This is a genomic window from Pseudomonas sp. AC193 (assembly GCF_979258075.1).
In genome coordinates this window covers 3,738,074-3,793,978 of record NZ_OZ409832.1, presented here as the reverse complement: position 1 = coordinate 3,793,978, position 55,905 = coordinate 3,738,074, and the positions used below count along the sequence as shown (strand labels likewise).

50 protein-coding genes and 3 pseudogenes (2 of these 53 only partly in view) are annotated in these 55,905 nt (G+C 59.0%); 27 read left to right on the top strand and 26 right to left on the bottom strand.

The features are described 5' to 3' along the window. Positions 1–1,346 (bottom strand): annotated as a pseudogene (locus ACZZ0D_RS17050) (S9 family peptidase) (it extends 711 nt beyond the left edge of the window). A 226-nt stretch (positions 1,347–1,572) separates the two neighbouring features. Between ACZZ0D_RS17050 and ACZZ0D_RS17045 the strand changes: the two are divergent. From ACZZ0D_RS17045 to ACZZ0D_RS17035, 3 genes and pseudogenes are all read left to right on the top strand, one after another. Further along, a complete protein-coding gene (locus tag ACZZ0D_RS17045) occupies positions 1,573–2,070 on the top strand; it encodes an MFS transporter (protein WP_463553846.1) in 498 nt (165 codons plus the stop codon). 16 nt (positions 2,071–2,086) lie between these two features. Next, positions 2,087–2,864: pseudogene (locus ACZZ0D_RS17040) on the top strand (class II glutamine amidotransferase). 12 nt (positions 2,865–2,876) lie between these two features. Next, positions 2,877–3,419: a DUF2937 family protein gene (locus ACZZ0D_RS17035; protein ID WP_463553845.1), complete on the top strand. Its 543-nt coding sequence runs from the start codon at positions 2,877–2,879 to the stop codon at positions 3,417–3,419. A gap of 80 nt (positions 3,420–3,499) precedes the next feature. On the opposite strand, the gene ACZZ0D_RS17030 is transcribed toward ACZZ0D_RS17035, so the two are convergent. Continuing rightward, entirely contained in the window at positions 3,500–4,414 is a 915-nt protein-coding gene (locus tag ACZZ0D_RS17030; RefSeq protein WP_463553844.1) for a LysR family transcriptional regulator, read from the bottom strand. Positions 4,415–4,573: 159 nt separating this feature from the next. On the opposite strand from ACZZ0D_RS17030, the gene ACZZ0D_RS17025 reads away from it, so the two are divergent. The 4 genes from ACZZ0D_RS17025 to ACZZ0D_RS17010 all read left to right on the top strand — a co-directional run bounded on the left by ACZZ0D_RS17025 (position 4,574) and on the right by ACZZ0D_RS17010 (position 8,296). Continuing rightward, the gene (locus ACZZ0D_RS17025) at positions 4,574–5,860 is read left to right on the top strand and encodes an MFS transporter (protein WP_463553843.1); all 1,287 of its coding nucleotides are present in this window, start codon (positions 4,574–4,576) and stop codon (positions 5,858–5,860) included. A gap of 62 nt (positions 5,861–5,922) precedes the next feature. Next, positions 5,923–6,675 (top strand): 5-oxoprolinase subunit PxpA, encoded by a 753-nt coding sequence (locus tag ACZZ0D_RS17020; protein ID WP_463553842.1) that lies wholly within the window; start codon positions 5,923–5,925, stop codon positions 6,673–6,675. Next, positions 6,672–7,376 carry a 5-oxoprolinase subunit B family protein gene (locus ACZZ0D_RS17015; protein WP_463553841.1) on the top strand — a complete coding sequence of 235 codons (705 nt, stop codon included), beginning with the start codon at positions 6,672–6,674 and terminating at the stop codon, positions 7,374–7,376. Before ACZZ0D_RS17020 ends, ACZZ0D_RS17015 begins: the two co-directional genes overlap by 4 nt. After that, positions 7,373–8,296, top strand: coding sequence for a 5-oxoprolinase subunit C family protein (locus ACZZ0D_RS17010; protein ID WP_463553840.1), 924 nt, complete (start codon positions 7,373–7,375; stop codon positions 8,294–8,296). The genes ACZZ0D_RS17015 and ACZZ0D_RS17010 overlap by 4 nt, the downstream gene beginning before the upstream one ends. A gap of 93 nt (positions 8,297–8,389) precedes the next feature. Here ACZZ0D_RS17010 and ACZZ0D_RS17005 read toward each other — a convergent pair whose 3' ends face one another. The 3 genes from ACZZ0D_RS17005 to ACZZ0D_RS16995 form a co-directional block, all read right to left on the bottom strand. Continuing rightward, positions 8,390–9,568 (bottom strand): vWA domain-containing protein, encoded by a 1,179-nt coding sequence (locus ACZZ0D_RS17005; RefSeq protein ID WP_008085921.1) that lies wholly within the window; start codon positions 9,566–9,568, stop codon positions 8,390–8,392. 12 nt (positions 9,569–9,580) lie between these two features. Beyond that, positions 9,581–10,426 (bottom strand): AAA family ATPase, encoded by an 846-nt coding sequence (locus ACZZ0D_RS17000; RefSeq protein WP_064119651.1) that lies wholly within the window; start codon positions 10,424–10,426, stop codon positions 9,581–9,583. A gap of 204 nt (positions 10,427–10,630) precedes the next feature. Further along, positions 10,631–11,707, bottom strand: a complete 1,077-nt coding sequence (locus ACZZ0D_RS16995; protein ID WP_008085924.1) for a DUF748 domain-containing protein — start codon at positions 11,705–11,707, stop codon at positions 10,631–10,633. A gap of 128 nt (positions 11,708–11,835) precedes the next feature. On the opposite strand from ACZZ0D_RS16995, the gene cysK reads away from it, so the two are divergent. Both cysK and ACZZ0D_RS16985 read left to right on the top strand, forming a co-directional pair. Continuing rightward, positions 11,836–12,810, top strand: coding sequence for a cysteine synthase A (gene cysK / locus ACZZ0D_RS16990; RefSeq protein ID WP_159814663.1), 975 nt, complete (start codon positions 11,836–11,838; stop codon positions 12,808–12,810). A gap of 183 nt (positions 12,811–12,993) precedes the next feature. Next, positions 12,994–13,932, top strand: a complete 939-nt coding sequence (locus ACZZ0D_RS16985; RefSeq protein WP_212545186.1) for an aspartyl/asparaginyl beta-hydroxylase domain-containing protein — start codon at positions 12,994–12,996, stop codon at positions 13,930–13,932. Positions 13,933–14,188: 256 nt separating this feature from the next. On the opposite strand, the gene ACZZ0D_RS16980 is transcribed toward ACZZ0D_RS16985, so the two are convergent. Beyond that, a complete protein-coding gene (locus ACZZ0D_RS16980) occupies positions 14,189–14,713 on the bottom strand; it encodes a hypothetical protein (RefSeq protein ID WP_463553839.1) in 525 nt (174 codons plus the stop codon). A 467-nt stretch (positions 14,714–15,180) separates the two neighbouring features. Between ACZZ0D_RS16980 and ACZZ0D_RS16975 the strand changes: the two genes are divergently transcribed. Then, a complete protein-coding gene (locus tag ACZZ0D_RS16975; protein ID WP_463553838.1) occupies positions 15,181–16,044 on the top strand; it encodes a DMT family transporter in 864 nt (287 codons plus the stop codon). Between the two features lie 121 nt (positions 16,045–16,165). On the opposite strand, the gene ACZZ0D_RS16970 is transcribed toward ACZZ0D_RS16975, so the two are convergent. Then, positions 16,166–17,074, bottom strand: a complete 909-nt coding sequence (locus tag ACZZ0D_RS16970; RefSeq protein WP_282357582.1) for a DMT family transporter — start codon at positions 17,072–17,074, stop codon at positions 16,166–16,168. Between the two features lie 220 nt (positions 17,075–17,294). Here ACZZ0D_RS16970 and aceK point away from each other — a divergent pair, with 220 nt between their 5' ends. The 5 genes and pseudogenes from aceK (at position 17,295) to ACZZ0D_RS16945 (ending at position 25,601) form a co-directional block, all read left to right on the top strand. Further along, positions 17,295–19,016, top strand: coding sequence for a bifunctional isocitrate dehydrogenase kinase/phosphatase (gene aceK / locus ACZZ0D_RS16965; RefSeq protein ID WP_463553837.1), 1,722 nt, complete (start codon positions 17,295–17,297; stop codon positions 19,014–19,016). A 275-nt stretch (positions 19,017–19,291) separates the two neighbouring features. Continuing rightward, a pseudogene (gene hrpA, locus ACZZ0D_RS16960) lies at positions 19,292–23,202 on the top strand (ATP-dependent RNA helicase HrpA). A 330-nt stretch (positions 23,203–23,532) separates the two neighbouring features. Next, positions 23,533–24,654 carry a beta-ketoacyl-ACP synthase III gene (locus tag ACZZ0D_RS16955; protein ID WP_463553836.1) on the top strand — a complete coding sequence of 374 codons (1,122 nt, stop codon included), beginning with the start codon at positions 23,533–23,535 and terminating at the stop codon, positions 24,652–24,654. Positions 24,655–24,759: 105 nt separating this feature from the next. Beyond that, positions 24,760–25,374: an RNA polymerase sigma factor gene (locus ACZZ0D_RS16950; protein ID WP_463553835.1), complete on the top strand. Its 615-nt coding sequence runs from the start codon at positions 24,760–24,762 to the stop codon at positions 25,372–25,374. Then, positions 25,368–25,601: an anti-sigma factor family protein gene (locus ACZZ0D_RS16945; RefSeq protein ID WP_463553834.1), complete on the top strand. Its 234-nt coding sequence runs from the start codon at positions 25,368–25,370 to the stop codon at positions 25,599–25,601. Before ACZZ0D_RS16950 ends, ACZZ0D_RS16945 begins: the two co-directional genes overlap by 7 nt. Before the next feature lie 149 nt (positions 25,602–25,750). Here the strand turns inward: ACZZ0D_RS16945 and ACZZ0D_RS16940 are convergent, their stop codons facing one another. Further along, positions 25,751–27,082, bottom strand: coding sequence for a putative porin (locus tag ACZZ0D_RS16940; RefSeq protein ID WP_212545176.1), 1,332 nt, complete (start codon positions 27,080–27,082; stop codon positions 25,751–25,753). 283 nt (positions 27,083–27,365) lie between these two features. Here ACZZ0D_RS16940 and ACZZ0D_RS16935 point away from each other — a divergent pair, with 283 nt between their 5' ends. Then, a complete protein-coding gene (locus ACZZ0D_RS16935) occupies positions 27,366–28,490 on the top strand; it encodes a GNAT family N-acetyltransferase (RefSeq protein ID WP_463553833.1) in 1,125 nt (374 codons plus the stop codon). Positions 28,491–28,599: 109 nt separating this feature from the next. Here the strand turns inward: ACZZ0D_RS16935 and aqpZ are convergent, their stop codons facing one another. The 5 genes from aqpZ to ACZZ0D_RS16910 form a co-directional block, all read right to left on the bottom strand. Beyond that, positions 28,600–29,295 carry an aquaporin Z gene (aqpZ, locus tag ACZZ0D_RS16930; RefSeq protein ID WP_463553832.1) on the bottom strand — a complete coding sequence of 232 codons (696 nt, stop codon included), beginning with the start codon at positions 29,293–29,295 and terminating at the stop codon, positions 28,600–28,602. Positions 29,296–29,571: 276 nt separating this feature from the next. Continuing rightward, a complete protein-coding gene (locus ACZZ0D_RS16925; protein ID WP_053118159.1) occupies positions 29,572–31,404 on the bottom strand; it encodes an ABC transporter ATP-binding protein in 1,833 nt (610 codons plus the stop codon). Between the two features lie 88 nt (positions 31,405–31,492). After that, positions 31,493–32,056, bottom strand: a complete 564-nt coding sequence (locus tag ACZZ0D_RS16920) for a peptidylprolyl isomerase (protein ID WP_053118162.1) — start codon at positions 32,054–32,056, stop codon at positions 31,493–31,495. A 3-nt stretch (positions 32,057–32,059) separates the two neighbouring features. Further along, positions 32,060–32,863, bottom strand: coding sequence for an alpha/beta fold hydrolase (locus ACZZ0D_RS16915; protein WP_463553831.1), 804 nt, complete (start codon positions 32,861–32,863; stop codon positions 32,060–32,062). A 14-nt stretch (positions 32,864–32,877) separates the two neighbouring features. After that, positions 32,878–33,801: a LysR family transcriptional regulator gene (locus ACZZ0D_RS16910; protein ID WP_008086429.1), complete on the bottom strand. Its 924-nt coding sequence runs from the start codon at positions 33,799–33,801 to the stop codon at positions 32,878–32,880. A 49-nt stretch (positions 33,802–33,850) separates the two neighbouring features. Between ACZZ0D_RS16910 and ACZZ0D_RS16905 the strand changes: the two genes are divergently transcribed. From ACZZ0D_RS16905 to ACZZ0D_RS16895, 3 genes are all read left to right on the top strand, one after another. Further along, the gene (locus tag ACZZ0D_RS16905; RefSeq protein ID WP_053118166.1) at positions 33,851–34,165 is read left to right on the top strand and encodes a hypothetical protein; all 315 of its coding nucleotides are present in this window, start codon (positions 33,851–33,853) and stop codon (positions 34,163–34,165) included. Positions 34,166–34,394: 229 nt separating this feature from the next. Next, a complete protein-coding gene (locus ACZZ0D_RS16900; RefSeq protein ID WP_053118168.1) occupies positions 34,395–34,994 on the top strand; it encodes an FMN-dependent NADH-azoreductase in 600 nt (199 codons plus the stop codon). Between the two features lie 345 nt (positions 34,995–35,339). Next, on the top strand, positions 35,340–36,206 hold the full coding sequence (locus ACZZ0D_RS16895; protein WP_463553830.1) for a carboxylate/amino acid/amine transporter: 867 nt from the start codon (positions 35,340–35,342) through the stop codon (positions 36,204–36,206). A gap of 126 nt (positions 36,207–36,332) precedes the next feature. Here ACZZ0D_RS16895 and ACZZ0D_RS16890 read toward each other — a convergent pair whose 3' ends face one another. Continuing rightward, positions 36,333–37,631 carry a mechanosensitive ion channel family protein gene (locus tag ACZZ0D_RS16890; protein ID WP_053118172.1) on the bottom strand — a complete coding sequence of 433 codons (1,299 nt, stop codon included), beginning with the start codon at positions 37,629–37,631 and terminating at the stop codon, positions 36,333–36,335. 191 nt (positions 37,632–37,822) lie between these two features. Here ACZZ0D_RS16890 and ACZZ0D_RS16885 point away from each other — a divergent pair, with 191 nt between their 5' ends. Next, entirely contained in the window at positions 37,823–39,163 is a 1,341-nt protein-coding gene (locus ACZZ0D_RS16885) for a DEAD/DEAH box helicase (protein ID WP_053118174.1), read from the top strand. A gap of 89 nt (positions 39,164–39,252) precedes the next feature. On the opposite strand, the gene ACZZ0D_RS16880 is transcribed toward ACZZ0D_RS16885, so the two are convergent. Continuing rightward, entirely contained in the window at positions 39,253–39,528 is a 276-nt protein-coding gene (locus ACZZ0D_RS16880) for a hypothetical protein (RefSeq protein WP_053118177.1), read from the bottom strand. A gap of 182 nt (positions 39,529–39,710) precedes the next feature. Beyond that, complete coding sequence (locus ACZZ0D_RS16875) at positions 39,711–40,445, bottom strand: DUF899 domain-containing protein (RefSeq protein WP_463553829.1); 735 nt, start codon at positions 40,443–40,445, stop codon at positions 39,711–39,713. A 176-nt stretch (positions 40,446–40,621) separates the two neighbouring features. Between ACZZ0D_RS16875 and ACZZ0D_RS16870 the strand changes: the two genes are divergently transcribed. Beyond that, entirely contained in the window at positions 40,622–41,014 is a 393-nt protein-coding gene (locus ACZZ0D_RS16870) for a transcriptional regulator (protein ID WP_400649156.1), read from the top strand. A gap of 124 nt (positions 41,015–41,138) precedes the next feature. Here the strand turns inward: ACZZ0D_RS16870 and ACZZ0D_RS16865 are convergent, their stop codons facing one another. From ACZZ0D_RS16865 to ACZZ0D_RS16855, 3 genes are all read right to left on the bottom strand, one after another. Beyond that, complete coding sequence (locus ACZZ0D_RS16865; RefSeq protein ID WP_463553828.1) at positions 41,139–42,008, bottom strand: DUF6279 family lipoprotein; 870 nt, start codon at positions 42,006–42,008, stop codon at positions 41,139–41,141. Between the two features lie 76 nt (positions 42,009–42,084). Further along, positions 42,085–42,801 carry a TorF family putative porin gene (locus ACZZ0D_RS16860; protein ID WP_463553827.1) on the bottom strand — a complete coding sequence of 239 codons (717 nt, stop codon included), beginning with the start codon at positions 42,799–42,801 and terminating at the stop codon, positions 42,085–42,087. A 217-nt stretch (positions 42,802–43,018) separates the two neighbouring features. Beyond that, positions 43,019–43,207 (bottom strand): hypothetical protein, encoded by a 189-nt coding sequence (locus ACZZ0D_RS16855; protein WP_016702300.1) that lies wholly within the window; start codon positions 43,205–43,207, stop codon positions 43,019–43,021. Positions 43,208–43,547: 340 nt separating this feature from the next. Here ACZZ0D_RS16855 and ACZZ0D_RS16850 point away from each other — a divergent pair, with 340 nt between their 5' ends. The 4 genes from ACZZ0D_RS16850 to ACZZ0D_RS16835 all read left to right on the top strand — a co-directional run bounded on the left by ACZZ0D_RS16850 (position 43,548) and on the right by ACZZ0D_RS16835 (position 46,479). Then, positions 43,548–44,384 (top strand): CvfB family protein, encoded by an 837-nt coding sequence (locus tag ACZZ0D_RS16850; RefSeq protein ID WP_053118186.1) that lies wholly within the window; start codon positions 43,548–43,550, stop codon positions 44,382–44,384. Between the two features lie 103 nt (positions 44,385–44,487). Next, entirely contained in the window at positions 44,488–44,886 is a 399-nt protein-coding gene (locus ACZZ0D_RS16845; RefSeq protein ID WP_463553826.1) for a DUF2177 family protein, read from the top strand. Between the two features lie 252 nt (positions 44,887–45,138). Beyond that, complete coding sequence (locus tag ACZZ0D_RS16840) at positions 45,139–46,065, top strand: DMT family transporter (RefSeq protein ID WP_463553825.1); 927 nt, start codon at positions 45,139–45,141, stop codon at positions 46,063–46,065. 285 nt (positions 46,066–46,350) lie between these two features. After that, positions 46,351–46,479: a PA1414 family protein gene (locus ACZZ0D_RS16835; RefSeq protein WP_003184145.1), complete on the top strand. Its 129-nt coding sequence runs from the start codon at positions 46,351–46,353 to the stop codon at positions 46,477–46,479. An 89-nt stretch (positions 46,480–46,568) separates the two neighbouring features. Here the strand turns inward: ACZZ0D_RS16835 and ACZZ0D_RS16830 are convergent, their stop codons facing one another. The 5 genes from ACZZ0D_RS16830 to speB all read right to left on the bottom strand — a co-directional run bounded on the left by ACZZ0D_RS16830 (position 46,569) and on the right by speB (position 51,431). Next, complete coding sequence (locus ACZZ0D_RS16830) at positions 46,569–46,817, bottom strand: phosphopantetheine-containing protein (protein ID WP_053118192.1); 249 nt, start codon at positions 46,815–46,817, stop codon at positions 46,569–46,571. 130 nt (positions 46,818–46,947) lie between these two features. Then, positions 46,948–48,327 (bottom strand): sodium:solute symporter family protein, encoded by a 1,380-nt coding sequence (locus ACZZ0D_RS16825; RefSeq protein WP_212550532.1) that lies wholly within the window; start codon positions 48,325–48,327, stop codon positions 46,948–46,950. Between the two features lie 162 nt (positions 48,328–48,489). Further along, positions 48,490–49,992 (bottom strand): purine-cytosine permease family protein, encoded by a 1,503-nt coding sequence (locus ACZZ0D_RS16820; protein WP_463553824.1) that lies wholly within the window; start codon positions 49,990–49,992, stop codon positions 48,490–48,492. Positions 49,993–50,047: 55 nt separating this feature from the next. After that, a complete protein-coding gene (locus tag ACZZ0D_RS16815; RefSeq protein WP_053118199.1) occupies positions 50,048–50,470 on the bottom strand; it encodes a YybH family protein in 423 nt (140 codons plus the stop codon). A 10-nt stretch (positions 50,471–50,480) separates the two neighbouring features. Further along, a complete protein-coding gene (gene speB, locus ACZZ0D_RS16810) occupies positions 50,481–51,431 on the bottom strand; it encodes an agmatinase (protein ID WP_008086245.1) in 951 nt (316 codons plus the stop codon). Positions 51,432–51,734: 303 nt separating this feature from the next. Here speB and ACZZ0D_RS16805 point away from each other — a divergent pair, with 303 nt between their 5' ends. Both ACZZ0D_RS16805 and ACZZ0D_RS16800 read left to right on the top strand, forming a co-directional pair. Further along, positions 51,735–52,628, top strand: a complete 894-nt coding sequence (locus ACZZ0D_RS16805) for a LysR family transcriptional regulator (RefSeq protein WP_053118206.1) — start codon at positions 51,735–51,737, stop codon at positions 52,626–52,628. A 5-nt stretch (positions 52,629–52,633) separates the two neighbouring features. Further along, positions 52,634–53,230 carry a tRNA-uridine aminocarboxypropyltransferase gene (locus ACZZ0D_RS16800; RefSeq protein WP_463553823.1) on the top strand — a complete coding sequence of 199 codons (597 nt, stop codon included), beginning with the start codon at positions 52,634–52,636 and terminating at the stop codon, positions 53,228–53,230. Between the two features lie 123 nt (positions 53,231–53,353). Here ACZZ0D_RS16800 and ACZZ0D_RS16795 read toward each other — a convergent pair whose 3' ends face one another. Next, entirely contained in the window at positions 53,354–54,715 is a 1,362-nt protein-coding gene (locus ACZZ0D_RS16795; protein WP_463553822.1) for an HlyD family type I secretion periplasmic adaptor subunit, read from the bottom strand. Positions 54,716–54,972: 257 nt separating this feature from the next. Beyond that, on the bottom strand, positions 54,973–55,905 hold the final stretch of the coding sequence (locus tag ACZZ0D_RS16790) for a type I secretion system permease/ATPase (protein WP_400649080.1). 1,227 nt of this gene lie beyond the right edge of the window; only the last 933 of its 2,160 coding nucleotides appear in the window; its start codon lies beyond the right edge, outside the window; it ends in the stop codon at positions 54,973–54,975.

Genomic DNA, 55,905 nt, shown 5'->3' with positions numbered 1-55,905 from the left:
TTTGCCGAGCATTTCGCGCTTCATCACCAGGCTGATCGGCACTTGCGTACCGTCCGGCGCGGTGGCCCACAGGCGCTGGCTGACATAGGCGTCGGCGTCAAACGGGCCGAGCACCGGGGTTTCTTTCAGCACGGTTTGTTCGCCAGTGGCGAGGGCACGAACTGGCGCACCTGAGCCGGACGATTCAGTGCTTCATAGCGCAGACGAATACGATCGCTTTCGAATTCCAGGCTGTTTTGCACATAGAGGCTGTAGGCCGCGTCCGGTAATTGCACGCGATAAGGCGCCAGGCCTTGTGGGTGAACTTCGATGATCGGCAGGCCACCTTCGCGCAGGCTCAAAGTCATGGCTTCGGTGTTGAGGCTGACGCCGTCGAGCATCACCGTGTCGCTGTGCGGGATCAGGTTTTGCCAGTCGGCTTCGGTCGGCGCGATGCCGGTGTCCGGCGCCTGATACAGCGCGTAGTTGATGCCGTCGCGGTTGGTGCGGATAAACCATGTCCACTCGCCGTCGAGCAGGCCGTGATCGACGTCGTACTCGTGATCCTCGACCCGTGGCGCCAGGCAGGTGAACGGCAAGTGCGGCTGATTGGCATCGAGCACCCAGACTTCGCTGGTGGTCTTGCTGCCCAGCGACAGCAGCAATTGCTGCTCGGAGCTGGAACGGTAGCAATGCAGGAAAAAGCGACCGTCCGTCTCAGTGAAGACTTCTTCAGCGGCGGTGCCATCGAGGCGATAGCGCAGCAGTTTGTGCGGGCGATGGGTGTCGTCGAGTTCGCCGAAGAACAGGGTCAGGCTGTCGTTGGCCCAGGTCATGCTGCCGTCGCAGTCTTCGAATTCCAGCTCACTGACCTTGTCGTTGGACAGTTCTTTAACGAACAGCGTGTAAATCTCATCACCCGTGGCGTCGACGCTGTAGGCCAGCCGCTGATGATCGGGGCTGATGCTGAACGCGCCCAGCGAGAAGAAACCGCCATTGGCCAGTACGTTCGGGTCGAGCAACAGTTGTTCGCGACTTTCATCAAGGGTCAGGCTGTCGTCGGCTGGACGCGGGCAGCGATAGTGCCGCGCGTATTCGTCGCCAGCGGTGGTGCGCGTGTAATACAGGTACGGGCCCCATGGCGAGGGCAGGGACAGGTCGGTTTCGAGAATTCGGCCCTTGATCTCTTCGAACAGCGTTTCGCGCAGCTCGGCCTGATCGGCGGTTTGCGCTTCCTGCCAGGCGTTTTCAGCCTTGAGGTAATCAAGCACCGCGTCGGTGTCGCGTTCCTGCAGCCAGGCATACGGGTCGGCGCCGGGCGCCTTGTGGGCAATCGGAGCACTGCTGACGTTGGCGGATTGGGGCATGGAAGGCTCTCGAACAATGTACGGAATAGGGGGTTTCGCAAATCCTGGAAACACTGCAACCTCTGTAGGAGTGAGCCTGCTCGCGATGAGGCCGGCAGCTTCAACATCAATGCCGACTGGCAGTCCGTCATCGCGAGCAGGCTCACTCCTACAGGTCTTGTGTCTATTGGGACAAGCCGGACGGGCGAAAAGTCGTTACTATAAGCGCCTCTTTGCCTGCCTTGCCATGGACACCATGACCGAGAACGACTATCTGATCGCCTGGGGCCTCTACGCCTTTGCCGCCGTAGGCTGCCTGTTGGTATGGATGCGCCTGACCACCTGGATGTGGCGCTACCTGCGCGAGCCGCTGCGGGTGCTCATGGCGGTGTTGCTGTTCAGTCCGACCATCATTGACCCGGTGAAAGCCAAAGTTGCGCCGTCTATCGCCATTACCGCGCTGGATCTGGCGTTCAAGGTCGGCAACAACGCGTGGCGAGCGATCTCCGATCTGTTCATGTACAGCATGATCGCCCTCGGTATTTACCTGATCTTCGTGTTGATCCGTCTGCCAATCGAACGCGCGTCCCGTGCTCGCCGCGAGCAGGCAGAAGCCGCCAAAGCTGCCGCCCGTGCCGATGATTGCGATGACGATCAACCGTTCGGCGGCGTCGGCGATGACCGCTACGGTCGTCCGCCAGTCCCGAGCAATCCGCAGCGCACGCGGGTCGAGCCGCGCCTGTAATCCCGAGAGTCCGCACATGTGTGAATTACTGGGCATGAGTGCCAACGTGCCGACCGATATCGTGTTCAGCTTCACCGGCCTGATGCAGCGTGGCGGGCGAACCGGCCCGCACCGCGACGGCTGGGGCATCGCGTTTTACGAAGGTCGTGGCTTGCGCCTGTTTCAGGATCCGGCGGCCAGCAGCGAGTCGGAAGTCGCCAATCTGGTGCAACGCTATCCGATCAAAAGCGAAGTGGTCATCGGCCACATTCGCCAAGCCAACGTTGGCAAAGTCTGCCTCTCCAACACCCACCCATTCGTCCGCGAACTGTGGGGCCGCAACTGGTGCTTCGCGCACAACGGCCAACTCGCCGATTTCACCCCGATCAAAAGTTTCTATCGCCCGGTCGGCGATACCGACAGCGAGGCGGCGTTCTGCGATTTGCTCAACCGCGTGCGTGCAGCCTTTCCGGAGCCGGTCGATATTGAAGAACTGTTGCCGGATCTGGTCGCCGCCTGCGCCGAATACCGCAGCAAAGGCGTGTTCAACTGCCTGCTCAGCGATGGCGACTGGCTGTTCTGCTATTGCTCGACCAAACTGGCACAGATCACCCGGCGCGCACCGTTCGGCCCGGCGCGCTTGAAGGATGTCGATGTGATCGTCGATTTCCAGGCGGAAACCACGCCCAACGACGTGGTCACCGTGATTGCCACCGAACCGTTGACCGAAAACGAAACCTGGACACCGCTACGAACCGGGCCAATGGAGCCTGTGGCGACGCGGCGAATGCGTCAGCCAGGGTAAGACCGAATAAGGATTGCGCGCCATGTTGCTCAGTTATCTACGGCTGGTGTTGTTCGCGGCGGGCCTGTTGATCGGTGTCCAGGTGCCGGGCTTCATCAACGATTACGCAAAACGCGTCGAAGCGCATCTGATTGAAGCGCAGGCCGGATTGCGCGGCTTTCAAGGCACGGCCGATCAGTTTTTCAAAGGTGATATGCAAGCGCTGGTTGCGCATTATCGTGCCAGTGAAGATCCGATATTCCGTAGCGATGCGGATAGCCTGAACACTTTGCTCACCCGTCAGGTGGCGTTGGACAAGCAGTTCCAGGCGATGCAGGGCCCTTGGTACATCCGCTTCCTGCAAGTGGTGCTGGCGGCGGATCCGGATATTCGCAAGGAAACCTGGAATGGCTACAGCTATCAGATTCTGCTGACCCCGGAAGCGATGATCTGGGGCATGAGCGGCGCGCTGTTGCTGTCGTTCGGGATCGAATGCGTGTTCCGTCTGATTGACTGGGTCGTGCTCGGCGGCCGACGTTTGCGCCAGAGCCGCCCGATCGAAGACCGCGACGTGCGCGGGTTGTAACAGCACAAGATGATGATCATTCCCACGCGGAGCGTGGGAACGATCATGTAGGAGCTGCCGAAGGCTGCGATCTTTTGCTGTTAAGGGGTCAAAACCACATACCCATCACCAACCTTCTGCGCATACCCCGCCAACACCTGCTGACACAACGTCACAATCTCCTCGACCCACTCAACCCCCACCCGCCACGACACCACCACCTGCAAGTCCGGTGGCCGCTGATCGATGTTCAGCAAGGTCAATTCCCCCCGCGCCAATTCCTCCGCCACCAACACCGGCGGCAGCACGCCAATCCCGAATCCATCGCGCAATAACCGGGTAATCGCTGACACCGAATTCACGCAATTCAAACGCGGCGCCAGTACGCCGTTCGCCTGCATCAACGCCAGAAGATCCTGATGCGGTCGCGAGTTTTTCGAGTAGGTGATGATGCGTTCCTGCGCCAGTTCAGCGAGGTCGGCGTAGTCGCGGTTGTAGATCGAATTACTGGCGACGATCCAGCCCAGCGGATGGCTGGCCAGTTCCAGGCTGCGCACACTTTCGTGGCGCACCAGATCGGTTTGCAGAACGATATCGAGAAAACCTTTTTGCAGCTGATCGCAGAGGTTCAGCGAGGTATCCGCCACCAGCTCGATTTCCACGCGCGGATACAGATCGGTCATCTGCGCCACCAACGGGCTCAGCCAGGTGTGGATCACCGTGTCCATCACGCCGATGCGCACGCGGCCGACCTTGCTTGAGCGAGTCTCGATCGACTGCTTCAGCGCTGACATGGTGTCGAGCATCTGCTCGGCATAGTCGAGCACTTTCAGACCCTCGGGCGTCAGGCTGACACCGCGCGAATCGCGCAGAAACAGCTTCACCCCCAGCTCGCCCTCCAGCACCGCAATGCGGCTGGAAATCGATGCCTGGGTGGTGAACAGCTTGTCGGCGGTCAGGCGAAAACTTTTCAGGCGGGCGACCCAGACAAAGGTCTCGAGAAACTTCAGGTTCATGGGCAAGGCTCGGGTGACAAATTTTTCTTATGCCTAAGGCGGGTTTTTATTCGTTGGACGCAGCACGCCCGGGCGACGAAAAATCGGCGCATCCGGTTCCCACGATAGGCGTCGTCGGGGCTACGAACAAGACCAATAAAAAACCTGCGGAGATAAGCCATGAGTGCTCCCGACACCCTAGAAGCATCCCCGGCACCGGCGCGTCCGGGGCCGTTCGACTGGTATCGCAACATCAATCAGCAGGAGCGCCGCACCTTCTGGAACTGCAAGATCGGCTACGGTCTGGACGGCATGGACACGCAGATGCTCAGCTTCGTCGTGCCGACGCTGATTGCGATGTGGGGCATCACCACCGGCGAGGCCGGTCTGATCCATACCAGCACGCTGATTGCTTCAGCGATTGGCGGTTGGGTTGCCGGAATTCTCTCCGACCGCATCGGCCGCGTGCGCACCCTGCAACTGACGGTGCTGTGGTTCGCCTTCTTCACTTTTCTCTGCGGCTTCGCGCAAAACTACGAACAACTGCTGATCGCCCGCACCCTGATGGGCTTCGGTTTCGGCGGCGAATGGACGGCCGGCGCGGTGCTGATCGGCGAGGTGATCCGCGCCAAGGATCGCGGCAAAGCGGTGGGCATGGTGCAATCCGGGTGGGCGCTGGGCTGGGGCCTGACGGCGATTCTGTATGCGCTGCTGTTCTCGGTGTTGCCGCCGGAAGACGCCTGGCGCGCGCTGTTCATCCTCGGCATCGTACCGGCGATTTTTGTGATTTTCGTCCGCCGTCTGGTCAAGGATCCGGAGATCTATCGCGAAGCCAAGGCCCGACAAACGCCGGAGAATCAATCGAAATTTTACGAGATCTTCGCGCCGGGCATGCTCTTCACCACGTTCCGCGCTTCGCTGCTGACCACGGGAGCTTTGGGCGGTTATTACGCGATCACTTCCTGGCTGCCGACCTTCCTCAAGAACGAACGCGGTTTGAGCGTACTCGGTACTGGCGGTTATCTGGCGATGGTGATTGTCGGCTCTTACGTCGGTTACGTGATCAGCGCCTATCTGACCGATCTGCTTGGCCGCAAAAAGAATTTCATTCTGTTCGCGGTCGGCTCGTTCACCATCGTTTTGCTCTATACGCAATTGCCGGTGAGTAACGGCGTGATGCTGTGGCTGGGCTTTCCGCTGGGCTTTTTCGCCTCAGGGATTTTCAGCGGCATGGGCGCGTTTCTCACTGAGTTGTTTCCGACGCGGATTCGCGGTTCGGGGCAGGGTTTTTGCTACAACATCGGGCGGGCGCTGGCGGCATTGTTTCCGCTGCTGATCGGTTTGCTTAGCCAGACTGTGCCATTGAGTGTCGGCATTGGTGCTTTCGCGGCGGTGTCTTACGGCGTGGTGATCATCGCGGCATTGAGCCTGCCGGAAACCCGTGGCAAGCAACTGGACGCGCAGTAACTGATAACCTGCGAAGCACAGTCCTACCGATAAAAAGACAAGCCCCTACAGGAGTGTTCACCGTGAGCCGCCTGCTATTGAATTGCGACATTGGCGAGAGCTTCGGCAACTGGACCATGGGTCTGGACGCCGAGGTCATGCCCTTCATCGATTGCGCCAACATCGCCTGCGGTTTCCATGCCGGCGACCCGAGCATCATGCGTAAAACCGTCAGCCTGGCGTTGAGCCACGGCGTAAAAATCGGCGCGCATCCGGCTTATCAGGATCTGGTCGGTTTCGGCCGCCGTTCCATGGCGTATTCGGCGCAAGAGCTGCAAGACATCCTGCATTATCAGATAGGCGCCCTCGACGGCATTTGCAAGGCGCAGGGCGGGCGAGTCAGTTACGTCAAACCGCACGGCGCGATGTACAACGACATGATGGCCAACCCGGCGCAATTGCGTGCGGTGATTCAGGCCGTGGCCGCTTACGACAGCAGCCTGCCGCTGATGTTGATGGCCACTCGCGACAACTCGGCCGCGCAGCAAATGGGTGATGAGTATGGCGTGATGTTGTGGTTCGAAGCCTTCGCCGACCGCGCCTATGACAGCGCCGGCAAACTGGTTTCGCGACAACTGCCGGGTGCGGTGCATCACGAGCCTGAAAAAATCATCGCGCAAGCGCTGACCATCGCCCGTGGCGGCAACCTCACCGCCAGCGATGGCAGTGCGTTGCGCCTGCACGCCAACACCCTCTGCGTGCACGGCGACAACGCCAGTTCGGTGGCCGCCGTGCAGCGCATTCGCGAGGCCTTGAATCAGCAGGACGCGCAATGAACCCAAGGATTGAAGTGGTGGCACTGGATTGCCTGATGCTGCGTCTGTTCGATGAAATCGCAGAAGCCAACATGCCGTGGATGCTCGCCGCCAGTGAGCGCTTGCGTACGGTGTTTGGCGCGCAATTGATCGATCTGGTGCCGTCGTACACGACGCTGATGGTGCATTACGATTTGACGGTTTTGAGCCCGAATCAGGCGCGGGAATTGATCGCTGAGGCGCTGATTGATCTGTCGCCGAATTCAAGAACCGCCGGTCAATGTCATGTGTTGCCGGTCTGGTATGACTTGAGCGTCGGGCCAGAGTTGAGCTTGCTGGCTGAGCGCAGTGGGCTGGCAGTGGATGAGGTGATCCGTCGCCACAGCGGCCGCGAATATCAGGTGTTCGCCCTCGGCTTCGCGCCGGGTTTTGCCTTTATGGGTTTGGTCGAAGAAATCCTCGCGGCGCCACGTTTGAACACGCCGCGCAAGAAAGTCGCCGCTGGCAGCGTCGGTATCGCTGAGCGGCAAACCGCAGCCTATCCCGTGGTCTCGCCCGGTGGCTGGAATCTGATCGGTCGCACGCCGGCGAAACTGTTCGATCGTCATCGCGAGGGCTACAGCCTGATGCAACCCGGCGACACCGTGCGTTTCGAAGCCGTGAGCCATGCCGAGTTCATCAATCTGGGCGGCGACGACACGCCACTGGAGGCGCAGGCATGAGCCGATTGACGATTGAGGCGAGCACGGCGCTGTGTCTGTTGCAGGACGCCGGACGATTTGGTGTGCGGCATCTGGGCGTGACTCAGGGCGGCGCGGCGGACTGGAATTCCATGAGTTGGGCCAATTGGCTGCTGGGCAATGGGCTGGATGTACCGGTGATCGAAATCACCCTCGGCGGGTTTGCGCTGATCGCCGAAGAGGATTGCTTGCTGGCGCTGGCCGGGGCGGATCTTGGCGCGCAGGTAGATGGTCAGCCGTTGGCGCCGTGGCGCAGTTTCAAATTGGGCAAAGGGCAGAAACTGCAGTTCACGCAACCGTTGCTTGGCGCGCGGGCTTATCTGGCAGCACCCGGCGGCTTCGACGCGCCGAAGGTGTTGGGCAGCAGCGCGACGGTGGTGCGCGAAGAACTCGGCGGGCTCGATGGCATGGGGTTGCCATTGGCCAAAGGGTCGACGCTGAGCTATCACGGGGACTCGCTGTGTGTTCGCGAAGTGCCTGTGGCTTTACGGCCGGATCTGAAATCGAATGCGCCGCTGGATCTGGTGCTCGGCGCACAGATCGGTCAGTTCAGCGGGCAGAGTTTGTTTGATGCGTTCAACAGTGCCTGGACGCTGGACAGTCGCGCTGATCGCATGGGTATTCGTTTTCTGGGCAAGGCGCTGGAATATCAGGGGCTGCCGATGATTTCCGAGGGGATTCCGTTGGGCGCGGTGCAGGTGCCGCCGGATGGCCAGCCGATTGTGTTGCTCAATGATCGGCAGACGATTGGCGGCTATCCACGGTTGGGCGCATTGACGCCGCTGGCGTTGGCGCGGCTGGCGCAGTGTTTGCCGGGGGCGCAGGTGCGGTTGCGGCCGGTGGTGCAGGACGTTGCGCACCGTGAGCATGTCGGATATTTGCGGCGCTTTAAAGAAAGCTAAGAGCTTCGCGAGCAAGCCCGCTCCCACAATTGGAATGCATTTCAACTGTGGGAGCGGGCTTGCTCGCGAAGGGGCCGTCACTGACAACAAAGATCACTTGGACAAAAACCGCATCCCTTCCTCAAGCCCACGCAACGTCAACGGATACATCTGATCCTCGATCAAATCCCTGACGATATTGGTCGACGAGGTATACCCCCACGTATCTTTCGGGTACGGGTTAATCCAGATGAGTTTCTTGTACTTCTCCATAAACCGCTGCATCCACACATAACCCGGCTCTTCGTTCCAGTGCTCGACACTGCCGCCGGCCTGGGTGATTTCATAAGGCGCCATCGCCGCGTCGCCAATGAAAATCACCTTATAGTCAGCGCCGTACTTGTGCAGCAGATCCTGGGTTGAAGTGCGCTCGGAAGTGCGGCGCATGTTGTTCTTCCACACCGATTCGTAAACGAAGTTGTGGAAGTAGAAGTACTCCAGATGCTTGAACTCGGTCTTACAGGCCGAGAACAACTCCTCGCAGATCTTCACGTGCGCATCCATCGAGCCGCCGATGTCGAACAGCAACAACAGCTTCACCGTGTTGCGCCGCTCCGGGCGCATCTGGATATTCAGCAATCCGGCGTCGCGTGCGGTGTGATCGATGGTGCCGTCGATATCAAGTTCTTCCGCCGCGCCCTGGCGAGCGAATTTACGCAGACGACGCAGGGCAACCTTGATGTTGCGCGTGCCCAGTTCCACCGAATCATCAAGGTTCTTGTATTCGCGCTGATCCCAGACTTTTACCGCTTTGCCCTGACGCTTGCCGGCATCGCCCACCCGAATGCCTTCCGGGTTGAAGCCGCCGGAGCCAAACGGGCTGGTGCCGCCGGTGCCGATCCATTTGTTGCCGCCGGCGTGACGTTCCTTCTGTTCTTCCAGACGCTTCTTGAACTCTTCGATCAGTTTATCGAGGCCGCCGAGGGACTGGATTTGCGCGCGTTCCTCGTCGCTCAGCGAGCGTTCGAACTCCTTGCGCAACCAGTCTTCGGGAATCAGCGCCTGTAAGTGATCGTCGAGCTTTTCGAGGCCATTGAAGTAGGCGCCAAACGCACGGTCGAATTTGTCGAAATGGCGCTCGTCCTTCACCAGAATCGCCCGCGACAAGTAATAGAACTCGTCCATGTCGGCGAAGGTCACGCGCTGTTTCAGCGCGTTGATTAGGTCGAGCAGCTCGCGCACCGACACCGGCACCTTGGCGGCACGCATTTCATTGAACAGGTTGAGCAACATGGCATCAGCCTCTTAGCGAGAACCGCGACGGCTCATGAACGCCAGACGCTCAAGCAGTTGCACGTCCTGTTCGTTCTTCACCAAGGCACCGGCCAGTGGCGGAATGGCTTTGGTCGGATCACGTTCGCGCAGCACCGCTTCGCCAATATTGTCGGCCATCAGCAGTTTCAGCCAGTCGACCAGTTCCGAGGTCGACGGCTTCTTCTTCAGGCCTGGCACTTTGCGCACATCGAAGAACACGTCCAGCGCTTCGCTGACCAGATCCTTCTTGATGTCCGGGTAGTGCACGTCGACGATTTTCTGCAGGGTCGGGCGATCCGGGAAAGCGATGTAGTGGAAGAAGCAGCGGCGCAGGAAAGCGTCCGGCAGTTCTTTCTCGTTGTTCGAGGTAATGATGATGATCGGGCGCTTCTTGGCCTTGATGGTCTCGTCGATCTCGTAAACGTAGAACTCCATCTTGTCGAGTTCTTGCAGCAGGTCGTTGGGGAACTCGATGTCGGCCTTGTCGATCTCGTCGATCAGCAGAATGACCCGCTCTTCGGACTCGAAAGCCTCCCAGAGCTTGCCTTTCTTCAGGTAGTTGCGCACGTCGTGGACTTTTTCAGTGCCCAGCTGCGAGTCGCGCAGACGGCTGACCGCGTCGTACTCGTACAAGCCCTGATGGGCCTTGGTGGTGGATTTGATGTGCCAGGTGATCAGCTTGGCATTGAACGATTCGGCCAGTTGCTCGGCGAGCATGGTCTTGCCGGTGCCCGGCTCGCCCTTGACCAGCAGCGGCCGCTCCAGGGTGATGGCGGCGTTGACCGCCAGCTTCAGGTCATCGGTGGCGACGTAGGCCTGGGTGCCTTCGAACTTCATCTGCTAATCCTCGAACGGTAACGCCGACCTGAACGGGCAGGGCGGGGGCGAAATAATCGGATGCCCGACTATAACGCGCAGGCCGGTCGACTGTGAACGCAGACGGCTTATTCAGTCTCTGAATGGGGCGTCACATGTTGACTCACCTGTGGTGAGGGGATTTATCCCCGACGGGCTGCGAAGCGGCCCCTAATGTGAACAAACCTAACCCGCATCCGGCTTGGGCCGTTCATACCGCGCATTGAATGCCTGAACAAAGCCATTACGCAAAATCTGCAAAAACGCTTCAAACGCGCTGATATTTTGCTGATGCACATTGCCGCTCAGCTCAACCTTGGTCGCAAACTGGTTTTTCGCCTGATTCTTCAGCACGGTTTCCGTGCCGCCGACCAGCGCTTCCCAGACGGAGCGGAAGATGCTTTTGTTCTTGTTTTCCACGTCCTGCTGCCAGTTGAAGACTTCGACGTCACGCAGCAGGGGTTTGATGTAGCCGTTGACTTGCGCCTTTTTGGCTTTGGCCTCAATCACTACATCGCCGTGACCTGCATTGAAGTCGAACTTGCCGTAGGCCGAAGCGAAGTCGTTCATGCTCTTGAGTTCGATATCTTTGGCGCGCAGGCGGAATTCGAAGTCTTCAAAATTGCTCAACGGATCGAAGGTGGCGGTGGTCTCCAGCGGTGCGTGGCCGAGTAGCAAGGCTTTGCCTTCGAAACGGGCGTCGCGTTTACCTTCCTTGTCGACCACGTTGGTCAGGTTGTAGATGCTCGCGTTGACGTCAGTGGCATTCATGTTCACCGGCGGTTTGGAGTTGAAGTTGCGGAAACTGATGCGACCGTCGTTGATCTGCACTTCGTCGAGGGTAATGGGCAACAACTTGCCCAACTGCTCACGCCAGTCGGTGCCTTGACCGGTTTGGGAATTCTGTTTGTTGGCGCCACCGTCGACGAAGTTGATTTCAGGTTTGAAGAACTTCACTTGAGCGACGACGGCATGGTCGTACCACAGCGAGTGCCAACTGACTGAAAGGTCGATCAACGGCGCATTGACGAACGGCACCGGCACTTTGCCGTCGACTTTGACAATCTTCAGACCGTTGATTTTGTAGGCGCCGCGCCACCACGCCAGGTCAACGTCAGTGATCTGACCTCGGTAATCGCCCATGTTGGCCAGTTTGTCATTCAGGTAATCGCGCACCACGTAGGGCAGGGCGATGTGCAGCGCGATCAGCAGCACGACGATTCCCGCGAAAGTCCACAAGGGCCAACTGTAGCGACGTTTCATGGTGACAATTCCCGAACGATGTAAAGCGATTGACTACTGCGTGTTGCAGACGTTCGCCTCGACTGGACTGTGATGGGCAACAGGCATACCTTGGAGCGCTGAATTCAATGCTGCATAAGGACCCAGCCATGAGCCGTATTTTTGCTGACAATGCCCATTCCATCGGCAACACGCCGCTGGTGCAGATCAACCGTATTGCGCCGCGTGGCGTGACCATTCTGGCCAAGATCGAGGGGCGCAACCCCGGTTATTCGGTGAAATGCCGGATCGGTGCCAACATGATCTGGGACGCCGAAAGCAGCGGCAAACTCAAGCCCGGCATGACCATCGTCGAGCCGACCTCGGGCAACACTGGCATCGGCCTGGCCTTCGTCGCCGCCGCTCGCGGTTACAAATTGATGCTGACCATGCCGGCCTCGATGAGCATCGAGCGCCGTAAGGTGCTCAAAGCACTGGGCGCTGAACTGGTGTTGACCGAACCGGCCAAGGGCATGAAAGGCGCGATCGAAAAAGCCGCTGAAATCGTGGCCAGTGATGCCGACAAATATTTCATGCCAGCGCAGTTCGATAACCCGGCCAACCCGGCCATTCATGAAAAAACCACCGGCCCGGAAATCTGGAACGACACCGATGGCGCTGTCGACGTATTGGTGGCCGGCGTCGGAACCGGCGGAACCATCACCGGTGTTTCGCGGTATATCAAGAATACCCAGGGCAAACCGATTCTCTCCGTGGCCGTGGAGCCAGTGTCCTCACCGGTGATCACGCAAGCGCTGGCCGGTGAAGAGATCAAGCCGAGCCCGCACAAGATTCAGGGTATCGGCGCAGGTTTTGTGCCGAAAAACCTCGATCTTTCGATGGTAGACCGGGTTGAGTTGGTGACTGACGAAGAGTCGAAAGCCATGGCCCTGCGTTTGATGCAGGAAGAAGGGATCTTGTGCGGGATCTCCTGCGGTGCAGCGATGGCGGTTGCCGTGCGTCTGGCGGAGACCCCGGAAATGCAGGGCAAGACCATCGTCGTGATTCTGCCGGACTCAGGCGAACGTTATCTGTCGAGCATGTTATTCAGCGACCTGTTCACCGAGCAGGAGAATCAGCAGTAATCTGGATTGATTCAGGTCAGCCAAGGTTCAGGATCGTTATGTTAATAAGCGCTTTATTGCGCATTGCTTAACACTGAATCTTGGAATGCACGGGTTTTTCCCGACGCCGGTAGTGTTTATCATGGCCGGCTGCCATGCCGGGTAAATGGCATCGCAGCGTCGTTTTTTATCAAGGAGTTGTGGATGACCGTTTCGTTTGCCGCCAAGGCGTTTGTGCTGTTGCTGTTTCTCGGCAGCACGCTCTATGTGCATTTGCGCGGCAAGGCGCGTTTGCCGGTACTGCGTCAGTTCGTCAACCATTCGGCGCTGTTCGCTCCGTACAACGCCTTGATGTACATGTTCTCTGGCGTGCCGTCGAAGCCGTATCTGGATCGCAGCAAGTTTCCAGAGCTGGACGTGTTGCGCGACAACTGGGAAACCATTCGCGACGAAGCGATGCACCTTTTCGACGAGGGCTATATTCGCGCCGCCGAGAAGAACAACGATGCCGGTTTCGGTTCATTCTTCAAGAAAGGCTGGAAGCGTTTCTACCTCAAGTGGTACGACAAACCGCTGCCTTCAGCCGAAACCCTGTGCCCGAAAACCGTGGCGCTGGTCAGTGCGATTCCGAATGTAAAAGGCGCGATGTTTGCGTTGTTGCCGGGCGGCAGCCACCTCAACCCGCACCGCGATCCGTTTGCCGGCTCTCTGCGTTATCACCTCGGCTTGTCGACGCCTAACTCTGACGATTGCCGGATCTTCGTCGACGGTCAGGTTTACGCCTGGCGCGACGGTGAAGACGTGATGTTCGATGAGACCTACGTGCACTGGGTTAAAAACGAAACCGAGCAAACCCGCGTCATTCTGTTCTGCGATGTCGAACGTCCGCTGAAAAACCGCTTCATGACTCGCATCAACCGTTCGATCAGCGCCTGGCTCGGCCGCGCGACTGCGCCGCAGAACCTCGATGATGAACGCGTGGGCGGGATCAACCAGGCTTACGCGTGGAGCAAGAACTTCAGCGACAAATTCAGCGGCGTTGTGAAACAGTGGAAGCGCCGTAATCCCAAGGCCTACCGCGTGGCACGACCGGTATTGGCGGTAGTGGTGTTGACGTTGTTGGGGTATTGGTTGTTTGGTTGAGGCTGGATATTGAAATGAAAAAACCGCTCTTTGGGAGCGGTTTTTTATTGGGAAACTTACAGGCGACCTGCTGCGAGTACACTCGGCTCTTCTGTGTCAGTACCGGTTTCCAGTAATTTCAGAAGCCGGTTTTGGCTTGCAGTCAGAAGCACCTCTCCAGATTTTCTGCTGCGGGGAAGAGATCCCTTTCTAGTGGGAGCCTTTTTCTCGGATTTGCTCATGTTTCCACCACTATTGATCGTTATTTGAACAGTTTTCACGATACTCGGTTCTCTAGGTTTTTTACAAGGCGGCCCTGAGAATCGAAGTCAAAGCCGAGTTTTTGATAATGTGAAACCGCACCCTTCAAAGGCTCCTGGATTTCGAGAATATTGCTTCCAAGGAATTGGGCATATTGTTCGATTGCGATCAACGCCAATGCACCGATACGGTTTTTCAACGGATGTTTTTCTCTTGGGCGTCCTTCCAGACGCACAATTCGTATTCTTTTCCTGCTGGCGTTTGGATTTGCAAAGCACAGTCCGCAAAGCTGCTCTTCGTGCCAGATCGCTATGTCGAGAGACAAGGGTTCCCGGGCTTTCCATTCAACGACTTCACACCACGCGAAGTGCTGATCTTTCCAAAGTCGTGACGCTTCCACTGCTTGCCGATTGATCGGTTCGAAACGAACTTTTGATAAATCTATGAGAGTCGATTCATTTTGCGCCGGTTGAAGCTGTAACCGGGCGGTGACGATAGCGGCCTGCTTTCTGGCTTGTGATCGATACAACTGATATCGCAAAGATGTCCTTTCCCTTGGCATGTGATTCCGTGCATTCCTTGTCCTCCATGGATGGGTGCCGCCATTGCAAACCAGCCTATGCGCCTCCCTCTCATCTGTCGCTAGCGGCCATTCGCCCAAGTCATTGCAATCCATGTCATACGCTGGTTATATTCAGCCCCACGTGAGCCAACCGACTTACGTATCCATTCAAAAAGATCAGCCCCAATGCCTGCATCCCTCATCAACGCGGTAGTCGATTCAGCGGTCAGCGCTGGCGTCGTGCCGTGCGGGAATCAGCAGCCAAGGCAGATCAGTCATTACCCTCCACCTGTCAGTAGCACGCCGGTGTGCGCAGTCGTATCACCGCCGGGCGTTGGCGTTTCGGGCTGATCAGCGTTTTTGCTGCCCCCCGTGCCCGCCTGAAAAAACCTACTGAATTTCAGCCTCGGCTGAGTTGGCTATTTGCCTGACTACAGGTGGTATTCATGTTTGTCCTTTCGAAAAAAACCGCGCTCGCGGCGGCGTCCACGAGCCTGTTCGTTCTGCTGTGGAGCAGCGGGGCGATCTTCTCCAAATGGGGGCTGGCGCATGCGTCACCCTTTGCCTTTCTGCTGATACGTTTTGCGATTGCCTTGTGCGGGCTGGTACTGCTGGCGCCGTTGCTCAAGTTGAAGTTGCCCAAGGGCGGCAAGCCGATGCTGTATGCGATTGCCACGGGCGTGGTGTTATTGGGGGCTTATCAGATTTTCTATCTGCTGGCCCTGAACACCAAAGTCACACCCGGCGTGATGGCCACGATCATGGGCGTGCAACCGATCCTCACCGTGGTGCTGATGGAACGGCAGCGCTCAGCGAGCCGCTTGTTCGGCCTGGCGCTGGGGCTGGCCGGGTTGATCATGGTGGTTTATCAGGGTATCGGTCTGGCCGGCATGTCTTGGGCGGGAATGCTCTTCGGGCTGCTGGCGCTCGTGAGCATGACGCTCGGTTCGATCATGCAGAAGCGCATCACCGATAATCCCCTTGGCACGCTACCGGTGCAGTACCTCGCCGGGCTGTTGCTGTGCGGGATTTTTGTGCCGTTCCAGCCGTTTCATTTTGAACACAGCGCAGGGTTTTTCCTGCCGGTGTTGTGGATGGGGCTGGTGGTGTCGGTGCTGGCGACGCTGTTGCTGTATCGGCTGATTGCGCAGGGCAATCTGGTGAACGTCACCAGCCTGTTTTATCTGGTGCCGGCGGTGACGGCGGTGATGGATTACCTGATTTTCGGTAATCGGCTGGCGGCGTTGAGTGTGCTGGGGATGCTGCTGATCATTGTTGGGTTGGCGTTTGTGTTTCGTAAAACGGGGTAACTGAGAGTCAGGTGGCGGCTGTTCGGCCGCCAATCGCGAGCAGGCTCACTCCTACAGGGGGATGCATTCCAATTGTAGGAGTGAGCCTGCTCGCGATAGCCTTTTCTGCACCAGCACAAATCTACCGGGCCGGTACCTCCGCCGGCTTAACCACCGCAGGCTTCAACACCAGCCACAACGCCGCCGCAATCAGCACGCCGCCATAAATGTGCGCCATCGACAGCGGCTCATCCAGCAGCAACGCCCCCCACAACACGCCAAACGGCGGAATCATGAAGGTCACGGTCATCGATTTCACCGGGCCGATCGAGCTGAGCAGGCGGAAATAAATGATGTACGCGAACGCCGTGCAGCCCAGGCCAAGACCGAGCAGCGACAGCCAGACATGCCAGCCGCCCCAACTCACGGGTGGCTGGGTTGCCACGCTGTAGCCGAACAGCGGCAGCAGGAACAATGTCGCGCCGAGCATACTGCCCAGTGCCGATAACCGACTGTCCAGTCCGCCGGCCTGATCCAGCCAGCGCCGCGCAAGAAACCCGGCAAAGCCATAACAGGTGGTCGCGAGCAGGCAGGCGACGGCGCCCATCAACAATTCCAGATCGAATGCCACCGGCCCTGCGCGCGTCAGCACGCCAACCCCGAACAGTCCGAGGAAGACGCCGCTCAACTTGGCGACGGTCAATCTTTCACTGAAGAACAATCCGCCAATCAACACGCCCATCAACGGCGTGGTGGCGTTGAAAATCGCCGAGTAACCGGCCGGCAGCACTTGCGCGGCAACCGAATACAGCGTCGCCGGAATCCCCGAGTTGATCACGCCGAGCAGCATCACGGTTTTCAGTTTGCCTTTGAAATCCCAGCTGATGCGCATCAAACCGAGGATCACCAGCAGACCGACGGCAGCGATCGATACGCGAAAAAACGCGGTCGGAATGGTTCCGATCACGGGCGCAATCACGCGCATGAACAGGAAGCTCGCGCCCCAGATGGCTGCCAGCGACAACATACGGAAAATATCGACAGGGCTCACGGCGGGGCTCCTTCCTTGATCGGGACGAGAGTGTTGCCGAGGCCCCGGATCATGGCAACCGCTAATCGGACATTTAATTTCCCGCAGCCGCCGCTTACACACAGAAAACCGTACGCGGTAACAACCGGAACGGCATTTGGCCGAAATTGCACTTCACCTGTGCCCGCAACCGTGGCTAAGCTCAGGCACAGATTTCCAAACGTACGCCGAGGTCTCATTTATGCCGCAGCAATGGCCAGCCACCGACATCGCCCGCATGATCCTCGATGGCTTTGACGATTACCGCGAGCATTTCCGGCGGATCACTGACGGCGCGCGCGAGCGTTTCGAGCAGGCGCGCTGGCAGGAGACGCAAACGGCGTCGGCGGCGCGGATCAACCTCTACGAAGAAAAAGTCGGCGAAACCATCGCCCGCCTGCGCGAGCATTTCGACGACGACACGCTGATGAACGTCAGTTGCTGGCCGCTGGTGAAAAGCGCCTACATCAGCGTTATCGACCTGCGCTTCGACGATGAACTGTCCGAGACCTGGTACAACTCGATTTTCTGCGGGCTGTTCAGCCATGACCTGATCAGCGATGGCTGCATGTTCATTCACACCACGCGCCCGAGCCTGCGCCGTGCTCGCGCCGCGCAAACCCGTACCTATAAACCGCAAGGGCAGTTATCGGGGATGCTCGCGAGCATTTTTGCCGATTACCGTTTCAGCGAAGACTACGCCGATTTACCGGGTGACCTGCAGCGCCTCGAAGCGCAACTGCGTGAGAATCTGCCGGACTGGGTGTGCAAGGATCCGGAGCTTAGCGTCGAGCTGTTTTCCTCGGTGCTGTACCGCAACAAAGGTGCGTACCTGGTCGGGCGCACCTACACCCGCGACGAACAATGGCCGCTGGTGATTCCGCTGCTGCACCGCGAAGGGCGCGGGATTCAGATCGATGCGTTGATCACTGACGAAGCCGACGTGTCGATTATCTTCTCCTTCACCCGCTCGTACTTCATGGTCGATGTGCCGGTGCCGGCGGAGTTCATCGGCTTCCTGCGGCGCATTCTGCCGGGCAAACACATCGCCGAGCTGTACACCTCGATCGGTTTCTACAAGCACGGCAAATCCGAGTTCTATCGCGCGCTGATCAATCACCTGGCCAACACCGACGATCAATTCATCATGGCTCCCGGCGTGCGCGGCATGGTCATGAGCGTGTTCACCCTGCCGGGCTTCAACACTGTTTTCAAAATCATCAAAGACCGCTTTTCGCCCTCGAAAAACGTCGACCGCGCGACGGTGATCGAGAAGTACCGACTGGTGAAAAGCGTCGACCGGGTAGGGCGTATGGCCGATACCCAGGAATTCGCCGATTTTCGCTTCCCGCTGACCAAGTTTGATCCGGCGTGTCTTGAGGAATTGCTCGAAGTGGCAGCGTCGACGGTATCGGTTGAAGGCGACACCGTGCTGATCCGCCACTGCTGGACCGAGCGGCGAATGACCCCGCTTAACCTCTATCTGGAGAACGCCAATGACGCGCAAGTGCGTGAGGCGCTGGAGGATTACGGGCTGGCGATCAAACAACTGGCGGCGGCGAACATCTTTCCCGGCGACATGCTGCTGAAGAACTTTGGCGTTACTCGTCATGGGCGCGTGGTGTTTTATGACTATGACGAGATCTGTTTCCTGACCGAAGCCAACTTCCGTCACATTCCTGCGCCGCGCACGCCGGAGGACGAAATGGCCTCTGAACCGTGGTATTCGATCGGGCCGCTGGATGTGTTTCCGGAAGAATTTCCGCCGTTTTTGTTCGCTGATTCGGGGCAACGCAAGTTGTTCGATCAGTTGCATGGCGAGTTGTATAACGCGGATTACTGGAAGAGCCTGCAGGAGGCGATTCGCGCCGGCAAAATCATCGACGTCTTCCCGTACCGCCGCAAAGGCCTCGATAACGAATAACTCCTTCAAAAACCCCTCACCCCAACCCTCTCCCAAAGGGAGAGGGGGCCGACCGAGTTGTTTTGGGTCAAACATCGACCTGAAAAATTTTGGCGATTATGGATTCGGTAAAGCATTTTCAGGTCGCTGAACATCTTCTGCATCCCCCAATCTGTTCCCTCTCCTTCCGGGAGAGGGCTAGGGTGAGGGCAGCAATCCCCCCTGACACGCCACAAATCCGCCAAATCTGCGACAATCGGCCCCCTGCACAAATAGACGACCGAATTGCGTACCCGATGACCGACGAATCGCCCTCCATCGACAAACTGCTGAAAAACCTCGACCACGCCATGCTCGCCGACCGTCACCGGCTGCGGCGGCAGTTGCTTGAGCTGCGCAAGAAACCTGATGAGGCCAAACTGGCCCAGTGGGTGACGCGCATGCAGGCGTCCTGTGATCAGGTGCTGGCGCGCAAGGCCAGCCTGCCGGTGATTCGTTACGACGACAGTTTGCCGATCGCCGCCAAGCGCGACGAGATCAAGAAAGCGCTGGAAAAGCACCAGGTCTTGATCATCGCCGGTGAAACCGGTTCGGGTAAAACCACGCAATTACCGAAAATCTGTCTGGAGATCGGTCGCGGTCAGCACGGCTTGATCGGCCACACCCAGCCGCGCCGGATTGCAGCACGCAGTGTGGCCAGTCGGGTTGCCGAAGAGCTCGGCACGCCGCTCGGGTCGCTGGTCGGCTATCAGGTGCGTTTCGAAGATCAGAGCGATGCCAACACCCTGATCAAGCTGATGACCGACGGCATCCTGCTCGCGGAAACCCAGAATGATCGTTACCTCGAGCGCTACGACACGATCATCGTCGACGAAGCCCACGAACGCAGCCTCAACATCGACTTCCTGCTTGGTTACCTGAAAACCCTGCTGCCGCGTCGTCCGGATCTGAAAGTCATCATCACCTCGGCGACCATCGATCTGGAGCGTTTTTCCAAGCATTTCGACGATGCGCCGATTGTTGAAGTCTCCGGCCGTACCTTCCCGGTCGATACCTGGTATCGCCCGCTGACGCTCGAGCAGGACGAAGAGGGCAACCGTGTCGAGGATGACCTGACGGTGGATCAGGCGATCCTTGCCACCCTCGACGAAATCGCCGCTTACGAACGCAGTGAACGCCGCAGTCCCGGCGATGTGCTGGTGTTCTTGCCAGGCGAGCGCGAGATTCGTGACGCTGCCGACATGCTGCGTAAAGCCCAACTCAAACACACTGAAATCCTGCCGCTGTACGCGCGCCTGTCGCCGGCCGAGCAGCAGCGGATTTTTCAGTCGCACCCGGGCCGTCGCGTGGTGCTCGCGACCAACGTCGCCGAGACGTCGCTGACCGTGCCGGGCATTCGTTACGTGATCGACAGCGGCACCGCGCGCATCAGCCGTTACAGCTACCGCGCCAAGGTGCAGCGTCTGCCGATCGAGGCGATTTCCCAGGCCAGCGCCAACCAGCGTAAGGGCCGTTGCGGCCGGGTCGAGCCGGGCATCTGCATTCGGTTGTACAGCGAAGAAGATTTTATCGGCCGCCCGGAATTTACCGATCCGGAAATTCTGCGCACCAACCTCGCCGCAGTCATTTTGCAGATGCTGCATCTGCGCCTCGGCGAGATCACCGCGTTCCCGTTTATCGAGCCGCCGGATGGCAAGGCGATCAGCGACGGTTTCAACCTGCTGCAAGAACTCTCGGCGGTGGATCGAAACAGCCAGCTAACGCCGTTGGGTCGGCAATTGGCGCGTCTGCCGGTCGACCCGCGCATGGGCCGCATGCTGCTCGAAGCGGCGAAACTGGGCAGCTTGCAGGAAGTGCTGATCGTCGCTAGTGCCATGTCGATTCAGGATCCGCGCGAGCGTCCGCCGGAGCGTCAGCAAGCGGCGGATCAAGCTCACGCGCAGTGGAAAGACATCGACTCGGATTTCGCCGGATTGGTGAATCTTTGGCGTGGCTTCGAAGAACAGCGCCAGGCCCTGACCGCGAGTCCGCTGCGCAACTGGTGCCGGAAGAATTTCCTCAACTACCTGCGTCTGCGCGAGTGGCGCGATTCCCATCGCCAGTTGAGTTTGATCTGCCGCGACATGCAGTTAAGCCTGAATAAAGAGCCGGCGGATTATCCGAAGCTGCACAAAGCCGTGCTGGTCGGTTTGCTCAGCCAGATCGGTCAGAAAACCGAGGACGGCGATTACCTCGGCGCGCGTCAGCGGCGCTTCTGGATTCACCCCTCGTCGGGCATCGGCAAGAAGCGCCCGCAATGGCTGATGACCGCCGAACTGGTGGAAACCACCAAGCTCTACGCACGCATGGTTGCCAAGATCGACGCCGACTGGATCGAGCCGCTGGCCGGGCACTTGATCAAGAAAAACCACTTCGAACCGCACTGGGAGAAGAAGCGCGGCCAGGTCGTCGCGTTCGAGCAGATCACCCTGTTCGGGTTGATCGTGGTTGGTCGTCGCCCTGTGCATTACGGCCCGGTGGATCCAGTGGTTTCCCGTGAGCTGTTTATCCGTGAAGGTCTGGTGCGCGGCGAGATTCAGTCGAAAGCCAAGTGCCTGACCGCGAACAAACAACTGCTGGAACAACTCGACGAACTCGAAGCGAAGGCCCGTCGCCGCGACATCCTTGCTGACGAAGAAACCCTCTACGCCTTCTACGACGCGCGGCTGCCAGCGGAGATTCATCAGACCGCGACCTTCGACAGTTGGTATCGCGTCAACAGCCAGAAAGATCCGCAGCTGTTGATCATGCGCGAAGAAGACGTGCTGGCCCGTGAGGCCAGTGAAGTCACCGCGCTGCATTACCCGGACACGCTGCACATCGGCGATCTGGAACTGGCGCTGACCTATCACTTCGAACCCAATCACCCGCGCGACGGCGTGACCTTGCGGGTGCCGGCGCCGCTGTTGCCGATGCTGCCGCCGGAGCGTCTGGAGTGGCTGGTGCCGGGGCTGATCGAGGCCAAGTGCATCGCCCTCGTGCGTAACCTGCCGAAAGCCTTGCGCAAGAACTTCGTGCCAGTGCCGGACTTCATCAAAGCGGCGTTGCAACGCATGACCTTCGCCGAGGGTTCGTTGCCGCAAGCGCTGGGTCGTGAACTGTTGCGCATGACCGGCGCGCGGGTCAGCGATGAAGCGTGGGCGGAGGCTGAGCAAGGCGTCGAAGGGCATCTGCGGATGAACCTGGAAATCGTCGACGGCCAAGGCAAATTCCTTGGTGAAGGACGTGATCTGGCCGAGTTGACCGCGCGGTTTGCCGAAGCCAGTCAGGCTGCATTGGCGGTGCCGCAGAGTGCGAAAAGTCAGCAACCGGTGGAGGCGAAAGTCTTCGCGCCGGTTGCAGAAAGACCCAACAGAAGATCGCCGGGTTGTCGATGACGGTGTATCCGGCGCTGGTCGAAGAGGGCGGTACGGTCAAGGAAGGGCGTTTCTCGACGCCGGCCGAAGCCGAGTTCCAGCATCGTCGTGCGTTGCAGCGTTTGTTGATGCAGCAACTGGCCGAGCCGGCGAAGTTTCTGCGCAGCAAGTTGCCGGGGCAGACTGAGTTGGGCTTGCTCTATCGCGATTTGGGCCGGGTCGATGCGCTGGTCGAAGACATTCTGCTGGCTAGCCTCGACAGCTGCATTCTTGAAGGCGAAGACCCGTTGCCGCGTGACGGCGCCGGTCTGGCAGCACTGGCTGAGCGCAAGCGCGGCGGTTGGACGGAGCACGCTGAACGTGTGGCGCGGTTGACCCTGGAGATTCTCAAGCTGTGGCACGGTTTGCAGAAACGCTTCAAGGGCAAGATCGACCTGGCTCAGGCCGTGGCGCTGAATGACATCAAGCAGCAGATTAGTAACCTGGTGTATCCGGGGTTCGTGCGCGAGACGCCGATGCAGTGGCTGAAAGAAATCCCGCGTTACTTGAAAGCGGTAGAGCAGCGTTTCGAGAAACTTGGCGCGCAAGTGCAGAAGGATCGCGTCTGGAGCGGCGAACTGGCCGGTCTCTGGGCGCAATATCAGGCTCGCGCCGCCAAGCATGCACAGGAAGGCAAACGCGATCCGCAGCTTGAGTTGTACCGCTGGTGGCTGGAGGAATACCGGGTTTCCCTGTTCGCCCAGCAGTTGGGCACGAAAACCCCGATCTCCGACAAACGCCTGAGCAAACAGTGGAGCCAGGTCGAACCCTGATCTGCAGCCATACACAATCCCCCTTGTGGGAGCGGGCTTGCTCGCGAAAGCGGTGTGTCAAACAAGAATCTGCTGACTGACACACTGCCTTCGCGAGCAAGCCCGCTCCCACATTGAGATTTGGGTTGTGCTTGAGAAAGGGGCCAAATCCCTGCGTTTATGGCAAACTTCGCGACCATAAACGCCGGTTTCGCGACCCAGAGCCTTCGGCCGTGTCGCGTGGCGGAATAAAACGATGCCAGGTTTGCGTCCCCCGGATGGGAATAGACCCTTTGTGTGTTGGTACGACGGTTCCAGCACTTTCTGCCTGAACAGATTAGAGAAACGACCATGCATAACGTCGTCATCAGCGGCACCGGCCTGTACACCCCGGCCAACAGCATCTCCAACGAAGAGCTGGTGCAGTCTTTCAATACTTACGTCGCGCAGTTCAACGCCGACAACGCCGACGCGATCGCCAGCGGCGAAGTCCAGGCCCTGACCGAGTCCAGCGCAGCCTTCATCGAAAAAGCCTCGGGCATCAAAAGCCGCTTTGTCATGGACAAGGACGGCATCCTTGACCCGCAGCGCATGGCCCCGCGTCTGCCGGAGCGTTCCAACGACGAATGGTCGGTGCTCTGCCAGATGGCCATCGGCGCAGCCGAAGAGGCCCTGCAACGCGCCGGCAAAACCGCCGCTGACATCGACGGCGTGATCGTCGCCTGCTCCAACCTGCAACGCGCCTACCCGGCCATCGCCATCGAAGTCCAGGAAGCGCTGGGCATTCAAGGCTTCGGTTTCGACATGAACGTCGCTTGCTCCTCGGCGACCTTCGGCATTCAGGCCGCCGCCAACAGCGTGCAACTGGGCCAGGCCCGGGCGATCCTGATGGTCAACCCGGAAGTCTGCACCGGTCACCTGAACTTCCGTGACCGCGACAGCCACTTCATCTTCGGCGACGCCGCGACTGCGGTGATCATCGAACGTGCGGACACCGCCACCTCCAAGCACCAGTTCGACGTGGTCAGCACCAAACTGCTGACCAAGTTCTCCAACAACATCCGCAACAATTTCGGCTTCCTCAACCGCGCAGCAGAAGAGGGCGTCGGTGCCCGCGACAAGCTGTTCGTGCAGGAAGGCCGCAAGGTGTTCAAGGATGTCTGCCCGATGGTTGCCGAGTTGATCGGTGAACACCTGCAAGAGAACCAGCTCAACGTTGGCGACGTGAAGCGCTTCTGGCTGCACCAGGCCAACCTGAGCATGAACCACCTGATCGTGCGCAAGTTGCTCGGTCGCGAAGCCACTGAAGAAGAAGCCCCGGTGATTCTCGACACCTACGCCAACACCAGCTCGGCGGGTTCGGTCATCGCGTTCCACAAATATCAGGACGATCTCGCCGCCGGTTCGCTGGCCGTGCTGAGCTCGTTCGGTGCCGGTTACTCAATCGGCAGCGTGATCCTGCGTAAACGTTGATCGCGCCTTAAAGATCGCCGCCTGCGGCAGCTCCTACACTGATCCTTGTAGGAGCTGCCGCAGGCTGCGATCTTTTGCTTTTGATCCTACGAACAAGAGGCGCCAATGGCCGCACCGGACGACACTCAACTGCTCGAACGCCTGCTGGCCGGTGAGCAGAAGGCTTTCAAGGAACTCGTCAGCACCTATCAAAGCGCGATGCGCGCCGTGGCCTATGCCATCGTCGGTCAGCGTCACGTCGAAGAAGTGGTGCAGGACGCCTGGCTTTCCGTGGTTCGCCATATCGGCACCTTCGAAGGTCGTTCCAGCCTGAAAACCTGGCTGCTGACCATCACCGCCAACTCCGCCAAAAGCCGCTACAAGCAAAATCGCCGCGAAGTGCTGATGGATGATTTGCCGTCACCCCACGGCAGCATCGACGACGACCGCTTTTCCCCCGGTGACGGCCATTGGCTGATCGCCCCGTTCGCCTGGCACCAGGACACCCCCGAAGCGCTGCTCACCGAAGGTGAATTGCGCGACTGTCTCGAGCACACGTTGCTCAGTCTGTCGGAGCTGCAAAGCAGTGTTTTGCTGCTGCGCGAACGGCAGGGGCTGGAGCTGGAAGAGATCTGTAATCTTCTGGAGATCTCGCTCTCCAATGTCCGTGTGCTGCTGCATCGTGCGCGGCTGAAAGTCTTCGCCACGGTGGAGCATTTTGAGGAGACCGGGGAATGCTGACCTGTAAAGAACAAGTGGCGCGCTCCAGCGATTATCTCGATGGCCAGTTGAGCTTCCGCGAGAAACTGATGGTGCGTCATCACCTGATGTTCTGCCCCAATTGCCGCCGCTTTATTCGGCAGATGCGCTTGATGCAGGCCACGTTGAAAGCGATGCCGGAAAAGCCGGAGGAAGGCGTTGATACCTTGGCCGAACGCCTCGCCGAACAACGCCGCAAAGACCTGTAGGAGCTGCCGAAGGCTGCGATCTTTTGACCTTGATAAACAAGATCAAAAGATCGCAGCCTTCGGCAGCTCCTACAAGGGAGTAGCGCAGCGCGGGTGAAACGAACGGATGATGGGGATCGTCCCGCCCGCACCGGGCTAAATTGACGCGGTTAGAACTTGGCTTCGGCATCCAGTTGCAGGGTGTCGATGTCGGAGTCGGTCTTTCTGATGCTGGCGTTGGTGTAGTCCGAGTTAGCCATGAAATACGTGGCGCCCAGGGTGAAGTTCTTGTCCAGTTCGTAACTCACTTTCAACTTGCTGCCGCGCGAGCCGGTGTAACCGTTAGCGAAGTCGGAGTCGGTGAAGGCGCCGACCACGGCATTACGCTGCACGTCGCGATAGTTGTAGTCGACGTTGAAGCCGTACAGCTTGGACTTCACACCGGCCAGCCAGCCAGTGTCCTGATCGGTGCTGGCGTCTTGGTTGTTGACGTACTGACCGTAGATCGCCAATGGAACCGGCAGGTTGCTGAAGTCGATCTGACCGAAGCCTTCGTACAGTTTGAAGGTCTCGTTCGGGCTGTTGCCGTTAACGGCCAGGGCGCATGGCGCGGTAGCGGTGCCGGTAGTCGGGCAGGCGCTGTCCTTGTCGTTGTCGTAAGAATAAATGCTGCCGCCGACGGTCATTTTCACGCTATCGGTGATGGCGAAGCGCGCACCCAACTGGCCGGTGTACAGACGCAAGTCGTGCTTGAACTGCACGCCTTCGCCGTCAACGTTGTCTTTGAGGGTGTAGTGGCCGGCGCTACCGAACAACTCGGCGCCACCGTCCAACGGATACTTGTAAGTGACTGCCAGACCTTCCGGGTTGATATCGCTGTCCCAGATGATGTCGCCCATGCTCACCCACGGCTGAGCCATTTTACCGGCGATCAGGTGCAGGTTTTTCACCGCATCAGGGTGGTAGTCGACGTAGCCCAGGTCGAGCCAGATCTGCTTCTTGTCGAAGTAGTTGTTCAGATCCTGGTTGGTCGAACGCGCGTCATCGCTGCTGCCGGTGGCGATACGGATGCCGGTGTCGACTTGCGGGTTGATCTCGCTGTAGGCACCCAGACGGGCACGAATGCGCTGACGATCCTGGTCTTTGCTGTTCGGCACGCCGTCGTTGTGCACGTTTTCCTGACGGAAGCGCACGTCACCCTTGAACTGGGTCTTGGCGGCCCATGCCAGTTTCTGATCGAAAAGGCTTTGTTCGTCGTTTTTCTTCGCGACAGCCGCCACCTGTTGGTTGGTCTCTTGCTGCGCCTGCTGCGCGATTTGCTGAGCCTTCTGATCCTTGGCCAGTTCGGTTTGCAGTTCGATGTACTGCGCCTGGGAAATCGAGCCGTTGGCTTTAAGCATGTCGAGCAGTTTGGCGTCGACTGCGGCGCTGGCCGGAACACTCATGGCCAACAACAGGCCGCCACACAGGGCCGCCGCAGTTTTCGTGGAAGCAAGACGCATAGCAATCTCCGAAGATGAAAGGGGATGGCTGAACCATCCTGGACACAACCGACGGTTGAAGGTCGGAAAACAGTGGCCGGGCTATAACCCGACGCTCTAAAAACAGGCGCCAGTATCGCGATGGTTTATGACAGTGCAGTGGCACAGTGATGGCAGGATGATGACGATGGGTGTTTGGCCGGAACGATTGATTTAGAGCGGTGTCGGCCGAAGGAGCGTGTGCAAAGCACGTCGATAAGCGATACTCGCCGGGCTTTGAAGCCCCGATGTGGAGAGCCCGTTGATGCCGTTGCAACGCCTGCAAAACCTGTCAGAAATCGCCCCGGCGAGTTGGGATGCGCTGGTGCCCGAGAATCAGCCGTTTCTGCGGCATGCCTTTCTCAGTGCGCTGGAAGACAGCGGCAGCGTTGGCCCGCACACCGGTTGGCTGCCGGAGCATTTGCTGCACGTCGAAGATGATCGACTGATCGCCGCGCTGCCCAGTTATCGCAAGTGGCATTCCTACGGCGAGTACGTGTTCGATCATGGCTGGGCCGACGCTTGCGCCCGCGCCGGCATCGACTATTACCCCAAACTGTTGATCGCCGTGCCGTTCAGCCCGGTCAGTGGCCCGCGCTTGTTGGCGGCGAAAGTAGAGGACGGTTTCGAACTGCTGAAAAGCCTGCCGGGTTATCTGGAAATCGAAGAGCTTTCCAGCGCACACATCAACTTCACTGACCCGTTTACCGATGCAGCGATGGCCGAGCAACCCGGTTGGCTGCAGCGCATCGGCTGTCAGTATCACTGGCAAAATCGGGGTTATCGCGACTTTCAAGACTTCCTCGACGTGCTCGCCTCGCGCAAGCGCAAGCAGATGCGCAAAGAGCGCGAGCAAGTGGCGGGGCAGGGTTTTGAGTTTGAATGGCTGGAGGGGCGTGAGCTGGATGAGGCGCAGTGGGATTTCGTCTATGCCTGCTACGCCAATACCTATGCGGTGCGCCGCCAAGCGCCTTATCTGACGCGGGAGTTTTTCAGTTTGCTCGCCGAGCGCATGCCCGAAGCGATTCGTGTGGTGTTGGCAAAACAGGGCTCACGGCCGGTGGCGATGGCCTTCAGTCTGGTCGGTGGCGACAGTTTCTACGGACGTTATTGGGGCTGCCTGGCCGAGTTTGATCGGCTGCATTTTGAGACGTGTTTCTATCAGGGCATGGATTACGCGATTGCACAGGGTTTTCAGCGGTTTGATGCGGGTGCTCAGGGGGAGCACAAATTGATTCGCGGGTTTGAGCCGGTGATCACGCATTCTTGGCATTACTTGCGTCATCCGGGGCTGAAAGCGGCGGTCAAAGACTTCCTCGAGCAAGAGCGCGCCGGCGTCCTCGCCTACGCCGAAGAAGCCCGAACAGCCTTGCCCTACCGCCAAACCTAGAACCCATGCAGGAGCTGCCGAAGGCTGCGATCTTTTGATCTGGCCTTTTAAAAACCAAGATCAAAAGATCGCAGCCTTCGGCAGCTCCTACACGGGAATTGTGTTGGGCTCAGGTTTCTTCTTTGCCGAGCCAGCGGTAGATCCCGCCGCCCACCACCGCGCCTATCAGCGGCGCGACCCAGAACATCCACAACTGCGCAATCGCCCAGCCGCCCACCATCAGCGCTGGCCCGGTACTGCGCGCCGGGTTGACCGAGGTGTTGGTGACCGGAATCGAGATCAGGTGGATCAGCGTCAGACCCAGACCAATCGCAATCGGTGCCAGCCCCGGTGGCGCGCGTCTGTCGGTCGCGCCGAGGATGATGATCACGAACATCGCGGTCATCACCAGCTCAGTGACAAACCCTGCCGCCATCGAATACTTGCCGGGAGAATGCTCGCCATAACCGTTGGACGCGAGGCCGGAGGCAATATCGAAACCTTCCTTGCCGCTGGCGATATGAGCGATCAGCGCCGCCGCGAGAATCGCGCCGAGCACTTGGGCAATGATGTAAGCAGGCAACTCTTTGGCGGGGAATCGACCGCCGACGACCAGACCGACCGACACGGCCGGGTTGAGATGACATCCGCTGATGTGGCCGATGGCGAACGCCATGGTCAGCACCGTCAGACCAAACGCCAGGGCCACCCCCAGCACGCCGATGCCCAACGGCGAAGACGCGGCGATCACCGCACTGCCGCAACCACCTAACACCAACCAGAACGTACCCAGCAACTCAGTAACTGAACGTTTGAACAGAGACATGAGAGAGTCCTTGATAGCTCGGCTATCGAGACTGTATCGAGTTGTGCTTCCGTGCAGACTTACGACAGGCTCCGTTCCGAAGCCTTGGCTGAGTACAGCAGGGTTTTTACGGATTTCCAGCAGGGCAAAAAGCAAAGATCGCAGCCTGCGGCAGCTCCTACAGTGATTGTTCCCACGCTCTGCGTGGGAATGCCTCAAGGGACGCTCCGCGTCCAGTGACGCGGAGCGTCACGGGCTGCGTTCCCACGCGGAGCGTGGGAACGATCATTCAGTGCATCAATCGATACCGACGAACCCACCGGTCTGGTGCGCCCACAGCCGCGAATACAAACCGCGATGTGCGAGCAATTCCGCGTGAGTACCGCTCTCGGCAATCTTGCCGTTCTCCAGCACCACCAGCCGATCCATCCGCGCAATCGTCGAGAGCCGGTGCGCGATCGCAATCACGGTTTTGCCCTGCATCAAGGTTTCAAGACTTTCCTGAATCGCCGCTTCCACTTCCGAGTCCAGCGCCGAGGTCGCTTCGTCCATGATCAGGATCGGCGCGTCCTTGAGCAGCACCCGCGCAATCGCAATGCGCTGACGCTGACCACCGGACAACTTCACCCCACGCTCGCCGACGTGCGCATCGAAACCGGTACGGCCCTCGGCGTCCGACAGCAGCGGAATAAACTCATCGGCACGCGCCTTGTGCACCGCGTCCCACAACTCGGCATCGGTCGCGTCCGGTTTGCCGTACAACAAGTTGTCGCGGATTGAGCGGTGCAGCAGCGAGGTGTCCTGGGTGATCATGCCGATGCGCGCACGCAGGCTTTCCTGACCGACGTCGGCGATGTTCTGCCCGTCGATCAAAATGCGCCCGCCCTCGACGTCGTACAGGCGCAGCAGCAGGTTGACCAAGGTCGATTTGCCAGCGCCGGACGGCCCGATCAAACCGATTTTCTCGCCGGGTTTGATGTTCAGGTTGAGGTCGCCGATGATCCCGCGCTTCTTGCCGTAGTGAAAATCGACGTGCTCGAAACGCACTTCGCCACGGGCTACTTGCAGCGGTTTGGCGTCTTCGCGATCGGTGACGCTGACCGGTTGTGCGATGGTCTGCAGACCGTCCTGCACCATGCCGATGTTTTCGAAAATCCCGGTGACCACCCACATGATCCAGCCGGACATGTTGACGATGCGAATCACCAGACCGGTCGCCAAAGCAATCGCGCCGACGGTGATCAACGATTGCGTCCACAACCACAGGGCCAACGCGGTAGTGCCGACGATCAGCAAGCCGTTCATGGTGGTGATCGCCACGTCCATGCTGGTGACCACACGACCAGCCAGTTGCGCTTTGACGGTCTGTTCTTCGATGGCTTCCTTGGCGTAGTGCTGTTCGAAATTGGTGTGGGCGAACAGCTTCAGCGTGGCGATGTTGGTGTAGCCGTCGACGATGCGCCCCATCAGTTTCGAGCGCGCGTCGGAGGCTTCCACCGAGCGTTGTTTCACCCGTGGCACAAAGTAGTAGAGCGCGCCGATGTAGGCGGCAATCCACAGCAGCAACGGGATCATCAAACGCCAGTCGGCTTCGGCAAACAGCACCAGCGAACTGATCGCGTAAATCACCACGTGCCACAGCGCATCCACCGCTTGCACCGCAGAATCACGCAGCGAGTTACCGGTCTGCATGATGCGTTGGGCGATGCGCCCGGCGAAGTCGTTCTGGAAGAAATTCAGGCTCTGCTTGAGCACATAGCTGTGGTTCTGCCAGCGGATCATGCTGGTCATGCCGGGGCTCAGCGTCTGATGCACCAGCAGGTCGTGCAGGCCGAAAAAGATCGGCCGCAACACAAGGGCAACGACCACCATCCACGTCAGTTCGAGGGCGTGGTCGCTGAAGAAATTCGGGTTCGGCGTGCCTTGGGCCAGGTCGATGATGCGGCTCAGGTAACTGAACAGCGCCACTTCGATCAACGCGGCGAAGAGGCCAACGACGAGCAGGGCGGCGAAACTCGGCCAGACCTGTTTGAGGTAGTAAACATAGAAGGGCCAGACACGGTCTGGAGGGGACGCCGTGGGGGCGTCGCGGAATATGTCGATCAGTTGTTCGAAACGGCGATAGAGCATCAGATAACCGCCCGGAATGCGGGCTCTCCTTTTATCAGTGTGAGCGGCGCGGGATCAGCCCGGCGCCGCTCGATATGCCCTGCAGTACTCAGTCGATGCGCTTGGCCGACTTGATGATCACAGGGTCGACAGGCACGTTTTGCATGCCGCTTTTGGTGGTGGTCTGCGAGTTGACGATGATGTCGACCACGTCCATGCCCTTGACCACTTTGGCGAATACCGCGTAACCGGCGTCACGGCCCGGGTCGAGGAAGGCGTTGTCAGCCACGTTGATGAAGAACTGGCTGGTGGCCGAATCCGGGTTGGAAGTGCGCGCCATCGACAACGTGCCGCGAACGTTGTGCAGGCCATTGCTGGCTTCGTTCTTGATCGGTGCCTTGGTGTCTTTCTGTTGCATTTGTTGGGTGAAACCGCCGCCCTGAGCCATGAAGCCGGGGATCACGCGGTGGAAAATGGTGTTGGTGTAGAAGCCGCTGTCGACGTACTCAAGGAAGTTCTTGGTACTGATCGGCGCCTTGACCGGATCCAGCTCGATTTCGATCTGGCCGTTGGTGGTGTCCAGCAGCACGTGTGGCGCCTTGGCTGGCGTTGCTGCCATCAGGTTGGCGGCAAACAGAACGGTACCGGCGGCGAGGGCGAGTTTTTTCAGCATGGGTCAGTGATCCTGAGATTGAAGGTCGGCTGTGGCGAGAAACTCCAGCAGCGTTTGATTGAAGCGTTGCGGTTGGTCGAGCGGGGTGGCGTGGCGCGAATCGTCGATCACCACCAGCCGCGCATCGGGCAGCAGTTTTACATAGGTTTCTTTCAGCGCGACGGGTGTGTAGTCGCGGTCGGCGCTGACGATGAGGGTTGGACAGGTCACGCGGGAAAGTCGTTCCTGAACGCCCCAACCGACAATCGCATCGAAGCTGGCGAGATAAGCACGTTTGTCGTTTTTTGCCCAGCGTTCGGCCATTTTCTGCCGCAGATCGGCCTGTTCCGGCTCGGGAAAAAGTTTGCCGCCGAGGGCTTTGCCGATGGTCGCGAGGCTGAGCACGCGCATCAGGCTCCAGCGTTTGAACCACTGCCAGTAGTCATCACGGCTGCGCAGTTTGACCTCGGGCGCGCTGTTGACGATGGTCAGGCTTTTAAGCAATTGCGGGTGATCGACGGCGAACTGAAAACCGATCATGCCGCCCATGGACAGCCCGGCGTAATGCACCGGGCCGAGGTTCAAATGTTCGATCAGCGCAAGCAGGTCTGCGCTGAAACCGGCGATGCTGTAGCGCTCACGGGGTTTGTCCGAGCGGCCGTGGCCGCGAACATCCGGAACGATCACCCGGTAGTGCGCGGCGAGAGCCGGGATCTGCATTTCCCAGTCCAGCGTGCTCGAACCGAGCCCGTGAACCAGCAGCAACGGCGTACCGTGGCCATATTCCTCGTAGTGCAGGTTGCAACCTTCGTGCTCGAAATACGCCATCGGTGGACTCCGTGTCAGGCTTGTTCAGGGGCGGCGTACGGCGCATCCAAAGGCAACGTATCGAAGGTGCGCAGCAGTTCGATGAGGATTTGCGTCGCCGGGCCCAGGGGTTTGTCTTTGTTCGAATACAGATAGAAGCTGGAGTTGCGGGTGCCGCCCCTGTCCAACGGTAGCAGCTTGAGCGAGCCATCCTTGAGTTCTCGTTCAATCATGTGTCGAGGCAACCAGGCAAAACCCAGTCCGCTGCTGACAAATGTCGCCGCCGTGGCAAGGCTGCCGACCGTCCAGCGTTGTTCGGCGCCGAGCCAGCCGACGTCGCGGGGTTGCTGGCGGCCGGAGTCGCGGATCACCACTTGCATCTGCGTTTCGAGATCCTGAAAACTCAGTTCGCGATTGAGCCGATGCAGCGGGTGATCGGGGTGGGCGACGGCGATGAACTCAACGTCGCTCAATTCCGCCCCGAGGTGACCGGGAATGCTCAGGCCGGTGATGGCCAGATCGGCTACGCCTTCAAGCAGTACTTCTTCCACACCCGACAACACTTCTTCACGTAGACGCACGCGGCAGCCACGGCTCTGCGGCATGAACGCGGTCAGTGCGCGGACGATGCGCGCACTCGGGTAAGCGGCGTCGACCACCAGCCGCACTTCCGCTTCCCAGCCTTGTTCCATGTGATGGGCGAGGTCTTCGAGTTGGCTGGCCTGTTTCACCAGTTGCCGCGAACGGCGCAGCAACACGCCGCCGGCTTCGGTGAGCACGGCTTTACGCCCATCGATGCGCAACAGCGGCACGCCGAGCTGATCCTGCATGCGCGCGACGGTGTAGCTCACCGACGATTGCGAGCGGTGCAGGGCCTCGGCGGCCTGGGCAAATCCGCCATGGTCGACCACGGCCTGCAATGTTCGCCATTGATCCAGGGTCACGCGGGGCGCTTTCATCAATAGCTCCTCTTGTCCTAAGCTGGCGATCCCTCATGGAGACTGCCGAATGAAAAAATTCTGTTGTGTGTTGCTGGCGCTGCTGCCGCTGACGGCGTTCGCGTACCCGATCGACGTGGAAAAGGATCTCAACGGTTTGAAGATCGACTACGAAACCTACGACACCGACAACGACATCGGCTCCATTCGGGTCGCCAACTACGGCGATGTCGATGCGACGTGCAAGGCCGTCTTCAGCAACGGCCCCGAGGCGCCGCGCACCCGCAGCATCGATGTCCCGGCCGGCAAACATAAAAACGCCACGGCCAAGTTCACCCGCTCGATCATCAAGTTGCGCATCAAACTGACCTGCGTCCCGAAATAACCCGAATCCCTTGTAGGAGTGAGCCTGCTCGCGATAGCGGTGTGCCAGATAAATTAATGGTGCCTGACACTACGCCATCGCGAGCAGGCTCACTCCTACAGGGTAGGTGTCAGCATCTAAACGAATTATTCGATACTTTGCAGCAATTATTTGCGCTTTTTCATCGATTCAACTCTGTTTAACCTTCACTCCATCGACTTACAACATTCTCGGATGGAGGCTACACAACATGTCCCGCGTTCTGATCATTGAAAGCAGCGCCCGCCAGCAAGACTCGGTGTCCCGTCAACTGACCCAGACCTTCATCAGTCAGTGGAAAGCTGCACACCCTGCCGATCAGATCACCGTGCGTGACCTCGCCGTGAACCCGGTACCGCATCTGGACGCCAACCTGTTGGGTGGCTGGATGAAACCTGCCGAACAGCGCAACGCCAGCGAACAATCGTCGCTGGATCGCTCCAATGAATTGACTGATGAACTGCTCGCCGCTGACGTGCTGGTGATGGCTGCGCCGATGTACAACTTCGCCATCCCGAGCACCCTCAAGGCCTGGCTCGACCACGTGCTGCGTGCCGGCGTGACTTTCAAGTACACCGAAACCGGCCCGCAAGGCCTGCTCAGCGGCAAGCGTGCTTACGTGCTGACCGCTCGCGGCGGCATCTACGCCGGCGGCCCGGCGGATCATCAGGAACCGTACCTGCGTCAGGTCATGGGTTTCATCGGTATCAACGACGTGACCTTTATCCACGCCGAAGGCATGAACCTTGGCGGCGACTTCCAGGAGAAGGGCTTGAATCAGGCCAACGCCAAACTGTCCCAGGTCGCTTGACAGGTTAATCGCCAGATAATCTCTGGATGGTCTAGTGACCTGGCGCAACCCCTTCAAGGTTCCACGCGCATCGAACCTCCCTTTGCACTTGTTGCTCCTGAGTGCTGTAGCCCGATTGAACGCATATGCGAGATCGGGCTTTTTTTTGCCCGGGATTTGCCATTGACGCAAACCTCACTGTGGGAGCGGGCTTGCTCGCGAAAGCGGTGTATCAGTCAAACATTTGCTGTCTGACTCTACGCCTTCGCGAGCAAGCCCGCTCCCACAGGGGATTTGTATTGTTTGAGGGTTCGCGGTCTTGCGCAAAAACCGCTATCGTCGCCGCCATTCAAAACCGAGGCGAGCATGGGCTATCTACTTTTTGTCACGCTGATCCAGGCGTTTTCCTTCAGTCTGATTGGCGAGTATCTGGCCGGTCATGTCGACAGTTACTTCGCCGTGCTAATGCGCGTGGTGCTAGCCGGGCTGGTGTTCATCCCGCTGACCCGCTGGCGCTCGGTCGAACCGTCGTTCATGCGCGGCATGCTGATGATCGGTGCGTTGCAGTTCGGCGTGACCTACGTCTGTCTGTACCTGAGCTTCCGCGTGCTGACGGTGCCGGAAGTGTTGCTGTTCACCATCCTCACGCCGTTGCACGTGACGTTGATCGAAGACGCGCTGAACCGCCGCTTCAACCCGTGGGCGCTGATCGCTGCACTGGTGGCGGTGAGTGGGGCGGCGGTGATTCGTTTCGACAGCATCAGCCCGGACTTCTTCATGGGCTTCCTACTGCTGCAACTGGCCAACTTTACCTACGCCGCCGGGCAGGTGATGTACAAACATCTAGTGGCCAAGCACCCGAGTGATTTGCCGCATTACCGACGTTTCGGTTTCTTCTACGTCGGCGCACTGGCGGTGGTGCTGCCAGCGTTCTTGTTGTTCGGTAAAGCGAATTTTCTCCCGGAAGCGCCGCTGCAGTGGGGGGTGTTGCTGTTTCTGGGACTCGTCTCGACCGCGCTGGGCATGTACTGGTGGAACAAGGGTGCGTGTATGGTCAATGGCGGCACGTTGGCGGTGATGAACAACCTGCATGTGCCGGTGGGGTTGCTGCTGAATCTGCTGATCTGGAATCAGCATGAGGAGCTGGGGCGGTTGTTCCTGGGGGGTAGCGTCATCCTTGCTGCCGTGTGGATCAGCCGCCTGGGCATCCACAAATCACCAGCCACCGCATAACCCTGATTGAAAACTGTCCCCTGTGGGAGCGGGCTTGCTCGCGAAAGCGGTGTGTCATTCAACGATTATGTCGACTGATCTGACGCCTTCGCGAGCAAGCCCGCTCCCACAGTTTTGGTCTGTGCGTTACATAAGGTGTTTTTGTGGCTCGGGGATGCTTGCCGAGCCGAGCACCGCTGGCAGCAGGCCAGAGCGCAAATCCCCGCCACTCGGCTGCTGATACAGACTCAACCCAAACTCCGGCAACACCGCCAGCAGATAATCAAAAATATCCCCCTGAATCCGCTCGTAATCCGCCCACGCCGTGGTGCGGGTGAAGCAGTAGATCTCCAGCGGAATGCCCTGCGCCGTAGTCTGCATCTGCCGCACCATGCAGGTCATGTTCGGTTGAATCTCCGGATGACTCTTCAGATACGCCAACGCATACGCGCGGAACGTGCCGATATTGGTCATCCGGCGGCGGTTTGCCGACATCGCCGCGACATTGCCCTGAGCCTCATTCCACGCCTTGAGCTCGGCTTTCTTGCGGCTCATGTAATCGGTGAGCAAATGCACCTGCGAGAGCTTTTCTTCCTCGTCATCGCGGATGAAACGCACGCCGCTGGCGTCGATGAACAGGCTGCGTTTGATCCGCCGTCCGCCGGATTGCTGCATGCCACGCCAGTTCTTGAACGACTCGGACATCAAGCGCCAGGTCGGGATCGACACTATGGTCTTGTCGAAATTCTGCACCTTGACCGTGTGCAAAGTGATGTCGACCACATCGCCATCGGCGCCGACTTGCGGCATTTCGATCCAGTCGCCAACCCGCAGCATGTCGTTGCTGGTGAGCTGCACGCTGGCGACGAACGACAGCAGCGTGTCTTTGTAGACCAACAGAATCACCGCCGACATCGCACCGAGACCGGAGAGCAGCAACAGCGGCGAGCGGTCGATCAGGGTGGCGACGATGATGATCCCGCCAAACACGTACAGAACCATTTTCGCCAGTTGCACGTAGCCTTTGATCGAGCGCGTGCGGGCGTGTTCGGTGCGCGCGTAGATGTCGAGCAGGGCATTGAGCAGCGCGCTGATGGTCAGCAGCAAAAACAGGATGGTGAACGCCAGCGCGACGTTGCCGAGGAAGTTCATCGCGGTTTTGCTCAGTTCCGGCACCAGGTGCAGGCCGAACTGGATCACCAGCGACGGGGTGATCTGCGCCAGGCGCTGAAACACTTTGTTGTGGCGTAAATCGTTGATCCAGTGAAACGCCGGCTGGCGACCGAGCATGCGGCTGGCGTGCAGGATCAGGTAGCGCGCCACTCGTCCGAGTACCAACGCGATCACCAACAGCAGCATCAGCGCGAGGCTGGCTTGCAGGATCGGATGCTGTTCGAGGGTGCCCCAGAGGTCTTGGGCGTTGAGCCAGAGCTGTTTGATATCCATAAGTGAAACGATTCTTCTGTAAGACGCGATGGCCGATTAGAGCATTTAAGACGCCAGGTATTACGTTTGGAGACAAATCAGGCAACAAAAAAACCACTGATTGCTGCCGTTTGCATAAAGAAACTCGGCCTGAGCGCTCGAAACCGGTAACCTATGCAGCTGTTTTTTTGCATATCTTCGAGGTAGCACCCGTGTTTTCCCAATTCGCCCTGCACGAACGCCTGCTTAAAGCTGTGGCCGAGCTGAAATTTGTCGAGCCAACGCCTGTGCAAGCCGCGGCCATCCCGCTGGCGCTCCAAGGGCGTGATTTGCGGGTGACTGCGCAAACCGGTAGCGGCAAAACCGCCGCTTTCGTACTGCCAATCCTCAATCGCCTGATCGGCCCGGCCAAGGTTCGCGTCAGCATCAAGACGCTGATCCTGCTGCCGACCCGTGAGCTGGCCCAGCAAACCCTGAAGGAAGTTGAGCGTTTCTCGCAGTTCACCTTCATCAAATCCGGCCTGATCACTGGCGGTGAAGACTTCAAGGTACAGGCCGCGATGCTGCGCAAAGTGCCGGACATCCTCATCGGCACCCCGGGCCGCATGATCGAGCAACTCAACGCCGGCAACCTCGATTTGAAAGAAGTCGAAGTGCTGGTGCTCGACGAAGCCGACCGCATGCTCGACATGGGCTTCTCCGAAGACGTTCAGCGTCTGGTCGACGAATGCACGAACCGTCAGCAAACCATGCTGTTCTCGGCCACCACCGGTGGTTCCGGCCTGCGCGAAATGATCGCCAAAGTGCTGAACAACCCTGAGCACTTGCAGCTCAACGCGGTCAGCCAGCTGAACTCGACCACCCGTCAGCAAATCATCACCGCCGACCACAATCAGCACAAAGAGCAGATTGTGAACTGGCTGCTGGCCAACGAGACCTATCAGAAGGCGATCATCTTCACCAACACCCGCGCCATGGCCGACCGCATCTACGGCCGCCTCGTGGCTCAGGAATATAAAGCGTTCGTGCTTCACGGCGAGAAAGATCAGAAAGATCGCAAACTGGCGATCGACCGTCTGAAGCAGGGCGGCGTGAAAATCCTTGTGGCCACCGACGTGGCGGCCCGTGGTCTGGACGTTGATGGTCTGGACATGGTGATCAACTTCGACATGCCCCGCAGCGGCGACGAGTACGTGCACCGCATCGGTCGTACCGGCCGTGCCGGTAACGATGGCCTGGCGATCTCGTTGATCTGCCACGGCGACTGGAACCTGATGTCGAGCATCGAGCGCTACCTGAAGCAAAGCTTCGAGCGCCGCACCGTCAAGGAAGTCAAAGGCACCTACGGCGGGCCGAAAAAGGTCAAGGCCTCGGGCAAAGCCGTTGGCGTGAAGAAGAAAAAGACCGACGCCAAGGGCGACAAGAAGAAAACTGCCGCCAAGACGCCGACCAAGCGCAAGAGCGCCAACCGTCCGAAGCCAGACTCGTTGGTCAGCAGCGACGGCATGGCCCCGCTCAAGCGCCGCAAGCCGGCAGAGCCAGCGGCTGAGTAAGTCGTTTCAGGCTGGATAAAAAAACCCGGACAATGTCCGGGTTTTTTTTCGCCCCTCTGTAGGAGCTGCCGAAGGCTGCGATCTTCGCTTTAGCCTTCCGCCTTCTTCTCCGCCGTACCCAACTCTTTCAAGCGCTGATCAATCAACTGGCACTTGTCCGGCAGATCCGCGCTGGCCGTGCCCAGATCCATTTTCTGCAACTCGGCGTTGATCTCTTTGGCCTTGGCCGGATTCTGTTCAGTGAGCTTGGTGACCTCTTTGGCCAGTTGTTCACGTTTGGCGGTCGCCTCCTCAGGCGTGCAGGCCCAGACGGGCAGGGCGCAGGCAAGGGTGGCGGCGAGGGTGAGCTTGATCAGGGTTTTCATGGGGGCAGGCCTCAGTTCCGGTTAAGGCGGGTTAACCGGTTGAGGGGCAAAGCCTGCGAAAAGTTCAGAAACTGTGGCAGAACCTGTGGGAGCGAGCCTGCTCGCGAAAGCGGTATGTCAGGCACTGTTCATGGTGGCTGACACGGCGCTTTCGCGAGCAGGCTCACTCCCACAATGGGCGATCAGTTGCCGTGGCAGCAGCTGGATTTTGTCGCGCCTTCATACCGATCATGATGCCGCACCCACTCCATGATCTCGTCTTCATTGCGGCCCTTCGGCGTCAGGTCGAGGTAGTTGTAGGCGCCAACCAACATGTCCAGACCCCGGGCGTAGGTGGAATAGGTGTGGAAGACGTTTCCGGCCTTGTCCTTGTAAAACACGCTCAGCCCGGGCATTTCTTCTTCGGCGCTGTCAGTTTTTTCGTAGTTGTACGTAGCCTTTCCGGCGGCAACATCCTCGGCACGGGCGCACACGCCGAAGTCATAGTTGAAGTCGCAGCCCTCTGACGATACCCAGTCAAACTTCCAGCCCATGCGTTGTTTGAAGTCTTGAAACTGGTTAAACGGTGCGTGGGACACCGCAACCACGGCGATATCGTGATGGGCCAAATGCTGGTTGGCGCCGTCGATGTGGTCGCTGAGGAACGAGCAACCTTGGCAGCCTTCCTCCCAATCCTTGGCGAACATGAAGTGGTAGATCACCAATTGGCTGTGGTCGCCAAACAGGTCAGCCAGCTTCAATTCGCCGTTCGGGCCCTGGAAGTGGTAATCCTTGTCGACTTTCACCCAAGGCAAGGCGCGGCGTTCAGCGCTGAGGCGATCGCGCTCTTTAGTGAAGGCTTTTTCGTGTTCAAGATGTTGTTTGCGGGCGGCGAGCCATGCTTTGCGCGATACCACCGGATGGTTCTCAACGTTCATGATGATTTCTCCTGCGGGGTTGAAACCGTCTGTTTCAGACTAGTCGTTCAGCCCGCCGGGAAATCGACAGACCGCCGGTCGGTCGCTGAAGGAAATACAGCTGAACGGCTGCGTCAGGCTCCGGTCACAACCTAGGTACGCGCCCCAAAATCATGCGCACCGGAGGTTGAATCAGGATGACGACTTATAACTGGGATTTGATTGAACGCTTGCTGCACGAAGTGCAAAACAGCGCCGGCCACAGCTTCGCCCCTCGCGCCTACGCTGAGGATTACGCGGCGGAGAAAGCCAGCGCCGGCGAGCCGATCGAGAATCTGGATCACCTGAAAACGGTGGCCTGCGACTATGAAAGGCTGTTGCTTTTGCGCGGTTTTATCCAGCCGCGTCCGGATGAAGAGGGCAGCACCGGCAACAATTTTTCGCTGACCCCGCGCGGTTCGAGCTTGCTGAGCCTGATCGACAGCAGCATTCCCGGCAATGACCACCCGCGTCAGGTGCTGGATGAACAGCCCGATGCGCTGGATGAAGCGACGTTTGATGAAGTCGCCTCGAAAGCCCAGATCGCCTGAATAAACGGAGATCCCTTGTGGGAGCGGGCTTGCTCGCGAATGCGGTGCGTCATTCAACATTGATGTTGCCTGACATGGCCCTTTCGCGAGCAAGCCCGCTCCCACATGGGTTTTTGTATGGATTTCAGGATTTTTGTGCGGCCTTCAGGCATTTGAGGTCGTTGAAGTCTTTGCGTACCCCTTCGATTTTTTTCAATAAGCGCTGGCGCTGCTGCGGCGTACTTTCCGCCATCAGGTCAACAAATAACGAGCGCGCCTGCGCTTCGGTATCGGCGTAGGCCTTGCGGTAATCCGCTGTCCATAAGCTCTCGCGATTCACCAGAAGCGTCTCGATCCGTTGTGGGAATTCTGCACTCTTGCGTTGCGCCACGGCGGCACTGAACTGCTTTTGCCAATGCGCGCGGTTGGCGATCCACTGGGTGTTCTGATCCCCGAGAGCGTTAGTCCAGGCCACTACACGCTGTTCTTGGGTGGCGCTCAGCGGGCCGAGCCAGTCGTTTAGACGTTTGGTCATGCGCTCGCCACGTTCCTTGATCTGCTGGGCCAGCGGCGGATTGACGTAATCCTGCTGGCGTTTGCGCAAGTCCTTGGCGAACGCTTCATTCATCTCTGCCACTTGCTTGTCGTCCAGACCTTGCAGCAATTCGATGGCTGACGGGGTGATCTCTTTCGCGGTTTCGGCGATGGCTTGCTTGGCTTCGGCGGTGCGCGCCTGCAGGGCGGCGTCGGTGACCTGATTGGTCTCGACCATGGTTTGCAAGCGATCCAGCCAGTCGAGGTAACCCGGCAACTGCGTGGTGCAGTGCCAGTTCAGGTGTTCCTTGAGGCGCTCGTTGAACCAGTCTTTCTGCTCGCCGTTCATGTCGACGTAGTCGCCGAGCGTCCACGGAATGATCACGTCGAGGTTGCGATAGGCCAGGCCGACGCGGCTGCAGGCGCCGAGGGCGAGGGTGAACATCAATAACGCGGCAATGTGCTTGAACCAGCGAGACATGGGCGAATCCTTGCGATGGCCAGCCTGAGGGTCTGATGTTTATGTGAACGCAGAATGAGCCCGGCAGTTCAGCCGATCAATAGAAGGCGCGTTCGGCCTTGAGCGTGACGAGGCCGTCGCACTGGCTGTTGTGGCCGGAATAGGCCGAGCAATCGCTGCCGCTGAGGCTGGAGTTGCTGTAGATGAGGTCGAGATCGACGCCCATCACCGGGCGGGAGAACTTCACCGACCAATCGGTAAAACTACTGACGTAGCCGCCGTCCACCGCCACGGGCGAGTTCAACTGGTGGGTGGTGTATTTCATGCTGACGCCGATGCCGAACGGCTGATTGCCGCCAAGGTCGGCGAAAAGGGTGTTGTTCTGTTTATCCGGGTCGTTGCTCAGCGCGATGCCGAAGCGGCTGCCGAGCAGGGTCAGGCCACCGAACACTTCCTGGCTGTCGAGGGTGTCGACCTTCGGATAGCTGTAATGAATCATCCCGACTTCGTAGCCGAGCAACTGATCGAATGGTTGTTTAAAGCCGACGTAGGAGTCGATTTCAAGGTTCTTGCCCGGCGAGATGCCCATGCTCGGCGCGTACTGACCGACGTAAAGGCCGCTGTCGTGTGTCAGGTCGAGACCGCCGTGGAACGAGCCGACCGCCGCCGGTTTGACCAGGCCCTGCGCCATGCTGCGGCTTGGCGTTGTGCCGAGCTTGAGGTCGAAATCACCGAGTTCACGCTGGAAAATCTGCGCGTGCGCAGTCGTTGCCGCGAGCAGGCCTACAAGCAATAAACAGGAAGATGTGCGCATGCGTCACTCCATGAACAGCGAGCGCAGGACGGCGGGCCTGCTGAAACGCTTGATCTAGACGCGTGCAAGGATACCGGCGAATGCTCGGCATTGAAGGCCGTTCGTCGATTTCTGAATATTTGCTGTTTGGTTTGTTTAAAACGGGGAGGGTGTTGCGCGGTGCCAGTCCAGGCGCTTCGAAGCTCAAAGCGCCTCTGGACGGGTGTAAAACCGGGTGTTACTTCTTGCCCAGGCTGATCTGCTTGGACGGGCCGAACGTCTGGCCACTGACGCCTTTGGCAATTTGCTGGATCTCGCCGCCGGACTTGAGGAACGCTGCGATTTGATCGTTGATCGATTCGCTGGTTTCAACGGCTGGAGCTGGCTTTGCTTTGCTGTTGGATGCTTTTACACGCATGGCGGCCATTAACCTGTAGAAAAGTAACTCGGCCAGGCATCGTACAGTAATTACTTGACAATTGCTTGGTAAATATCCCCGGGAATAACCCAGTGCAGCGCTGCATTATTCGCGGTTAATTAATTGGAATATCCAGCTAACCTGCTGTTTTAAATAAGATCATTGCTGTTTGACGGGACATTATGTCGCGGCTGAAACCCTCGCTGGCAGACTGACGAGCGGCACCTCGCTCGTCGGCGATCAAGGAAAATCAAGGCGTGGCGCAGATTTAGCCGAAACCGAGGATCTGCCGGCGAACGTTCACGGCAAAAACGGGTAGAATGCCGCCCACGTAATGAGGGTTCTGGAAATGGCTTTAGTCGGGCGTTACAACAGTTTGCAAGTGGTTAAACACACTAACTTCGGTTTATATCTGGACGGCGGTGCGGACGGCGAGATTCTTTTGCCCAACCGTTATATCCCTAAAGATATTCCCAGCGAAGATGAAGATTGGCTCAACGTTTTTGTTTATCTGGACAGCGAAGACAAACTTCTCGCTACCACAGAGAAACCAAAAGTTCAGGTCGGCGAATTTGCCAGTCTGAAAGTTGTTGAAGTCAACAGCATCGGTGTGTTCCTCGATTGGGGGCTGCCGAAGGATCTGTTGCTGCCGTATTCCGAAGAAAAGCGCCAGATGACTGCCGGCGAGTATTGCGTGGTGCACGTCTACCTCGACAAGCACACCCGCCGCATCACCGCCACCGCGCGCCTGGATCGCTATCTCGACAAAACCCCGGCCAATTACAGCCAGGGCCAGGAAGTTGATCTGCTGGTCGCCGAAGCCACCGACATGGGCTTCAAGGCGATCATCAACAACAAGCACTGGGGTTTGATCCACAAGAATGAAATCTTCAAGTTCATGCGTGCCGGCATGAGCGAGAAGGGCTACATCAAGGAAGTGCGCGCCGACGGCAAGATTGCCCTGAGCTTGCAACCGGTGGGTCAGGAAGCGGCGAGCAGCCTCAACTCGAAGATTCTCGCCAAGTTGCGCGACAACGACGGCACGCTGCCGGTCAGCGACAAGAGCGATCCGGCGTTGATCAGCAGCCTGTTCGGCGTCAGCAAAGGCAACTTCAAGAAGGCCATCGGTTCGCTGTACAAGGAAGGCAAGATCGTTATTCATGCCGATCGCATTGAACTAACCTGAGCCCACGCCAGCCCCATGTAGGAGCTGCCGCAGGCTGCGATCTGTTGATCTTCAAGGTCAAAAGATCGCAGCCTGCGGCAGCTCCTACATTGAGGGTGGTGTGATGAAAAGATCGCTGATTGCCTACGTCGCCACGCTGCTGACGTTTCTTCTGCTCGACGGCATCTGGCTCGGGCTGTTGATGGCGCCGACCTACCGCGAACTGCTCGGTTCGCTGATGCTGGAAAAACCGCTGCTGTTACCGGCCGCGGTTTTTTATTGCCTGTATGTTTTTGGCTGCGTGGTGTTTGTGGTGTTGCCCGCGCTGAGTTGGCAGTGGGCGGTGAAGAGGGGGGCGTTGTTGGGGCTGGTGGCGTATGGGACGTATGACCTGACGAATTGGGCGACGTTACGTGGGTGGTCGGTGCAGGTGACGTTGATGGATTGGGTGTGGGGGATGGTGGCGACGGCTGTGGCTTGTGCGGTTGGGTATTTGGTGGCGAGGCGGTTTGGCCGGCGCTGATGATCCTTCATATGGGGTGGCAGTGAGGGCCTCTTCGCGAGCAGGCTCGCTCCCACAGGGGAAGGCATTCCAATGGTGGGAGCGGGCTTGCTCGCGAAGGGCGGCGCAGCCGACGGCCATTCACCGCTGACGCTGCAGAAGAAACAAATGTCTTTTCCAGACGGCTTTTTCCGCCCGACTCATTGATAATCCCAAACACTGTTTTCTGACCATTGGATGGCCTGCCATGTTGTGTGTGTTCGAGGTGTTGCGGTGAGTGTCGAGCGGCGCAATGCCGACCGGTTTGCCCTGCAAGTGATGATCGGTCTGTGCCTGATCTGGGGTGTGCAGCAAGTCATGATCAAATGGGCTGCGCCGGACATCGCGCCGGTGATGCAGGCCGCGGGGCGGTCAGGCATTTCTGCGTTGCTTGTAGGATTGTTGATCTGCTGGAAGGGCGGTTGGGATCAGGTCGGCAACACCTGGCGCGGCGGTTTGCTCGCCGGTGCGTTGTTCGGTCTGGAATTCTTCTTTATCTCCGAAGGCCTGCAACTGACCACGGCCGCGCACATGTCGGTATTCCTCTACACCGCGCCGATCTTCACCGCGTTGGGCGTGCATTTTCTGCTGGCGAGCGAGCGTTTGCGGCCGCTGCAATGGCTGGGGATTCTGTTGGCGTTTCTCGGCATCGCGATTGCCTTCGCCGGCGGTGTGTCGTGGGACAACCTTGACCGGAGCATGCTGCTCGGTGATTTCTTCGGGATTGTGGCCGGTGCCTGTTGGGGCGCGACCACCGTGGTGGTGCGCGCCTCGCGTCTATCGGACGCACCGGTGACCTTGACCCTGTTCTATCAATTGATGGTCGGTTTCGTCGGCCTCCTGTTGATTGCGCTGTTCAGCGGCCAGATCACTCACGTCAACCTGACCACGGTGGCGGTGGCCAGTGTGCTGTTCCAAGGGCTGGTGGTGTCGTTCTTCAGTTACCTGGTGTGGTTCTGGCTGTTGCGTCGGTATCTGGCGGCCAATCTCGCGGTGTTTTCGTTTATGACGCCGCTGTTCGGCGTGACCTTCGGCGTGATTCTGCTCGGCGAAGAGCTGAGCCTGAACTTCATCATCGGCGCCGTGCTGGTGTTGCTCGGCATCACCTTCGTCAGCGCCGAGCAGTGGGTACGTCGGCGTTTGCGCAAAGCGCTGGGTTAGTAGCCGCTGGCCGAGCATTCAGGGGGTGCGACAACATGGCTCATGGGGCCAAAGGCAGAGTCGGGGCCAATCCGAATGCGTGTTTAGAAGTGCTGCAGGCTGTCTATCCCGCGGCTTCGGCGGATGTGCGAGAAACGGCTTGAACCAATGGCTGCAGATTCTGTTCCATTCAGTAACAGATCATTGCGGATTTCGCCGAGCATTGCGTAGGACTTCGGACTATTATCAGTGCGAAGCGGCCTCAGAATTCCGGTCGCTCAGCACCACCCTGAAGGGGGCATGACGATGAAAGAGAAAATTCAAAACTGGCTGCACGACTTGGGTGTTGCCCTCGGCTTGATCGAACCGCCTCTGCAACCTGTCCCGATCCGCACCGATGACGAGCAGCGTCGCCGCCAGCCGCGCCGGCGGTAAGTGCCTCTTTAAGGATCAAGAGATCGCAGCCTTCGGCAGCTCCTACATGGATCAGTGTAGGAGCTGCCGAAGGCTGCGATCTTTTGCTTTCAATGCCGTCCAATCTCTAGCAAAAACCGGCTCAAGTCATTCGCAGTCTTCGCGGTCTTGAGCATCCGGTCTTCCTCGGCGGTGAATGCCGTCAGTCCGAATTCATCTTCCAGATGAAAGATCAAATCCTCGATATCGGCCTTTTCCAACCCCAATTGCACCAGGCTGGTGTGGTCGTTGAAGTCGTGGTTCTCCAGCAGACGGCGGATGAACCGGTGCACGGCGGCACGCACGGCAGCTCTTCTCATGGCAGTTTTTTCTAGTCGTTGTTCTGCTTGAGTGAAGCATCTTCATCAGCACTTTTCTACAGACGAAAAAAACGGGTGTGGCAACCGACGCCACACCCGTCGAAGAAAGCATCAAGTCGTTACATCAAGCTTAGATCGCGCTCGCCACGGTAGCCGGGCGAGGGGAGACCAGGCTGACCACCACGAAACTGATCAGGCCCACAGCCAGGCTGTAGTAGATCGGCGTGTTGGCATCGAGGCCGTCCTTGATCATGAACAACAGCGCGGTGGCGAAACCCAGACCCATGCTGGCGATGGCGCCGGCGGTGGTTGCGCGTTTCCAGAAGATCGCCCCGATCAACGGGATCAACATGCCGCCGACCAACAGGTTGTAAGCGAGGGTCAGCGCGCTGATCACATCGTTTACCACCAGAGCGATACCCAGCACCACAACACCGGTCAGCAGGGTGAACAGGCGGTTGATGCCCAGGCTCGATTGTTTACCGCCGCGCAGTTTCGGCAGCAGGTCTTCGGTGATGGTGGTGGCAGCGGCGAGCAGGCCGGCGCTGGCGGTCGACATCATGGCCGCCAGTGCAGCAGCGATCACCAGACCCCGGATGCCGTCCGGCAGCGACAGTTTGACGATGGCGGCGAAGGCGTTGTTGACGTTGGACAGATCAGGAATCAGCACGTGTGCCGCCATGCCGATCAGGGCGCAGGCCAGGCCGTAGATGATGCAGTAGATGCCGGCGGCGCTGCCGGCGTACTTGGCGACTTTTTCGTTCTTGACGGTGAACACCCGTTGCCAGATGTCCTGACCGATCAGGATGCCGAAGAAGTAGATCATGAAGTAGGTGATGATCGTGTCCCAACCGATCGTGGTGAAGTTGAACGCGGTGGCCGGCAACTTCAGCACCAGCTCGTCCCAACCGCCCACGCGGTACAGGCAGATCGGCAACAGGATGAACATCAGGCCAACGGTCTTGATGATGAACTGGACGATGTCGGTCAGGGTCAGCGACCACATGCCGCCGATCGCCGAGTAGATCACCACCACGCCACCACCGACCAGTACCGAGATCCAGAACGGCAGGTCAAACAGCACTTGCAGGACGGTGCCGATCGCGAGGATCGAGGTCACGCCGATCATCAGTGCGTAGGCCAGCATGATCAGCGCGGAGGCCGAGCGAGCCATCGGGTTGTAGCGCTTTTCCAGCACTTGGGTAACGGTGTAGATCTTCAGTTTCAGCAGCGGTTTGGCCAGAAACAGGTTCAGCGCGAGAATCCCGCAACCCAGCGCGGCGCACAGCCAGAAACCGGAGATGCCATGCACGTAGCCGAGGCGAACGGTGCCGACGGTGGACGCACCACCGAGCACGGTAGCGGCCATGGTGCCCATGTACAGGCTTGGGCCGAGGTTACGACCGGCGACCAGAAAGTCCTCGTTGGTCTTGGCCTTGCGCATGCCGAAATAGCCGAGCAAAAGCATGCCGGCTGCGTAGATGAGGACGACGAATAAATCCAAAGCCATGATGGCGTGTCTCCGATTGTCTTTTTTATGGTGAAACAAAATTGGTTCTGAGTGCTGCTCACTGTGGGAGCGGGCTTGCTCGCGAAAGCGTCAGCACATTCAACAGCGATGTGACTGACAGATTGCTTTCGCGAGCAAGCCCGCTCCCACAGGGGATTTGCGTCAGGCGGCCTGTCGCAGTTGAGGTTTCACTGCGGCTTCACGCCGTGCATCCTTCGGGCCGAACACTTCTCGCGGTTCCGGGAACAGGCTCAGCAGCGTCAGGTACACCACCGAAGCCAGGCCCAGGGTCACCAGCAAGCTGATGTCGATGCCGCCGGCCATTTCACCCAGCGGGCCAACGAATTGCCCCGGCAGGTTGACGAAGCACAGGCCGACCGCCGCGCTCGGGATCCATGCGCCCAGACCGCGCCAGTTCCAGCCGTGGTTGAACCAGTAGCGTCCGCCCTGTTCGCCGCGCGTGAACACTTGCAGGTCATCCGGGCAGTAGAAACCGCGACGCACCAACAGGCCGATGATCATGATCACCATCCATGGCGTGGTGCAGGTGATGATCAGCACGGCGAAGGTCGACACGCTCTGCACCAGGTTCGCCGCAAAGCGACCGATGAAGATGAAGGCAATCGACAGCACGCCGATCAACAGCGTCGCTTTTACCCGCGACAGCACGCGCGGGAAAACGCTGGACATGTCCAGCCCGGTGCCATACAGCGACGTGGTGCCGGTGGACATGCCGCCGATCACCGCAATCAGACACACCGGCAGGAAGAACCAGCTCGGCGACACCGCCAGCAAACCACCGACATAGTTGTTCGCCGCGATGTAGTCCGGCGCCTTGATCGCGACGATGGTCGCGGTGGTCAGGCCGAACAAAAACGGAATCAGGGTTGCCAACTGTGCCGCGATCACCGCCAGCATGATCTGGGCTTTCGGGGTTGTGCGCGGGATGTAGCGTGACCAGTCGCCGAGGAAGGCGCCGAAGGAAATCGGGTTGCTCATCGCCACCAGCGCGGCGCCGATAAACGCCGCCCAGAAACCTGCCTGGCCGAGGGCCACGCTGCCGGCGTACTGGCTGTCGAAGGCGGGGGCAAAGGCGAAAATGCCGAGCAGGAACAACAGGCTCGCGGCCCACACCGCGATGCGGTTGACCCACAGCATGATGCGGAAGCCGTAGATGCACACGGTGAGTACCAGCAACGCGAACAAGCCGTAGGCCAGACCCAGGGTCAGGTCGGTTTCCGGCAGGCCGATCAGACGTTTGGCACCACCGACCAGCGCGTCACCCGAACTCCACACCGACAGTGAGAAGAACGCGATCGCCGTCAACAACGACAGGAACGAGCCGACGATCCGCCCGTGCACACCGAAATGCGCACCCGATGACACGGCATTGTTGGTGCCGTTGAGCGGGCCGAACAGGCCCATCGGCGCAAGGATCAGCGCACCGACCACCACGCCCAGCACAATCGCCCAGACGCCGGCCTGAAAAGACAGACCGAACAGCACCGGGAAACTGCCGAGCACGGCGGTGGCGAAGGTATTGGCGCCGCCGAAGATCAAGCGAAACAGGTCGCTGGGTCGGGCGTCGCGCTCATGATCCGGGATCTGTTCGACCCCGTTTGTTTCAATGCTGCTAAGGCTTTTTTCGTTGTTGTTGTTATTCATGATCTGCTCCGATCACAAAGGCGCGCTCATCGTTCGTGAGCGTCACCTGTTTTGGCTAAGGGGATGGCAGCCCTTCCGGCATCGCGGACAAATGTTCGTGGCAGGCCAGCCAATGGCCTTGTTGTTCTAGGCTTGACGCTTGTTTCTTGAAAACAATCGTCTCGCGCTCCTGGCTGAAGTGTTGCTCCCCTTGCATGCGCAGCTCGGTGGCCACGTCATGGATGAAAATCGCCACGTCACCTTGCAGGCTGACGAAGGCGTTGCTCGAGGTGCACGCAAGCACCTCGAAGCCATCCTCGGCCCGCCAGCTGTCCCACAAGGCCTGATAGGCATCGCGCGACAGCAGTGGCTGTTCGAGGGTGTAGAAGACGAAACTTGCATCGGCGCTGAACGCGCCGAAGTAAGCCTCGCGATCGTTACGGGCAAATGCAGCCACCAGCTCGGCGGCCGCTTGCAGAACCTGATCACGTTCGTTCATGACGCAACCCTCAGCGGTGAACCACGCCAGGCAGTACGCAGAGCATTTCGTACAGCAGGTTGGCGGCCAGCAGCGAGGTGTTGCCGGTGGTGTCGTAAGCGGGCGAGACTTCTACCAGATCGCAACCGATCAAGTCGAGGCCTTGGCAGCCGCGAACGATTTCAATCGCCTGAATGGTCGTTAGACCACCGATTTCCGGGGTGCCGGTGCCAGGCGCCCAGGCCGGATCGATGCCGTCGATGTCGAAGCTGAGGTACACCGGGCCGCCGCCGACTTTCTCGCGCACTTCGGCCATCAGCGGTGCCAGCGACTTGTGCCAGCACTCTTCGGCTTGTACGACGCGGAAACCCTGATCGCGGCTCCAGTTGAAGTCGTCAGCGGTGTAACCCTGAGCGCGCAGACCGATCTGCACGACGCGATCGCAATCGAGCAGACCTTCTTCAACCGCGCGGCGGAAGGTGGTGCCGTGGGCGATTTTCTCGCCGAACATGTGATCGTTGACGTCCGCGTGGGCATCGATGTGCACCAGACCGACCTTGCCGTGCTTCTTATGAATCGCACGCAGGATCGGCAGGGTGATGGTGTGGTCGCCACCCAGGGTCATCGGGATCACGTTGTGCTCGAGGATGTTGTCGTAGGCTTCTTCGATGATGCGCACGGCGTCGAGCAGGTTGAAGGTGTTGATCGCCACGTCGCCGATGTCGGCCACGGCCAGCGAGTCGAACGGCGCAGCGCCGGTCGCCATGTTGTAAGGGCGGATCATCACCGATTCGGTGCGGATATCGCGCGGCCCGAAGCGGGTGCCGGGGCGCAGCGAAGTACCGATGTCCAGTGGCACGCCTACGAAGGCAGCGTCCAGGCCGGCAGCGGTCGGTACATGGGGGAGTCGGAGCATGGTGGCGATGCCGCCGAAGCGCGGCATTTCGTTGCCGCCCAGTGGTTGGTGAAGAATCTTGTCCACGGGTAGGGCCTCATCGTCTTTGTTTTATTTATATCGGCGCGCCGTTGAGCACAGGTTCGGACGCCGCTGTGGGGCCGATGATGCGAAATGTAGTGAGGGGAAAGAATCGCTACGGGCAAATACTTAGTTCAGATTTTTCTAAACTAATGGCGAGGCCCGGGATAGACTCGTTACCTGGTTAAATATCCCTGTAGGAGCTGCCGAAGGCTGCGATCTTTTGATCTTGACCCTGAAAACAAAGATCAAAAGATCGCAGCCTTCGGCAGCTCCTACAGGGGAAAAGTCCGATGTTTGGAGAGCCGCATGGCCAACGCTTTACCCGACCTGAAACTATTGCGCATCTTCGTCAGCGTCGTGCGCCATCAGGGTTTCGCCAATGCGCAGCAGGAACTCAACCTGTCGACCTCGGCGATCAGCACCTACATGAGCCAGCTCGAAGCCGCGCTCGGTCTGGTGCTGTGCCATCGCGGGCGCGGCGGGTTCAGCCTGACCAGCAAGGGTGAGCTGTTCCATCAGGAAACCCTGCGCCTGCTCGCCGAACTCGAAGGGTTCGAGCAATACGCCGCCGCGCTCAAGGGCGAATTGCGCGGCACGCTTAACCTCGGCGTGATCGACTCCACGGTCAGCGACAAGGCCTTGCCGTTCGCCGAAGCCATCGGCGGCTACAGTCAGGAACACCCGGCGGTGCATTTGCACTTATCGGTGATGAGCCCGTACGAACTGCAACTCGGCGTGCAGGACAATCGCCTCGACCTGGCCATCGGCGCGTTCTCCACACGGATGAGCGGTCTGGTCTATATGCCGCTGTACCGCGAACAGCACTGGTTGTATTGCAGCAGCCGCCATCCTTTGTTCAACGAGCGGCGCATCCCCGAGCAAGTCATCACTCAGCAGCGCATGGTCGGTCGTGGTTACTGGAGTCAGGCGGAACTGGCGCGTCACGGTTTCAAGCACAGCGCAGCGACCGTGGAAAGTATGGAGGCGCAGCTGATTCTGGTGCTGTCCGGCGCCTACATTGGTTACTTGCCGGAGCACTACGCGCAGGCGTGGGCCGACAAAGGGGATTTGCGGGTTCTGCTGCCGGCGACGTTCGGTTATCAGGCGCCGTTCTCGATGATCATGCGTCGCGGTCGTAGCCGTGAGCCGCTGATCCAGACCTTCCGCGATTTGCTCAAAGCACAGCTCAATCAGGCCTAACAACGATGCCCAGACCACAATGCCCGCGCTGCCTGCGCCCACAAACCCATTGTCTGTGCCCGCTGATCCCCAGCCTCGACAGCCGCACGCGGGTGTTGCTGTTGCAGCATCCGAGCGAGGTCAATCATGCGTTGAACACCGCGCGATTGGCGGCGCTGGGGTTGAGCAATGCCGCGTTGATTGTCGGCGAGGTTTTTGAGGATTTGCCGACGTTGCTTAATCAGCCGGGGTATCGGGCGCGGTTGTTGTTTCCCGCCGATGATGCGCAGCCGATGCAGGCTTACGCTGAGTCGGATGAGCCGTTGTTGCTGGTGGTGCCTGATGGAACGTGGCGTAAAGCGCGCAAGATGCTGCACCTCAATCCACTGCTGGCGGCGTTGCCACGGGTGACGCTGGCCGAGGGCGGGGTGTCGCGCTATCGGTTGCGCAAGGCCCCGGGGCCGGGGGCATTGTCGACGGTTGAGGCGATTGTGCAGGCGTTGCAAACGCTGGAGGCACCGGTTTCGTTTGAGCCGTTGCTCAAGCCGTTTGAAGCGTTGATCGAGGGGCAGATTGCCGCGATGGGGGAGGAGACCTTTCAGCGTAATCATGGCGATAGATAGGCGTTGATTGTGCGGGCCTCTTCGCGAGCAAGCCCGTTCCCACAGGGGGAACGCATTCTCAAATGTGGGAGCGGGCTTGCTCGCGAAAGCGCCAGATCAATCACCACAAAATCCGGATAATCCCTACCGCTCGCGCATCGCCTCAGTCCGCGCCTTCAACACCGGTTTCAACAGGTAATCCAGCACACTTTTCTCGCCGGTAATGATGTCCACCGTCGCAACCATTCCCGGAATAATCAGCAACGGCTTCACATCCCCGCCCAAATGGTTTTTATCGGTGCGCACCTGAATCAAGTAAAAGCTGTTGCCCTTGTCATCGGTAATCGTGTCCGCGCCGATCAACTCAAGCTTGGCGCTCAGCCCGCCGTAAATCGTGTAGTCATAAGCACTGAACTTGACCATCGCCTTCTGCCCCGGATGCAGAAACGCCACATCCTGCGGGCGCACTTTGGCTTCGATCAGCAGGTTGTCCTCCAGCGGCACGATTTCAACCATGTCGCTGCCCGGCTGCACCACGCCGCCGATGGTGTTGACCTTCAATTGCTTGATCACGCCGTGCACCGGTGAAGTCACGGTGGTGCGGGTGACCCGGTCGTCGATGGCGATGCTGGTCGCGGTGATTTTTGACAGGTCGGTGCGCTTCTCATTTAGCTCTTTGGCGGCTTCGGAGCGGAAGGTTTGTTCGGATTCGTCGATCTTGCTGCGGATCTCGGCAATCGCCGATTCAGCACGCGGAATCGCCAGTGTGGTGGCGTTCAGCGAACCTCGGATCTCCACGGCGCTGCGCTTCAATCGCAAGATTTCCACCGGCGACACCGCACCGGTTTTCACCAGTGGTTCGGACATGTTCATTTCTTGCTGCAGCAAGGCCAGACTGGAACTGAACTGGCCCTGCTTGGAACGAAATTCCGCCAGTTCCTGGGTTTTCTGCCGCAGTTGTTCGCTGAGGGTTCGTTGTTCACTGGCCAGTCGGCGCTGGCGTTGGTCATACAGCGAGCGCTCGTCTTCAGCGACTTGCGGCGCTTTGGCGACCACTTCATCGGAGAGTTTGAACGGCCGACCTTCCGCTTCGGCTGACAACCGTTCGACCTGCGCCGTCAGCGCATAACGATCGGCCTCGCTCTCGCCTTTGTTCGAACGGAAGCGCGTGTCATCCAGACGCAGCAGGGTGTCGCCCTTGTTCACCATTTGCCCTTCACGCACGAAGATCTCAGTGACGATGCCGCCCTCAAGGTTCTGGATCACCTGAATCTTGCTCGACGGAATCGCCTTGCCTTCGCCCATGGTCACTTCTTCGAGAACAGCGAATTTGGCCCAGACCACCGCACTGATCATCAGCCCCGCCGCCAGCCACACGGTGATCCGCGACCAGCGCGGCGAATCCTGCAACGCCGCCCCGGCGGTTTCCGGCATGAACTCAGCCTCGGCGCTTTTGCCGAAACTGTCGAAGTAGCCGCGAGCTTTGCTATCTGAAGATGCCGACATGGGGCGATACCCCTCAATTAAGAAACATCAAACTGGATGACCCATTAGTGGCCAGGGGCGCGTATCTGTAACCAGAGAACTCCCTTTGGCCTGAGAATTTCCCAGTGGCCACAGAAAATTCCTGTGGCCAAAAAGGTTTCCTGTGGCGAGGGGATTTATCCCCGTTGGGTTGCGCAGCAACCCCAAAAATTTCATGGGCGCTGCGCACCCAAGCGGGGATAAATCCCCTCGCCACAGGTTTTGTATAAGCCGCGCACTTACACCGCCGCAGAGCCGACGCGGCCCTTGCGCAGTGCTTCGATGACTGCTTCTTTCGGGCCGTCGGCGACGATCCGGCCGTTGTCGAGTACCAGCAGCCGATCCACCAGGCTCAGCATCGAGGTGCGGTGGGTGACCAGCAGCAGGGTTTTGCCTTGCACCCAGCCATGAAGTTTCTGGCGCAGGATATCTTCGCTGCTGTTGTCCATGGCGCTGGTGGGTTCGTCGAGCAGCATGATCGGCGGGTCGAGCAACAGCGAACGTGCGAGCAATACCGCTTGGCGTTGGCCGCCGGAAAGCAATTGCCCGCGCTCACCGACCGGCCGATCAAAACCTTGCGGATGCTGGCGAGCGAGTTCGGTGACGCCGGTCAGCTCAGCCACTTCAAGCATCCGCGAATCGCTGACGTAGCGTGCGCCGAGGGTGAGGTTATCGCGCAGGCTGCCCGCCAGCAGCGGCAGGTCGTGGGCGACATAGCCGATTTGCTGGCGCAGATCCGCGACATCCAGTTGCCGCAGGTCGAGACCGTCGAGCAGCAACTGGCCTTCTTCTGGCTCATAGAAACCCATGACCAATCGCGCCAATGTGCTTTTACCCGAGCCACTGCGACCAATAATGCCAACCCGCTCACCGGCCTTGAGGCTGAAACTGATGTTGCTCAGGGCCGGCGCATTCTGGCCGTTGTAGTGAAAGGTCACGCCGCTGACGTCCAGGGCGCCTTGCAGTTGCGTGCGTTCCAGCGGCCGCTGTTTGCCGTCACGTTCCTGTGGCAACGACATCAGCGCGTCGGTGCTTTTCATGGTCAATTGCGCTTGCTGATAACGGGTGATCAGCCCGGCGATCTGCCCCAGCGGCGCGAGTACGCGGCTGCCGAGCATGTAGCTGGCGACCAGCGCACCAACGCTGAGGTTGCCGGCGATGATGCTGTAAAC

Bases quoted from the DNA above. Each gene is read 5' to 3' on its own strand.
- ACZZ0D_RS17045 (WP_463553846.1), top strand. From the start codon at position 1,573: ATGGACACCATGACCGAGAACGACTATCTGATCGCCTGGGGCCTCTAC.
- ACZZ0D_RS17035 (WP_463553845.1), top strand. From the start codon at position 2,877: ATGTTGCTCAGTTATCTACGGCTGGTGTTGTTCGCGGCGGGCCTGTTG.
- ACZZ0D_RS17030 (WP_463553844.1), bottom strand. From the start codon at position 4,414: ATGAACCTGAAGTTTCTCGAGACCTTTGTCTGGGTCGCCCGCCTGAAA.
- ACZZ0D_RS17025 (WP_463553843.1), top strand. From the start codon at position 4,574: ATGAGTGCTCCCGACACCCTAGAAGCATCCCCGGCACCGGCGCGTCCG.
- ACZZ0D_RS17015 (WP_463553841.1), top strand. From the start codon at position 6,672: ATGAACCCAAGGATTGAAGTGGTGGCACTGGATTGCCTGATGCTGCGT.
- ACZZ0D_RS17010 (WP_463553840.1), top strand. From the start codon at position 7,373: ATGAGCCGATTGACGATTGAGGCGAGCACGGCGCTGTGTCTGTTGCAG.
- ACZZ0D_RS17005 (WP_008085921.1), bottom strand. From the start codon at position 9,568: ATGTTGCTCAACCTGTTCAATGAAATGCGTGCCGCCAAGGTGCCGGTG.
- ACZZ0D_RS17000 (WP_064119651.1), bottom strand. From the start codon at position 10,426: ATGAAGTTCGAAGGCACCCAGGCCTACGTCGCCACCGATGACCTGAAG.
- ACZZ0D_RS16995 (WP_008085924.1), bottom strand. From the start codon at position 11,707: ATGAAACGTCGCTACAGTTGGCCCTTGTGGACTTTCGCGGGAATCGTC.
- cysK (WP_159814663.1), top strand. From the start codon at position 11,836: ATGAGCCGTATTTTTGCTGACAATGCCCATTCCATCGGCAACACGCCG.
- ACZZ0D_RS16985 (WP_212545186.1), top strand. From the start codon at position 12,994: ATGACCGTTTCGTTTGCCGCCAAGGCGTTTGTGCTGTTGCTGTTTCTC.
- ACZZ0D_RS16975 (WP_463553838.1), top strand. From the start codon at position 15,181: ATGTTTGTCCTTTCGAAAAAAACCGCGCTCGCGGCGGCGTCCACGAGC.
- aceK (WP_463553837.1), top strand. From the start codon at position 17,295: ATGCCGCAGCAATGGCCAGCCACCGACATCGCCCGCATGATCCTCGAT.
- ACZZ0D_RS16955 (WP_463553836.1), top strand. From the start codon at position 23,533: ATGCATAACGTCGTCATCAGCGGCACCGGCCTGTACACCCCGGCCAAC.
- ACZZ0D_RS16950 (WP_463553835.1), top strand. From the start codon at position 24,760: ATGGCCGCACCGGACGACACTCAACTGCTCGAACGCCTGCTGGCCGGT.
- ACZZ0D_RS16945 (WP_463553834.1), top strand. From the start codon at position 25,368: ATGCTGACCTGTAAAGAACAAGTGGCGCGCTCCAGCGATTATCTCGAT.
- ACZZ0D_RS16940 (WP_212545176.1), bottom strand. From the start codon at position 27,082: ATGCGTCTTGCTTCCACGAAAACTGCGGCGGCCCTGTGTGGCGGCCTG.
- ACZZ0D_RS16935 (WP_463553833.1), top strand. From the start codon at position 27,366: ATGCCGTTGCAACGCCTGCAAAACCTGTCAGAAATCGCCCCGGCGAGT.
- aqpZ (WP_463553832.1), bottom strand. From the start codon at position 29,295: ATGTCTCTGTTCAAACGTTCAGTTACTGAGTTGCTGGGTACGTTCTGG.
- ACZZ0D_RS16925 (WP_053118159.1), bottom strand. From the start codon at position 31,404: ATGCTCTATCGCCGTTTCGAACAACTGATCGACATATTCCGCGACGCC.
- ACZZ0D_RS16920 (WP_053118162.1), bottom strand. From the start codon at position 32,056: ATGCTGAAAAAACTCGCCCTCGCCGCCGGTACCGTTCTGTTTGCCGCC.
- ACZZ0D_RS16915 (WP_463553831.1), bottom strand. From the start codon at position 32,863: ATGGCGTATTTCGAGCACGAAGGTTGCAACCTGCACTACGAGGAATAT.
- ACZZ0D_RS16910 (WP_008086429.1), bottom strand. From the start codon at position 33,801: ATGAAAGCGCCCCGCGTGACCCTGGATCAATGGCGAACATTGCAGGCC.
- ACZZ0D_RS16905 (WP_053118166.1), top strand. From the start codon at position 33,851: ATGAAAAAATTCTGTTGTGTGTTGCTGGCGCTGCTGCCGCTGACGGCG.
- ACZZ0D_RS16900 (WP_053118168.1), top strand. From the start codon at position 34,395: ATGTCCCGCGTTCTGATCATTGAAAGCAGCGCCCGCCAGCAAGACTCG.
- ACZZ0D_RS16895 (WP_463553830.1), top strand. From the start codon at position 35,340: ATGGGCTATCTACTTTTTGTCACGCTGATCCAGGCGTTTTCCTTCAGT.
- ACZZ0D_RS16890 (WP_053118172.1), bottom strand. From the start codon at position 37,631: ATGGATATCAAACAGCTCTGGCTCAACGCCCAAGACCTCTGGGGCACC.
- ACZZ0D_RS16880 (WP_053118177.1), bottom strand. From the start codon at position 39,528: ATGAAAACCCTGATCAAGCTCACCCTCGCCGCCACCCTTGCCTGCGCC.
- ACZZ0D_RS16875 (WP_463553829.1), bottom strand. From the start codon at position 40,445: ATGAACGTTGAGAACCATCCGGTGGTATCGCGCAAAGCATGGCTCGCC.
- ACZZ0D_RS16870 (WP_400649156.1), top strand. From the start codon at position 40,622: ATGACGACTTATAACTGGGATTTGATTGAACGCTTGCTGCACGAAGTG.
- ACZZ0D_RS16865 (WP_463553828.1), bottom strand. From the start codon at position 42,008: ATGTCTCGCTGGTTCAAGCACATTGCCGCGTTATTGATGTTCACCCTC.
- ACZZ0D_RS16860 (WP_463553827.1), bottom strand. From the start codon at position 42,801: ATGCGCACATCTTCCTGTTTATTGCTTGTAGGCCTGCTCGCGGCAACG.
- ACZZ0D_RS16855 (WP_016702300.1), bottom strand. From the start codon at position 43,207: ATGGCCGCCATGCGTGTAAAAGCATCCAACAGCAAAGCAAAGCCAGCT.
- ACZZ0D_RS16850 (WP_053118186.1), top strand. From the start codon at position 43,548: ATGGCTTTAGTCGGGCGTTACAACAGTTTGCAAGTGGTTAAACACACT.
- ACZZ0D_RS16845 (WP_463553826.1), top strand. From the start codon at position 44,488: ATGAAAAGATCGCTGATTGCCTACGTCGCCACGCTGCTGACGTTTCTT.
- ACZZ0D_RS16835 (WP_003184145.1), top strand. From the start codon at position 46,351: ATGAAAGAGAAAATTCAAAACTGGCTGCACGACTTGGGTGTTGCCCTC.
- ACZZ0D_RS16830 (WP_053118192.1), bottom strand. From the start codon at position 46,817: ATGAGAAGAGCTGCCGTGCGTGCCGCCGTGCACCGGTTCATCCGCCGT.
- ACZZ0D_RS16825 (WP_212550532.1), bottom strand. From the start codon at position 48,327: ATGGCTTTGGATTTATTCGTCGTCCTCATCTACGCAGCCGGCATGCTT.
- ACZZ0D_RS16820 (WP_463553824.1), bottom strand. From the start codon at position 49,992: ATGAATAACAACAACAACGAAAAAAGCCTTAGCAGCATTGAAACAAAC.
- ACZZ0D_RS16815 (WP_053118199.1), bottom strand. From the start codon at position 50,470: ATGAACGAACGTGATCAGGTTCTGCAAGCGGCCGCCGAGCTGGTGGCT.
- ACZZ0D_RS16805 (WP_053118206.1), top strand. From the start codon at position 51,735: ATGGCCAACGCTTTACCCGACCTGAAACTATTGCGCATCTTCGTCAGC.
- ACZZ0D_RS16800 (WP_463553823.1), top strand. From the start codon at position 52,634: ATGCCCAGACCACAATGCCCGCGCTGCCTGCGCCCACAAACCCATTGT.
- ACZZ0D_RS16795 (WP_463553822.1), bottom strand. From the start codon at position 54,715: ATGTCGGCATCTTCAGATAGCAAAGCTCGCGGCTACTTCGACAGTTTC.